Origin of the sequence: Saccharothrix sp. CCNWYY140, assembly GCF_037401995.1 — a bacterium.
Lineage (GTDB): Bacteria > Actinomycetota > Actinomycetes > Mycobacteriales > Pseudonocardiaceae > Actinosynnema.
In genome coordinates this window covers 1-44,025 of record NZ_JBBEGC010000062.1, presented here as the reverse complement: position 1 = coordinate 44,025, position 44,025 = coordinate 1, and the positions used below count along the sequence as shown (strand labels likewise).

General features: G+C 72.0%; 36 protein-coding genes. 18 read left to right on the top strand and 18 right to left on the bottom strand.

Features of this window, described 5'->3' with window-relative positions; translation table 11 throughout:
• Positions 1–185: 185 nt before the first annotated feature.
• The 4 genes from WBN91_RS24750 to WBN91_RS24735 form a co-directional block, all read right to left on the bottom strand.
• Complete coding sequence (locus tag WBN91_RS24750) at positions 186–779, bottom strand: hypothetical protein (protein WP_337726681.1); 594 nt, start codon at positions 777–779, stop codon at positions 186–188.
• Between the two features lie 27 nt (positions 780–806).
• Entirely contained in the window at positions 807–2,423 is a 1,617-nt protein-coding gene (locus tag WBN91_RS24745; protein WP_337726682.1) for a DUF885 domain-containing protein, read from the bottom strand.
• Positions 2,424–2,588: 165 nt separating this feature from the next.
• Positions 2,589–4,016, bottom strand: coding sequence for a pyridoxal phosphate-dependent decarboxylase family protein (locus WBN91_RS24740; RefSeq protein WP_337726683.1), 1,428 nt, complete (start codon positions 4,014–4,016; stop codon positions 2,589–2,591).
• Positions 4,013–5,269: an MFS transporter gene (locus WBN91_RS24735; RefSeq protein WP_337726684.1), complete on the bottom strand. Its 1,257-nt coding sequence runs from the start codon at positions 5,267–5,269 to the stop codon at positions 4,013–4,015. Before WBN91_RS24735 ends, WBN91_RS24740 begins: the two co-directional genes overlap by 4 nt.
• A gap of 104 nt (positions 5,270–5,373) precedes the next feature.
• On the opposite strand from WBN91_RS24735, the gene WBN91_RS24730 reads away from it, so the two are divergent.
• The 3 genes from WBN91_RS24730 to WBN91_RS24720 all read left to right on the top strand — a co-directional run bounded on the left by WBN91_RS24730 (position 5,374) and on the right by WBN91_RS24720 (position 6,951).
• Positions 5,374–5,520 (top strand): hypothetical protein, encoded by a 147-nt coding sequence (locus WBN91_RS24730; RefSeq protein ID WP_337726685.1) that lies wholly within the window; start codon positions 5,374–5,376, stop codon positions 5,518–5,520.
• Between the two features lie 88 nt (positions 5,521–5,608).
• Positions 5,609–6,019 carry an Hsp20/alpha crystallin family protein gene (locus WBN91_RS24725; RefSeq protein ID WP_337726686.1) on the top strand — a complete coding sequence of 137 codons (411 nt, stop codon included), beginning with the start codon at positions 5,609–5,611 and terminating at the stop codon, positions 6,017–6,019.
• A gap of 71 nt (positions 6,020–6,090) precedes the next feature.
• Positions 6,091–6,951 carry an LLM class flavin-dependent oxidoreductase gene (locus WBN91_RS24720; protein WP_337726687.1) on the top strand — a complete coding sequence of 287 codons (861 nt, stop codon included), beginning with the start codon at positions 6,091–6,093 and terminating at the stop codon, positions 6,949–6,951.
• Between the two features lie 2 nt (positions 6,952–6,953).
• On the opposite strand, the gene WBN91_RS24715 is transcribed toward WBN91_RS24720, so the two are convergent.
• Together WBN91_RS24715 and WBN91_RS24710 are read right to left on the bottom strand one after the other, a co-directional pair.
• Positions 6,954–8,327, bottom strand: a complete 1,374-nt coding sequence (locus tag WBN91_RS24715; protein WP_337726688.1) for a pyridoxal phosphate-dependent decarboxylase family protein — start codon at positions 8,325–8,327, stop codon at positions 6,954–6,956.
• 112 nt (positions 8,328–8,439) lie between these two features.
• Positions 8,440–9,669, bottom strand: coding sequence for an MFS transporter (locus WBN91_RS24710; RefSeq protein WP_337726689.1), 1,230 nt, complete (start codon positions 9,667–9,669; stop codon positions 8,440–8,442).
• Positions 9,670–9,918: 249 nt separating this feature from the next.
• On the opposite strand from WBN91_RS24710, the gene WBN91_RS24705 reads away from it, so the two are divergent.
• A complete protein-coding gene (locus WBN91_RS24705; RefSeq protein ID WP_337726690.1) occupies positions 9,919–12,261 on the top strand; it encodes a LuxR C-terminal-related transcriptional regulator in 2,343 nt (780 codons plus the stop codon).
• 56 nt (positions 12,262–12,317) lie between these two features.
• A complete protein-coding gene (locus WBN91_RS24700; protein WP_337726691.1) occupies positions 12,318–13,238 on the top strand; it encodes an SMP-30/gluconolactonase/LRE family protein in 921 nt (306 codons plus the stop codon).
• A gap of 4 nt (positions 13,239–13,242) precedes the next feature.
• Here the strand turns inward: WBN91_RS24700 and WBN91_RS24695 are convergent, their stop codons facing one another.
• From WBN91_RS24695 to WBN91_RS24685, 3 genes are all read right to left on the bottom strand, one after another.
• Positions 13,243–15,378 (bottom strand): ATP-binding protein, encoded by a 2,136-nt coding sequence (locus tag WBN91_RS24695; RefSeq protein WP_337726692.1) that lies wholly within the window; start codon positions 15,376–15,378, stop codon positions 13,243–13,245.
• A 79-nt stretch (positions 15,379–15,457) separates the two neighbouring features.
• Positions 15,458–16,069, bottom strand: a complete 612-nt coding sequence (locus WBN91_RS24690; protein ID WP_337726693.1) for a response regulator transcription factor — start codon at positions 16,067–16,069, stop codon at positions 15,458–15,460.
• Positions 16,066–17,199, bottom strand: a complete 1,134-nt coding sequence (locus WBN91_RS24685) for a sensor histidine kinase (protein ID WP_337726694.1) — start codon at positions 17,197–17,199, stop codon at positions 16,066–16,068. The genes WBN91_RS24690 and WBN91_RS24685 overlap by 4 nt, the downstream gene beginning before the upstream one ends.
• A 230-nt stretch (positions 17,200–17,429) precedes the next feature.
• Between WBN91_RS24685 and WBN91_RS24680 the strand changes: the two genes are divergently transcribed.
• Entirely contained in the window at positions 17,430–17,852 is a 423-nt protein-coding gene (locus WBN91_RS24680; protein WP_337726695.1) for a PH domain-containing protein, read from the top strand.
• Positions 17,849–19,357 carry a PH domain-containing protein gene (locus WBN91_RS24675; RefSeq protein ID WP_337726696.1) on the top strand — a complete coding sequence of 503 codons (1,509 nt, stop codon included), beginning with the start codon at positions 17,849–17,851 and terminating at the stop codon, positions 19,355–19,357. The genes WBN91_RS24680 and WBN91_RS24675 overlap by 4 nt, the downstream gene beginning before the upstream one ends.
• Here the strand turns inward: WBN91_RS24675 and WBN91_RS24670 are convergent.
• On the bottom strand, positions 19,309–19,605 hold the full coding sequence (locus tag WBN91_RS24670; protein ID WP_337726697.1) for a hypothetical protein: 297 nt from the start codon (positions 19,603–19,605) through the stop codon (positions 19,309–19,311). The two genes, WBN91_RS24675 and WBN91_RS24670, sit on opposite strands and share 49 nt — an antisense overlap.
• 29 nt (positions 19,606–19,634) lie before the next feature.
• Entirely contained in the window at positions 19,635–20,654 is a 1,020-nt protein-coding gene (locus tag WBN91_RS24665; protein WP_443217790.1) for an LLM class flavin-dependent oxidoreductase, read from the bottom strand.
• Positions 20,655–22,374: 1,720 nt separating this feature from the next.
• Between WBN91_RS24665 and WBN91_RS24660 the strand changes: the two genes are divergently transcribed.
• Both WBN91_RS24660 and WBN91_RS24655 read left to right on the top strand, forming a co-directional pair.
• Positions 22,375–23,691, top strand: coding sequence for a S1 family peptidase (locus WBN91_RS24660; RefSeq protein ID WP_337726698.1), 1,317 nt, complete (start codon positions 22,375–22,377; stop codon positions 23,689–23,691).
• Between the two features lie 70 nt (positions 23,692–23,761).
• A complete protein-coding gene (locus WBN91_RS24655) occupies positions 23,762–24,736 on the top strand; it encodes a LysR family transcriptional regulator (RefSeq protein ID WP_337726699.1) in 975 nt (324 codons plus the stop codon).
• A gap of 11 nt (positions 24,737–24,747) precedes the next feature.
• Here the strand turns inward: WBN91_RS24655 and WBN91_RS24650 are convergent, their stop codons facing one another.
• Positions 24,748–27,009 (bottom strand): ABC transporter permease, encoded by a 2,262-nt coding sequence (locus tag WBN91_RS24650; protein ID WP_337726700.1) that lies wholly within the window; start codon positions 27,007–27,009, stop codon positions 24,748–24,750.
• The gene (locus WBN91_RS24645; protein ID WP_337726701.1) at positions 27,006–27,692 is read right to left on the bottom strand and encodes an ABC transporter ATP-binding protein; all 687 of its coding nucleotides are present in this window, start codon (positions 27,690–27,692) and stop codon (positions 27,006–27,008) included. The genes WBN91_RS24650 and WBN91_RS24645 overlap by 4 nt, the downstream gene beginning before the upstream one ends.
• A gap of 193 nt (positions 27,693–27,885) precedes the next feature.
• On the opposite strand from WBN91_RS24645, the gene WBN91_RS24640 reads away from it, so the two are divergent.
• Positions 27,886–29,283 (top strand): sensor histidine kinase, encoded by a 1,398-nt coding sequence (locus WBN91_RS24640; protein ID WP_337726702.1) that lies wholly within the window; start codon positions 27,886–27,888, stop codon positions 29,281–29,283.
• Positions 29,280–29,942, top strand: a complete 663-nt coding sequence (locus WBN91_RS24635) for a response regulator transcription factor (RefSeq protein ID WP_337726703.1) — start codon at positions 29,280–29,282, stop codon at positions 29,940–29,942. The genes WBN91_RS24640 and WBN91_RS24635 overlap by 4 nt, the downstream gene beginning before the upstream one ends.
• A gap of 40 nt (positions 29,943–29,982) precedes the next feature.
• Here the strand turns inward: WBN91_RS24635 and WBN91_RS24630 are convergent, their stop codons facing one another.
• Positions 29,983–31,227, bottom strand: coding sequence for a hypothetical protein (locus WBN91_RS24630; protein ID WP_337726704.1), 1,245 nt, complete (start codon positions 31,225–31,227; stop codon positions 29,983–29,985).
• A 73-nt stretch (positions 31,228–31,300) separates the two neighbouring features.
• On the opposite strand from WBN91_RS24630, the gene WBN91_RS24625 reads away from it, so the two are divergent.
• A complete protein-coding gene (locus WBN91_RS24625) occupies positions 31,301–32,428 on the top strand; it encodes an acyltransferase family protein (protein ID WP_337726705.1) in 1,128 nt (375 codons plus the stop codon).
• Between the two features lie 98 nt (positions 32,429–32,526).
• Entirely contained in the window at positions 32,527–33,390 is an 864-nt protein-coding gene (gene hisG / locus WBN91_RS24620; protein WP_337726706.1) for an ATP phosphoribosyltransferase, read from the top strand.
• On the opposite strand, the gene WBN91_RS24615 is transcribed toward hisG, so the two are convergent.
• Both WBN91_RS24615 and WBN91_RS24610 read right to left on the bottom strand, forming a co-directional pair.
• On the bottom strand, positions 33,387–34,382 hold the full coding sequence (locus WBN91_RS24615) for an isopenicillin N synthase family dioxygenase (protein WP_337726707.1): 996 nt from the start codon (positions 34,380–34,382) through the stop codon (positions 33,387–33,389). The genes hisG and WBN91_RS24615 overlap by 4 nt on opposite strands.
• A gap of 81 nt (positions 34,383–34,463) precedes the next feature.
• Positions 34,464–35,054, bottom strand: coding sequence for a TetR/AcrR family transcriptional regulator (locus WBN91_RS24610; protein WP_337726708.1), 591 nt, complete (start codon positions 35,052–35,054; stop codon positions 34,464–34,466).
• An 80-nt stretch (positions 35,055–35,134) separates the two neighbouring features.
• On the opposite strand from WBN91_RS24610, the gene WBN91_RS24605 reads away from it, so the two are divergent.
• The gene (locus WBN91_RS24605; RefSeq protein WP_337726709.1) at positions 35,135–36,019 is read left to right on the top strand and encodes an SDR family NAD(P)-dependent oxidoreductase; all 885 of its coding nucleotides are present in this window, start codon (positions 35,135–35,137) and stop codon (positions 36,017–36,019) included.
• Positions 36,020–36,049: 30 nt separating this feature from the next.
• On the opposite strand, the gene WBN91_RS24600 is transcribed toward WBN91_RS24605, so the two are convergent.
• Positions 36,050–38,131: a putative bifunctional diguanylate cyclase/phosphodiesterase gene (locus tag WBN91_RS24600; RefSeq protein WP_337726710.1), complete on the bottom strand. Its 2,082-nt coding sequence runs from the start codon at positions 38,129–38,131 to the stop codon at positions 36,050–36,052.
• A gap of 1 nt (position 38,132) precedes the next feature.
• The gene (locus WBN91_RS24595) at positions 38,133–38,951 is read right to left on the bottom strand and encodes an SAM-dependent methyltransferase (RefSeq protein ID WP_337726711.1); all 819 of its coding nucleotides are present in this window, start codon (positions 38,949–38,951) and stop codon (positions 38,133–38,135) included.
• 154 nt (positions 38,952–39,105) lie between these two features.
• Between WBN91_RS24595 and WBN91_RS24590 the strand changes: the two genes are divergently transcribed.
• The 4 genes from WBN91_RS24590 to WBN91_RS24575 all read left to right on the top strand — a co-directional run bounded on the left by WBN91_RS24590 (position 39,106) and on the right by WBN91_RS24575 (position 43,757).
• Positions 39,106–40,431, top strand: coding sequence for a cytochrome P450 (locus WBN91_RS24590; RefSeq protein WP_337726712.1), 1,326 nt, complete (start codon positions 39,106–39,108; stop codon positions 40,429–40,431).
• Between the two features lie 14 nt (positions 40,432–40,445).
• Positions 40,446–41,444: an alpha/beta hydrolase gene (locus tag WBN91_RS24585; protein ID WP_337726713.1), complete on the top strand. Its 999-nt coding sequence runs from the start codon at positions 40,446–40,448 to the stop codon at positions 41,442–41,444.
• Positions 41,445–41,594: 150 nt separating this feature from the next.
• Positions 41,595–42,497, top strand: a complete 903-nt coding sequence (locus WBN91_RS24580) for a bifunctional DNA primase/polymerase (protein WP_337726714.1) — start codon at positions 41,595–41,597, stop codon at positions 42,495–42,497.
• A 36-nt stretch (positions 42,498–42,533) separates the two neighbouring features.
• The gene (locus WBN91_RS24575) at positions 42,534–43,757 is read left to right on the top strand and encodes an SGNH/GDSL hydrolase family protein (RefSeq protein WP_337726715.1); all 1,224 of its coding nucleotides are present in this window, start codon (positions 42,534–42,536) and stop codon (positions 43,755–43,757) included.
• The last annotated feature ends 268 nt before the right edge of the window (positions 43,758–44,025 follow it).

The window sequence follows — 44,025 nt, the reverse complement described above, 5'->3', positions numbered from 1 at the left end:
GGCCGGACGGGGAAAGAAACCGAGGCCCTTCCCGTGGGCGCTAGCCGCTTCGGCTCGCGCCTTCGGCGCGTAGCACCCTTCGGGCTAAAGATCGGCGCGGCCAGTTCGGTAGGTGGTGCAGTGGGCTTGCGGCTGGCCGTTGAGCTTCTGGTCGGCGGTTGGGCTGGCGGTGCGATGTGTAGGGATCAGCGCAGAAGGCTCGACAACCGGTCCAAAGCCGTCGACCACGGCCGGGCCGGCAGTACAGGAACCCCATGCCGCTCAGCCTCCACCGCCAACCACTTCCCAAAATAAGCACTGTCCTGAGCACGCTTGCGCTGCGCCCCCGACGAAGGCTCCCGAATCAAATAATTCCGCTCCAACTGCACCGCATCCGACTCCGCCACAACCACCGACCGCACCCCCGGCCCCGCCCACTTCGCGCAGAACTCCGGCAGCAGGTAATCCCCCTCCAACACCAACGGCAGATCGGTCTCCAAATGGTTCTCGATCACAGCCGCCAACGCCGGTTCCAACGCCCGTGCCAGCGCCACTTGCGCGTCCAGCACCTCCTCGGCCGTCAGGCCCGCATCGGAGTGCGTGCGCCAGTAGTGCAAAGCAGGCTGCACATCAGCCGAAGTCACCGCCTGAGTCGCCACGACCAGGTCGTCGACCTCCACCAATGCCGCACCCCGCGTACGAGCAGTCGGGTACGACAACACGCTCTTGCCGCTTCCCGATGCCCCGCCGATCAACAACACCCGCCAGTCCACGAAGGACAGCGTTGCAACCGCTCCCACCGGAGGGCAACCCGATTGGCCGCGCCCTCAGCCAACGTTCAGCCGGGACATCCACACCGTCACCAACTCCGCCAGCGATCCCAGCGGCACCGGTCCCTCCGACAGGACCACCTCGTGGAAGTCGCGCGGGTCGAACCGCGGACCCAGCACCCGCTCCGCCGATGCCCGCAGCCGCTGGATCTCCAGCCGCCCCACCAGGTACGCCAGCGCCTGCCCTGGAGCGGACAAGTACCGGTCGACCTCCGCCTCGACAGCCGCGTGCCCCAAAGGTGTGTGGTCGCGGAGGAAGGCCACTGCACCGCGGCGGGTCCAGCCGTTGGCGTGTAGGCCGGTGTCGACCACCAATCTTGCGGCGCGTAGGCAGTCCAGGGCCAGCATTCCCAGGCGGGACAAGTCGTCCGAGTACAGGCCCATCTCGTCGGCCAGGCGTTCCGCGTACAGCGCCCAGCCGTCGGCGAATGCGTCGAATGACACCGTGCGTCGCAGTACGGGCAGGTCGGCGCGTTCCTGGCGTAGCGACACCTCCAAGTGGTGGCCGGGCACGCCTTCGTGGAAGGCGGTGACCTCGGCCTTGTAGCGCATCTGGTCGCCGGGGCGCTTGGTGTTGAGGTAGTACGTGCCTGGGCGCGAACCGTCCAGGGAACCCGTTCGGTAGGCAGGCGGCGTGGTGGGGGAGCCGGACTTCGGGTAGGCGGCGATCTCGCACGGTCGAGTGGGCACGCGGTGGAACCACTGCGGTGCGGCGACCTCCGCTCGGCGTACGGCCTCTCGGGCTGCTGCGAGCATCTCGGCGCCGTCGTGCCAGCGGAGGGCCGGGTCGTCGCGGAGGCGGGCGAAGACGTCGGGCAGGTGTCCGGTGCGGAAGACTCGCCAGCCCAGCTCGGTGAACTCCTCCGAGAGGCCCGCCAGGACATCGAGGCCCACCCGGTGCAGCCGTTGGGCCGACAAAGCAGTGGTGGTGTGGGCGCGGACGGCCGTCTCGTACGCCGCCTCGCCGCCGGGGAGTCGGCACGCGCCGGCGTGGTCGTCGTCGCGGCCGTGGGGGAGGACTTCGGTGAGCAGCATGTCCCGATAGGTCAGAATCGCAGTGGTCGCGATTTCCCTGCCCTGGCCTCGGCACAGGTCGTCGATGTTGGCGTGCTGGTTGTCCAAATGCTTGATCGCGGCCTTCACCAGTCGGGCCACCGGGGTGCGGCCGGCCGCTATTCCGGCACGGTGTCGTTCCGCGAGGGTGCGGAAGAATTCGGGCAATTGCCGGATGCGCCGCAGGTGCTCAGCGCGTCGGCGTCGGGTGTCGACCGGCAGGGTGGCCAGGGTGAGCAGCAGGTCGGGCACCGGGGTCGTCACGGCGTCGCTCACGGCGGACTCCACCCACCGGCACGCGATCCGGTCCCGCTCGGCCCCTACCTGCTGGAGAACCACGTCACGGGTGATCCGATCAGTGGTCGTCAACCCCCTCGGATCCACCGCGCGGGCCTTCCGCTCCAAGGCGGCCAGCGCCCGGTCGAACTCCGCGTCGGCGTTCTCGGAGAAGTCCGGCAGGCGGTCGCCGTCTCCGGGTGTCCCGCGCCGCGCGGCGGTGGTCGGACTGCGGTGCGCCAGGGTTTCGTGCAGTTCGTCGGCAATCGTCCGGACAACAGACATGACGCCTCCCCCAAGGCATTCGGTGTTGTGCTCGGATCGTCCCACGGATTCGCCGCGAAGTGGTGCGGTGAAGCGCAGGTGGACCCCGAAGAATTCGCACTTGTGACGATTGCTATGATTGACCTTGTTGTTCGGCATTTATCGCCGTCGGGGTGCAGCTGTGCCTTATGAGTACAGGATGCCGAGGAACTCCACCAGCAGTCGTTCCCGCAGCGCGGGCCGTGCGGCGGCCAGCAGGGTGTTGACGACGGCCATCCGGTCGGGCAGCACGCCCGCGCCGCCCAGTCCCGCCGCCGCGAGCAGCCCGGCGAACTCCTGCGGCGTCAACGCCTCCGGGTCCAGGGCCTGGACGAACGCCACCACCTCGGCCGGCACGTCGACCGGTCCCGCCGCGCGGGCCGCGTCCACCGATGCCCGCAGATCGGCCAAGAACGCCTCTTCCGCTCCCGCGTTGGCCGCCGTCACGGTCAGGTGCAGGTTCGCCGGCGACGACCGGTGCGCGAACTGCGGCTGCACGTACCAGTTCCGCGTCCGCATCTCGTCGGCCACCACGAACACGTCGACGTCGTCGGCGGTGAACGCCAGCAGCGTCGAGTCCGGCTCGCCGAGCACCCGCAGGCCTTCGATCGCCTCGATCCCGTCCCGGATCACGCGCGTGGCGGCCAGCGCGGTGTGCGCGAGCGAGCGGTAGCCGTCGTCGCCGATGTGCCGCAGCACGGCCCACGCGGCGGCGACCGGACCTCCCGAGCGGGTGGACTGGGTGGTGGAGTTGAGCATCGTGTAACCCGGCCAGGCGGCGCTGGCGAAGTACTGGGAGCGGCGCAGGTCGGCGTTGGCGTGCAGCAGCACGGAGGTGCCCTTGGGGGCGTAGGCGTATTTGTGCAGGTCCACCGAGATGCTCGTGACGCCCGGCACGGAGAAGTCGAACGGCGGCGCGTCCGGCGCGAACGGCAGGATCCAGCCGCCGATGCACGCGTCCACGTGGCAACGCACCCCGCGCTCGGCGGCAGCGGCGGCGATGGGCGCCACCGGGTCCACGACGCCGTGCGCGTAGGACGGGGCACTGGCCACGACCAGCACGGTGGTGTCGTCGATCGCGGCGGCCATCGCGGCCGGGTCGGCCCGGAACGTCTTCGGGTCCACCGGCACGGCCACCACGCGCACGCCGAAGTAGTGCGCGGCCTTGTGGAACGCGGCGTGCGCGGTCTCCGGCAGAACGATCGAAGGCGAAACGATCGTTTGCGATCCGATCGTTTGCGATCCGATCGTTCGCGAAGCGTCCCGGGCAGCGAGCACGGCCAGCAGGCACGACTCGGTGCCGCCGGAGGTCACCGTGCCGACCGTGTCCGACGAACCGCCCAGCAGCCGCGCGGCCGTGGCCACCACGTCGTTCTCCAGCCGCAGCAGGCTCGGGAACGCCGTGGGGTCCAGGCCGTTGACCGAGGACGCCAACGCGTGCGCCCGCGCCGCGAGGTCGTCCAGACCGGGCAAGGCGCTGTCGTAGACGTACGCCAGCGTCCGGCCGCCGTGTGTGGGCAGGTCACCGGCGCGCAGCGCGACCAACTCGGCGAGCACGTCCTCGGCGGGGGTCATGCGGTCTCCTCACGGGGCAGCAGCGGCAGGGCGAGCACGACCAGCAGCGCGGGCAGGGCGGTGAACCCGAGCAGGGCGGCGGTCACGGCGCTGTCGGGCTGCACGGCCGCGCCGGTGCCGGCCACGTACCCGCCCAGGCCCAGCACCAGCCCGTACACCCCGGGCCCCAGGGCCAGGCCGAGGGTCTCGCCGGCCGTCCACACGCCGGAGAACAGCCCGGCCCGGGTGCTCCCGGCCCGCCGCTCCGCCGCGGTGATCACGTCCGGCAGCATGGCCAGCGGGAACACCTGCATCCCCGCGTACCCGACGCCGATCACCGCCATCAGCGCGAGCACGGCGGCGACCGGCAGCGCCCGGGACGCGGTCAGCCCGACCACGGCGGCGGCGAACAGCAGCGACGCCACCACCAGCCCGAACCGCTTGCCGCGCCGCCGCCCGACCCGCTGCCACAACGGCATGACGACCAGCGCCGGACCCACGAAGCAGACGAACAGCAACGTCTGCAACGACTGGTCGCCCAGCACCAGCCGGGCGAAGTAGTCCACGCCCGCCAACATCGTGCCCAGCCCGACCGCCTGCACCACGAACACGGCCAGCAGCAGCCGGAACGGCCGCGACTCCCGCACCGCCCCGACCAGTTCGCGCAGGCCGGCGGCGGTGGGCACGTGCCGCGCCACGTCCCGCGTGCCCAGGAAGGTCGCCAGCGTCCCGGCCAGGATCAGCACCCCGACCGCCACGCCCATCAGCCCGTACCCGGCCGCGTCCCGCACGGCCGGCGCGCCCGCCCCGCTGACAAGGATCGCCAGCGCCAGCACGGTGATCCGCCACGCCATCAGCCGGGTCCGCTCGTCGTAGTCCCCGGTGATCTCCGCCGCCATCGCCACGTACGGGACCTGGAAGAACGCGTACGCGGTCGCGCACAGCAGGAACACCGCGGCCACGTACACCGCGCCCGCCGCACCCGTGAACGGCCCGGCGAACAGCGCCGCGAACAACACCGCCACCGCGATGCCCCCGCGCAGCAGGAACGGCCGCCGCACGCCCGCCCGGTCGCTGATCCGGCCCGCGACCGGGTTGAACAGCACGTCCCAGGCCTTGGGCGCGAGCACCAGCAGCCCGGCGACGGCGGCGGGCACGGCGAGCCGGTCGGTCAGGTAGGGCAGCAGGAGCAGTCCCGGCACGGTGCCGAACGCGCCGGTCACGAACGAGCCCAGCGCGTACCCGGCGCGGACCCCGGTGGTGAGCTGGGTCATAGGCGGAAGATCTTCGCATTTTTCGACGTGATCGCCCACACCCCGCGTGTGAACCGCCCGCCGCGTGGGTACGTGTCCTCGGAACCTGTGATGGGAGTACGACGATGGGCAAGCACCGACTGGGCACCGCCGACGGGCAGTGGGGTGGACCGGAACTCGTGGACGACGCCGAAGCCGCCGCCGCGCAGACCGCGCCGATGCCGGCGGTCGAGGAGCAGCAGTCACCCTCCGGAGCCCCCGACACGGAGTAACAACTTCACCCGAACGAACGAGAGTGTGCCCGGCGCGACCGGGTACACCCCGTTCGACGTGCCCGAAAACCACCGAAGGGTGACGGTCGTGGAGTGGCTGACGGTCCACCGGGGTCGTCCGGACCCGGGGCCGCTGCGCGACATGGACCGGTGGTGGAACCTCATCGGCCGCACCCTCGGCCGCGACTGGGACGTCACCACCGACGACGCCGACCCGCACTCGGTCGACGTCGTGGTCACCCGCGACGCCTACCTCATCGCGACCGTCGTGCCCAGCCGGGACGTGCGCGTCGAGGTGCACGACCACGACGTGCGACCGGACGGCGTGCCGGTCCTGCGCTCCCGCGTCGGCATCACCGCCCGCCCGTCCTCCGGCCGCTACTACTTCTGCGCCACCATCCCCGCCGAGGTCGACGTGGACCGCATCGAAGCGTGGCTGCTGGACGGCGTCCTGGTCGTGCGCGCCCCACTCACCTGGGCGGGCCGAGCGACCGCGTGACCTCCCACTGCGCTTGACACTCGAACATCTGACGTGTTCGATCGAACAGATCAAGTGATTGGAGTTGGGGGATGCGCGCAGGGATCACGATCCTGCCGGAGTACCGCTGGACCGAAGCCCGCCCCAGGTGGCAGGCCGCCGAACGCTACGGCTTCGCCACCGCGTGGACCTTCGACCACCTCGGGTGGGGCAGCCTGGTCGACGGCCCGTGGTTCGGCGCCGTGCCCACGTTGGCGCTGGCGGCGGAAGCGACCTCGCAGATCGAGCTGGGCACCTTGGTGGCGTCCCCGAACTTCCGCCACCCACTCCCGTTCGCCCGCGAGGTGACCGCCTTGGACGACGTGTCCGACGGCCGTTTCACCCTCGGCATAGGCGCGGGCGGCCAGGGCGGCTACGACACCACGGTCTTCGGCGGAACCAACCTCGTGCGCAGCCCGTCGACGAGGTTCGCGGAGTTCGTAGAGCTGCTGGACCTGCTGCTGACCCAGGACGACGTGACGTGGTCGGGGGAGTACTACCGCGCCGTGGGCGCACGCACCCTGCCGGGCTGTGTGCAACGCCCCCGCGTCCCGTTCGTGATCGCCGCCAACGGCCCCAAGGCTCTCGCTCTGGCTGCCCGTTTCGGCCAAGGCTGGGTCACCACGGGAACCCAACACGACACGCTGGACAACTGGTGGGGATCGGTGGCGGACCTGTCGGCCCGCTTCGACGAGGCCACGGCAGGACGCCCAGGCCTGCGAAGGGTCCTGCAAAGCGACGCCGCCCCGGTGTACTCGCTGTCCAGCATCGAGTGCTACCGCGACTTCCTGGGCCGAGCCGCCGACCTGGGCTTCACGGACGTCGCCGCCCCGTGGCCCCGCGAGTCGGGCGTCTTCGCCGGCGACGAGTCGATCCTGGAAACCGTAGCCGCGGACGTCCTGCCAGCCCTCTGACACTAGATGTTGAGCGCCTTGACCAGGGCAGCGTGGACCCTGTCGGTGTCCTCCGGTGTCGTGCGCCAGTTGCTGAACGCTGCCCGTAGCGCCGGCTGTCCCTTGTAGACAGTCGGCGTCAGGAAAGCTTCACCGGACGCCGTCACCGCGTCGAGCACGTCAGGGATCCGCGCGGGATCGTCCAAGGTGAAGCACACAACGTTGAGCCGCACCGGTGCCACCAGCCTGACGCCATCGGTCACATCGATGTGCGCACCAAAACGCCTAGCCTCCGCCACACACCGCTCCACGATGTCCCGGTGCCCCTCCCTCCCGTAAGCCGCAAGCGCGAACCACGCCGCCAACGCCCGCAGTCGCCGTGAGTTCTGCGGGGTCAGGTGGACGAAGTCCGGGTTGTCGGTGGGCAGGCCGAGGTAGGCGGCGGCGTTCTGGAACACGCTCACCTGGAGGTCGCGGCGGCGGGTGAACTGGACGGCCGAGTCGTAGGGCACGTTGAGCCACTTGTGCAGGTCCACGCACACCGAGTCGGCCTCCGCCAACCCTTCCACCAGGTGCGCGTGCTCGTCGCTGACCGCCGCGAAACCGCCGAACGCGGCGTCCACGTGCAGCCAGAACGGGTAGCGCTCCCGCAACGCCACCAACGCCCGCAGGTCGTCGAAGTCGACGGTGTTCACCGTTCCGGCATTGGCGACCACGATCACCGGCCCGCTCGCCCCGGCCAACGCCTCCTCCAACGCCGCCGGGTCCACCGCCTCCCGCCCGTCCAGCGTCGGCACCAGCCGCAGGCAGTCCCGCCCCAGCCCGAGCATCGACAGCGCCTTGTACACACTGGAATGCGGCGCACCCGACAACACGGTCATCTCACCCAGCGCCCCCACGCCCGCCGACGCGACCGAAATCCCGCGCTGCTCACCGAGCCACTCCCGCGCGATCGCGAGACCGACGAAGTTCGACATCGTGGCGCCGCTGACGAAAGCGCCGGTGTGACCGTCCACTCCGAACAGCTCGGCGAGCCACCGCACGGTCTCCCGCTCCAGCTCGGTCGCCGCCTCCGCCCCGCTGCGCGACGAGGGGTTCTGGTCGAACGCGCTGGTCAGCCAATCACCCGCGACCGAGGCGGGCGTCGCGCCACCGGTGACGAAACCCAGGTAGCGCGGTCCGGCGGACGCGGCGAAACCCGCCGCCCACCGACGGTCGAACTCGGCCAGCGCCCCCGCGAACCCGTCGCCACGACCGGGCAGCTCGCGAGGATCAGCCGTCACCGCCGGGCTCACGGGGCGTTCGTCCAAACCCGCCAAGACTTCGGTGGCGTAACGCCGGGTGGCGTCGAGCACGTCCGGGAAAGCGGCGAGATCGGCGGCGAGCACAGGGTCCACGGGGCAACTCCACTTCACAACCAGGGGATGCCCGACCCTGACACGCCCCGCGACCCGCTGTCGCGGGCCACTTCCGCGAAACTGGCCTTCAGCCCGCCGCCTCCCCGGAACGTCAGCCCGTCGCCTCCACCGGATCCCGCCGCACGAGCCCCCGCACCTGCCGACTGCCCAACGCGGCGCACGTGACCAGGGCCAGCACCACCGCCCCGGCCAGCAACGCGGTCTCGGTGCCGAACCGCGTCCCGAGCGGCCCGGCGAGGACCTCGCCCACGGGCAGGGCGATGAACGACCCGAGCATGTCGTAGGAGTAGACGCGGGCCAGCTTGTCCGGCGGGATGTTCTCCTGCAACGACACGTCCCACGCCACCACGAACACCTCGCCCGACACGCCCACCACGAACATGGCCAGCAGCAACGGCACCACCTGCGGCGCCTTGGCCAGCGTGATCAGCGGGACCACCTCCAGCAGCACCACCGCGACCCCGGCCAGCAGTGCCCGCCGAGGCCGCCAGTGCGCCATGAGCACCCCGCCGACCAACGCGCCCGCGGTCTGGGCGGCGATGACGAAACCCCATGCCATCCGGCCGATGGAGTGGTCGGCCACGGCCGGCCCGAGGACGAACAGCCCGCCCGCCAGCACCGCGTTGACCACCATGAACTGGAGCACCACCACCCACACCCAGGTGTGCTCGGTGAACTCCCGCCACCCGTCGGCCAGTTCGCCGAACACCGACCCGGTCGCGCCGCGCGGCTTGCCGGTGATCCGCACCGCCCGGTAGGCCAGGGCCGCCGCCAGGAACACCGCCGCGTTGCCCGCGATCGCCCACCCCGGCCCGAACGCCCCCACCATGACCCCGCCCACGGCGGCACCGGTGAACCGGCCGCTGTTGACGAACATCCGGGCCACCGCGTTGGCCTGCGTCAACATCCCGGCGGGCACCGTCTGCGGCGTCAGCGCGGCGGCTGCCGGCAACGACATCGCCGACGTGACGCCGTTGGCCACGCTCAACACCACCAGCAGCGGCAACGTCGCGAAACCGCCCAACACGCTCACCGCGATCGCCGCCTGCGTCAGCGCCGCCAGCGCCGCTGTGCCCTGGAGGATCACCGAGCGCGGCAGCCGGTCGGCGAGCATCCCGCCGAACAGCACCAGCAGCACCACGGCCACCGACCGCGCGCCCACCACCACACCCAGGTGCACCAGGTTGCCCGTCACGTCCAATACGGCGAACGACAGCGCCACCGGCGCGATCGCGTTCGCCAACTCCGCACTTCCCCGCCCCACCACCAACTGCCGGAACACCGGCTCCCGCAACGGTGTGAGCAACCCCCCGTCCCGCACGGCCGTTCCCCCTCCCCGCCGAAGATCCCGCCATTGTCCCGGTGGGGGACGTGAAAACCGGTCACTTTCGGTGAACGAGACGGTTTTCTCGGACATGCGGACGGCTGCCGTGGCGACGGATGGAGGAGGCGCCCCCGTTTCGCCGGTGCTGTTCCGGGTCGATCTCCGCGAGGAGGGGGCCGTCCGGGTGATTTCCCCTTCCCGCGTATCCGCTGTCCCGCGGTGCCCTCCTTGTCCCCGGGAGGTGCCATGACCCAGGGTTTCGCGGACGTGCTGAGAACCGGCGGGCCGCGCGTGGTGCGCGTCGTGGGCGCCGGTCGGGCGCGGTGGCTGGACGAGGTGGCCCGTACCGCGTGCCGGGGCGGGATGGTCGTCGTCCACGTGCGCGCGGCGGAGGCCACGCGGTTGGTCCCGTTCGGGGCGTTGCGGGACGCTCTGCGCGGGATCGACGCCGTCAGCCCGCAGAACGCGTTGCTGCTGCTCGGCGCTGTCCTGCACGCCTCCCTGGACCGCGCCGCGTGCGTGTTCAACGCCGTGGAACGCCACCGCGTCCACCGCACCGCCGCCGACCTGGTGGAGTCCATCGCCCGGCCCTCGGGGCTGCTGCTCGCGGTCGACGAGGCCCACCACGCCGACCCGGCGACCCTGGAACTGCTGGACCACCTGTTCCGCCACCCGCCGACCGCCCACGTGGTGGTCGCGGTGACCGACGACCACAAGCTGCGGCTACCCGCCGACACCCACCTGGTAGAGGCACCCACGCCGGGCGAGATCAAGGCCTCCGGGCCGCGCGGGCACAACGGCGAGGCCCCAGGGCCGCGCGAGCGCAACCACCACACCCCGCCGACCACGTTCGACGAACTGGTGGCAGCGGCCGAGGCGTCCGCGCGGATCGCGCCCGCCGTCGCCGCCCACCACCTCGACACCGCGCTGCGCCTGGTGCCCCGCGACGCCGTCCCCACCCGGCAACGGCTGCTGCGCGGCCTGGTCGCCGCCACCCACGCCGCCGGCCGCACCCACGAACACCGCCGGGCCGTGCGCGACCTGCTCGCCCTGTGCCCGCCGGACCGCGCCGAGATCGCACTGCGCTGCGCCCTCGCCGACCGCGCCCAAGGCCGCCACGCCGACGCCAACGCCCTACTCGACCGCGAACACCGCGAGCCCCACCACCGCGAACCCCAGCACCGCGACCTCCGCCAACCCCGCGACCTCCGCGAGCACCGCGAAGCCCGCGATCGCGGCGACCTCGCCGACCACCGCGACCTCGCCGACCACCGCCAACCCCGCGAGCGCCCAGAACACCGCCCACACCGCGACCTCGCCGACCGGCGCGGCCGGCTGCTGCTGGAGATCGCGCTCGCCGCCGACCCCGCCGCCGGCCGCACCCGCGCCGACCTCGTCGTGCGCGCCGCCCGCCGGCTGGCCGACCCGGCCCTGCTGGTGACGGCGCTGGCCGTCCGACTGGGCAAACCCGTCGACCGCCGTACCCCGCACCTCCTGGACGAGGCCGTGGCACTGGCCGACACCACCGACTGCGCCCCGGAGGCCCTGCTGTGGCTGGGCCGCGCCGAGACCGCCCTCGAACGCCCCGCCGACGCCCTCCGCCACCTCGACCGAGCCGCCCGCCTGGCCCGTGACACCGACCGCGGCGACGTCCTGGGCGAGGTCTCCCAGGCCCGCGGCGAAGCCCTGGAACACCTGGGCCGCCTGGCCGACGCCGCCGAGTGCTACCGCGACGCCGCCGAGACCCACCGGACCACCGGGGCGTCCGACGCCCTGGCGCTGGCAGGCCTGGCACGGGTCGCGGTGTGGCGGGGCGAGGTCGCCGAGGGGTTGCGGCTGGCTGAGCAGGCGGTCGCGGCGAGCCCGGGGTTCCCGGCCCACCACGCGCTGGGCCTGGCCGCCCTGCACTCCAACGACCCCGGTCGGTGCGTCGAGCACCTCCTGGGCGCGGGCGGCAGCCTGGACCTCCCGCTGGTCGACCCACTGGCCACCGTCGAGTGGTGCGCGCTGCTGGCCCTGGCCGACAGCGCCCGCAACCGCCCCGCCGACGCGCTGCGCTGGGCCGAGTACGCCCGCAGCCTGGTGGCGGAGTTCCCCGGCCGCCTGCGCCACGGGTTCGCCCGCCTCGCGCAGGCCGCCGCGCTGCGCCACACCGACCCGGCCGAGGCCGCGACCACCGCCGCCCAGGCCGCCGACCTGCTGGAGAAGGCCCGGCACCCGGTGCAGGCCGGCCGGGCGCGGGTCGTGGCCGCCGCCCTGTTCCGCCAGGCCGACCGCGCCGACCGGGAACGCCGTGAGCTGGACCAGGCCCGTGCCCTGCTGGACGGGTGCGAGCCGGGCCTGTTCGACCGCGTGGGCACCAGTTGGGCGGGCGCGGTCCCCGACCACGGCCTCACCGAGCGCGAGCACAAGGTCCTGACGGTGCTGGCCCAGGGCCTGACCGCGGAGGCCATCGCCCGCCGCATGGACATCTCACCGCGGACCGTCCACCGCCACCTCCAGAACGTCTACCGCAAGCTGGGCACGACCGACCGCCTGTCCACGGTGCTGCGCGCGCAGTCGATGGGCCTGCTGGTCGAGGCGTGCTGACCCCAGGGCCTTTCGGCCCATCCGACTGAGCTGGACGCAGGAGCACACTGGCCGCCATGAGCGCATCTCCCGGACGTCTCCTGACCGTGGCCGCGCTGCTCGTGGCCCTCACCCCGGCGGTGGCGACCGCCGCGCAAGAGGAGGAGGTCATCGTGCTGCCCGGCGCCACCTCGGCGGAGGGCATCACCACCGGCCGCGGGACGAGCTTCTACGCGGGCGACCTGTTCGCCGGCGACATCTACCGCGGCGACCTCAGGGCGGGCACGGCCGAGCTGTTCATCGACGTGCCGAACGGCTCCCGCATGGCCGTCGGCATGACCGTGGACGAGGCCCACAACCTGCTGTTCGTGGCGGGCGGCTTCGCGGGCACCGCGTACGTCTACGACCTGGACACCGGGGACACCGTGGCCACCTACCAGCTGGGCGCACCGGGTGCGAGCTTGATCAACGACGTCACGCTGACCAACAAGGGCGCCTGGTTCACCGACACGGCCAACCCGGTGCTCTACTTCGTGCCGGTCAGCCCGCTGGGCGAGCTCGGACCGCACGAGACCCTCACCCTGAGCGGCCCGGCGGCCGATACGAGCGGCCAGTTCGACAACAACGGCATCGCCGCGACCCCGGACGGCCGCACCCTGATCGTCGCCCACACCGACAACGGCGTGCTCAACACGGTCGACCCGACGACCGGCGAGAGCGCCACCATCGCCGGCGTGAGCGTCCCGACCGTGGACGGCATCCTGTGGGAGGCCGGCCGGCTGTGGGCGGTGCAGGGCTTCCTCAACACCGTCGTGGAGGTCCGGTTGAGCCCGGACCTGACCAGCGGCGAGGTCGTCAAGACCTACACCAGCCCGAACTTCCGGATCCCGGCCACGATCGCCAAGCACGGCAACCGCCTGGCCGTGGTCAACGCCAAGTTCGACACCGGCTTCCCGCCCACGGCGAGCCGGTACGAGGTGGTCGTGTTCGATCGCTGACCGCTCAGCGAGGCTCCAGCTCGTCGATCCCCGCGCGCAGGTCCGCCGCGCGGGGGTCGTCGAACGTCGTGAAGACGGCCAGCGCCTCACGCCAACACGCCACCGCGCGGGCGGTGTCGCCGCGGTGCCGCAGCGAGGTGCCGAGGATGGCGAGGATGACCGCGTGGTCCACCGGAGAGCTCGGCTGGGTCTCGCGGTCGAGGGCCTGTTCGCAGAGGACGATCGCCTCGGCGTGGTCGCCGGCGCGTTGTCGTGCCTCGGCCAACCGGGTCAGCGCGTAGTACTCGTGGTCCAGGTGGCCGGCCCGCCGGAGCAGGGCGAGGCTGTGTTCGATGTGCCGGCGAGCCGTGACGTGGTCGCCCAGCCCTCCGTGGGCGGCGCCGAGGTGGCACACGACCAGGAACTCCATGCGTCCGTCCTGCGCGCCGACGCTGAGCGGGTGGGCCGCCCGGAGGTGGTCCAGCGCCTCGGCGAACCGCTGCTGGTCGAGGCACACCCAGCCCAGGTGGTGCAGCACCTCCCCGACCAACTCCCGGTCGTCGAGCTCCCGGGCCGGCGCCAGGGCCGTCCGCAGGGCGTCGTCGGCCGCCTCCCAGTCACGACGCTTCCAGTGCAGCAGACCGAGGTTCTCCACCATGCGGCATTCGGAGGTCCGGTCGCCGAGCCGGCGGGCGGCGGCCAGCGCGGCGTGGCACGCCTCCAGCCCTTCGGCCCAGCGCGCCCGCAGGGCCATCAGCGCCACGGCCACGCGGCCCAGGGCGACGGTCGCCCGATCCGGACCGTGCTGCGCCGCCGCGCGCACGAAGGCGGGCACGTTGACCTCCTCGGCCCCGGCCCACGCCCAGGCCTCGCCGGCGTCGGCGAAGGTCAGCTCGGGCGCCACGCGGGTGCCGTCGTCGGTGTGGCCGTACCAGTCGGCGAGCATCGGGGCGATCGTCACCGCGGCGGTCACGGCGTGGTGGGCGTACCACTCGATCAACATCCGCCGGGCCTCGTCGCGCTCCCGCGGGGGTTCGTCGTGGGCGAGGCGGTCGGCGGCGTAGGCGCGCAGCAGGTCGTGCAGGCGGTAGCGGTCACGGGCGACCGGCTCGACCATGTGCGCCTCGGCCAGCGCGTCGAGCAGCCTGCGGGCCTCGGCGACCTCGACGCCGGCCACGGCCGCCGCGGCGGGCAGGCCGATCTCGGGACCGGGGTGCAGCCCGAGCCGGCGGAACATCCGCGCCTGGGCGTCGGTGAGCAGGTGGTAGGACCAGCCGAACACCGGCCACACGGCGGTGCCCTCGTCGGCCGGGATGCTCAGCGCGTCCCACCGCCCCAGGTCGCTGCGCAGCTCGGCGACCAGGTCGGCCAGCGTGAGGTGCGGGTGCGCCGCGACCCGACCGGCGGCGATCCGCAGCGCCAGCGGCAGCCGGGCGCACGTCCCGATCAGCTCGACCACCGCGTCGGGCTCGGCCTGCGCGCGCGGCCGGCCCATGATGGCGTGCACCAGCTCCAGCGCTTCCTCCGGCGTGAGCAGGTCCAGCGTCACCCGCGTCGCGCCCTCGCCGATGACCAGCCCGGTCAGGCTCGCCCGGCTGGTCACCACCACCAGGCAGCCCGGGTCGCCGGGCAGCAAGGGTCGCACCTGCGCGGCGGTCTGGGCGTTGTCCAGCACGACCAGCACCCGGCGGCCCGCCAGCACCGACCGGTAGTACCCCGAGCGCGCCTCCAACCCCGGCGGGACCTGGTCCGTCGGCACCCCCAGCGCGCCGAGGAACCCGGCCAGGACGTCCAGGGGGTCGGCGGGCGCGCCGGCGTCGTAGCCACGCAGGTTCACGTAGAGCGTGCCGCCGGGGAACCGGTGCTGGACGTTGTGCGCCCAGCGCACGGCCAACGCCGTCTTGCCGACCCCGGCCGTGCCGTCCAGCGCCGAGATCACCACCGCCCCGCGGTCCTCGTCCCCGGTCAACAGGGCGTCGAGCGCGGACAGGTGTTCGGCGCGCCCGGTGAAGTCCCGCACCGCCAGCGGCAGTTGACGCGGCACCGGCACCCGTTCCGGCTGCCACGGGGTCATCGTGACGTGGCCGATGGACCCCGCCTGCACGACCGGGCCCACGACCCCGCCGTCGGCGACGTTGCGCACGCCCGGCCGATCGTCCACGGAACCGATTCTGTCGCCCCCGACGACCACCGCCGGGCCGGCGCGGCCAACACCACACGCACGGACCAACACCGCACCCCTACGGCAGCAGGCCCTGGTCCATCGCCGCCAGGACGGCCGCGGTGCGGTCCGAGACGTCCAGCTTCTTGAAGGTCCGCAGCAGGTGGGTCTTCACCGTCGCCTCGGTGATGAACAGTTCGCGGCCGATCTCCGCGTTGCTCAAGCCACGTCCCACCAGGGTGAGGACTTCGCGTTCCCGAATGGACAACGGCTGCGCCCGAGGGGCGTGGAAGAGGCGTCGGGCGACCGAGGGCGACAACACCGTCTCCCCGCGCGCCGCCGCGTCGAGCGCCGCCACGAGTTCGGCCCGCGAGGTGCCTTTGAGCAGGTAACCGGCCGCACCCGCCTCCACGGCGCGCAGGATGTCCGCGTCGGTCTCGTAGGTGGTGAGCACGACTACCCGGCACCCCGGCACGTCGGCCGTGATCCGCTTGGTCGCCTCGACGCCGTCCATGCCGGGCATGCGCAGGTCCATCAACACGACGTCCGGCCGCAGCCGTTGCGCTTGGGCGACGGCCTCCTCTCCCGACGCGGCCTGCCCGACCACCTCGACGTCCGCCGCCTCCAGCATCGCCGACAGTCCCTCGCGGACGACCGGGTGGTCGTCGGCCAGCAGCACCCTCGTGGTCATCGCGGGCCTCCGGCCGGGAGGTTCGCGGTGATCATCGCGCCCTCGCCCGGGGCACTGGTGACGGTGAGGACGCCGCCGACCTCCTCGACCCGGGCACGCATCCCCGCCAGCCCGAACCCCGCGGTCGGTCGAGCCGGGTCGAAGCCGTGGCCGTCGTCCACGACCGCCAGTTCGACGTCCGTGTCACCGAAGACCAGGGCGACCTCGACGCGGGTGGCCTCGGCGTGCTTTCGGGCGTTGGACATGGCTTCCTGGGCCACTCGCAGCAGCACGACCTGCGTCGCCATCGGCAACGGCACCTCCGCGCCCTCCACGTCACACACCGCCGGCACGCCGCAGGCTGCGGTGAGGCGGCGCACGGCGTCGGCGAGGGAACCGCCGTGCAGGGCGGGCGGAGTGAGCGCCGCGACGAAGTGACGTGCCTCGGCCAAGCCGTCCTGCGCCGCCGTCCGGGCCAGTCCGAGCAGGCGCGACCGGTTCGTGCGCGGCTCCTCGGACTCGGCGGCGTCGATCAGGCTGATCACGCTGGTCAGGCTCTGGGCGAGGGTGTCGTGGATCTCGCGGGCCAGCCGCTCCCGCTCGGCGGCGACACCGGCCTCGCGGGACAGCCGGGCGGCCTCCTCGCGGTTGCGGCGCAGTTCGTCGATGAGTTCGGCGCGTTCGTGGTTCTGCCGCACCATCCGCGTGATCCACAGGCCCATCAACGTGGACACCGCGATGCCCAGCGCCGTGATCGGCAGGAGGTCCACCAGCTCGCGACCGACGCCGAACCGCCACCACACCGCCAGCGGCGGCATCAGGTTGCCCAGGGTCGCCAGCACCAGCGCGGGCGCGGGGGACAGGCTCATCAGCAGGATCGGCACGACGGCGAACAACGCGAACCCGCTGGCCGGCGCGAGCGGCACGGCCACCGCGAACAGTCCGAACAGGACACCGGCGAACACCCAGCTGCGCCGGCTCTGCACCGACAACAGCGGCCGACCGACCACGACGTACCACACAGCGGCGGCCGTGAGCGGCACCACGGCGCCCGTCCCGAGCACCAGCACGACCGTGACCAGGTACGACACCGCGAAGTAGAGGTCCCACAGGACCAGTCGGCGCTCGGGCGCTGCTCCCGTTTCGGACACCGCTCAGTCCTACCAGAGCGTGGTCGGGGTCCCTGTCCACCGGTCGACGGACAGCCGGGTCCACCGGCCGGTCGTCCCGGCGGGGTGGTGGGCGGACCTAGCGTCGAGTGCGTTCCGGAGAAAGGGGCAGTCCGGTGTGGACTTCGGCTGCAAGGTTTCCCGCGCCAAGGTTTCCCGCGCCACCACCGAGGCACCGGCTGGACCGCCGGGCGCTCGGCTGGTGGACGGCCGTGGCGCTGCTGTGGGCGTTGCCGCCGGTGGTGGTGTTCGGGGTGTTGGCCCTGGTGATCCCGCCGACGCGGTTCGTGTTCGTGCCGTTGGCGCTGGTGTCCGGTGTGGTCGGTGCGGTGTACGTGCTGGTCATGCCGCGTTGGCGTTACCGCGTGCACCGGTGGGAGGTGACCGAGGACGTCGTTTACGCGCGCAGCGGGTGGCTGTGGCAGAAGTGGCGGGTGACGCCGCTGTCGCGCGTGCAGACCGTGGACTCGCTGCGGGGGCCGGTGCAGCAGGCGTTCGGGCTGACCGGGGTCACGCTCACCACTGCTTCGACGGCTGGCGCGGTCAAGATCCCGGGCTTGGACCGAGTGTTGGCCGAACGGTTGGTGGAGGAGTTGGGGCGGGCCGTGCGGCGACACGGGGGTGACGCCACGTGACTGCTTGGGAGCGGGTGGACCCGAGGTTGGTGCTGGTCGGGGCGTCGTGGCCGGTCGGTCCGGTGGTGGGGGTGGTGGTGTTCGACGGGTGGTCGTTGCCGGCTGTGATCACCCTGTCGAGCTTGATCTTCACCGGATCGGTGGTGGGTGGCGTTTACGTGTTGCGCTGGGCGACCACTCGGTATCGCGTTACCGCGACCGCTTTCGAGGTGCGGTCCGGGTTGGTGTTCCGGCGTGCGCGGTCGGTGGCGCTCGACCGGGTGCGGGGCGTGGACGTGAGTGCGGAGCCCTTGCACCGGTTGTTCGGGCTGGCCACGGTCGTCGTGTCGACCGGGGAGGGTGGGCTGCGCTTGGACGGGGTGACCCGGGCGCGCGCCGAGCGCTTGCGCGACCGGCTCCGGCCGGCGGGTGGTGAGGTGCGGTTGGCAGCGTTCGACTGGGCTTGGCTGAGGTATGGGTCGTTGACGTTCTGGTCGGTCGGTGGGGTCGGGGTGGTGATGGGCGGGGCTTACCGCGTGCTCGACTCTTTCGGGGTGAAGCCTTACGAGCTGGGGTTCGTGCGGGAGGTGTACTTCTTCTTCGCGGGCCTGCCGGTGTGGGCGGCGGTCGGGGTGCTCGTGTCCGGTGTGGTGGTGTTGGGCGCGTGCGGGTCGACGGCGTGGTTCGTGGAGACCTGGTGGGACTTCCGGCTGTCCCGGTCGGGGGACACGTTCCAGGTGCGGCGGGGGTTGCTGACCACGCGGTCGATGACGGTGGACCGGGCGCGGGTGCGGGGCGTACAGGTGACCGAGCCGTTGCTGCTGCGACCGGTGCGAGCGGCCCGGACCAACGCCGTCGCCGTGGGGCTGGGCACGGCCGAGGACCGCTCCACAGCCCCAAAGTCGGCATTGCTCCCACCCGCACCGCTCGCCTTGGCATGGCACGTGGCCGAAGAGACGCTAGGCGCGCCGGTCTCTTCAGACGTTTCCACTCCGGTCCCCGTCGCCTCGGACGGTTGCACTCCAGCCCTGGTCGCTCTGCCTCTTGCTCTGCTTCGTCATCCCAGGGCGGCTTTGCGTCGGCGTCTCGGACGGGTGCCCCTGGTGGTGCTGCCACCCGTGGCGGTGGTCGGCGGTCTCGGCTGGTGGCTGTCGCCGTTCCTCGTGCACATCGCGTGGGTTGCGGGCTTGATGGGTCTGGTTGCCGGGGTGTGGCTGGCGTTCGACGCTTATCGGTCGTTGGGGCACGGGGTCGATGGGGAGTTCGTCGTCATGCGGTCCGGCACGTTCGCCAGGCGCACGGTGGTGTTGCGACGCGCGGGCGTGATCGGGTGGCAGGTGTCGCAGTCACCGTTCCAACGCCGTGCCGGCCTGGCTACGTTGATCCTCGCCACCGCTGCCGGGGTAAACGCTTACCGGGTCCACGACGTCCTCGTGGCGGACGCCGTGGACCTGGGGCGGTGGGCGGTGCGGGGCGTTCAGCTGTCCGGGTCGTTGTCCGGGTCGCTGTCCGGGTCGTCGACGTAGCCGGAGGTGGGCCGGTCGACACGTCCGCCGCCGTCCTCGTGGTCCTCGATGTGCAGCGCCTGCTCCTCGGGGCCGCCGGTGTAGGAGGTGCCCGCGTCCTGGGCGACCTCGTCGGGTTCGTCGTCCTCCGGCTCACCGCCGCCGCCGGGCGTGGTCACCTGGATGGCGTCGCGCACCGGTTCGTCGGTGGGGCCGGTGCGGCGCTCCACTTCTTCCTGCTGCTCGGAGCGGACTCGTTCATCACCCATGCTCCGGACTACCCGGCGGGCCGGTCGGCCTAACCAGCCGGGGTCCAGCCGAGGGCGGGGCCGAGGCGGGTGGCGAGGTCGGTGAGGATTTGCACGTAGTCCTCGTGCTCGAAGGTGAACGGCAGGGCGGCGGCCAGTTCGTCCACTTCGTGGAAGGCCGGGTGCGCGTTCAGCTGCTCGACGATCTGGTCGGCCGTGCCCACCAGGTCCGGGGCGAACATCACCCGAGCGGGTCCTTGCGGACGCTCGGTGCGCGGCAGGCGCTTCCGCACGTACTCCTCGTACTTCGCCTTCTGCGCGGGTGAGGCGCTGTCCGTCGGGATCATGACGACCCCGAGTGTCACCCGCGCTTTGTCCCCGTCCACATGCTGTTCCCGAAAGTTCCTGATGAGATCACGCTGGATCACCCCGAAGTCCTCGGACTCCTCGGCCCGCACCACGTTGTCGGTCAGGAAGTTCAACCCGTTCTCCCCAGCCCACCGAGCAGATCGCAAACTCCCCCCGCCATACCAGATGCGCTCCGCGAGGCCCGGAGACTGCGGCTGCACCCGATCGGAGTACACCTCAAACCCCTCTTGCGCCGCCTCGGTAACCGCTTCCCCCCGGACGTACCGCAGCAGACGTTCAACGCGGGCGTAACTGAAGTCTTCGTACTCCGCGGTAGTCGGGTAAAGCGCCTCCTTCACGTGCTCAAACCGCATCGGCGTGCCAACACTCACGCCGGGGTTGAGCCGTCCGCCGGAGAGGAGGTCGACGGTGGCGAGGTCTTCGGCAAGGCGAAGCGGGTTCTCCCAACCGAGGGGGATGACGGCGGTGCCAAGGCTGATGCGGTGGGTGCGCTGAGAGGCGGCGGCAAGGAGCGCGACGGGCGAGGAGATCCCGTACTGGAGGTGGCGATGACGAACCCAGGCAGTGTCAAAGCCAAGGGCCTCACCAAGCTGAATGACCTCCAACGTAGCCTCGTGCCCCGGCCGCGGATCGTCCCCATCAAACAACCCGATGGTCAAAAACCCCAACTTCCGCAACACCCTGACCACCGACACCTCCAAGATCGGATACCGTAAATCATGACACGCACCCCCACCCCGAAGCCCACATCCTGAAACCCCAGGGCCACCCACAACGGACCACCCGATCGTGTGACATGCAGGATCTGCAACTTTCCCCGCTCTCACGCGATCCCGTAAGTAGGAAGCGCGGGACAAGGGCACCCCTCCGGGCCAGGGCAAGCACCACCCCCGGCCGACACGCCCTCAACCGGCGAGCTCCCGACCGGCGAGCTCCCGACCGGCGAGCTCCCGACCGGCGAGCTCCCGACCGGCGAGCTCCCGACCGGCAAGGCCCCTTCACCACCACCCGCACCACCGTCGACGCCAACCCGCAACACCCGCCCGCGCCCACCCGCCGCACGGGTCGACTCCGCCAAGCTCAGGCAAGCCCACCCCGCCACCCCGCCAGAGCAGGTTCTGCCCAACTGCGCGCCCACCAGCCCAGGCCAGCCGCACTCAACCCGGGCCGGCTGGCGTCAGCCGCACCGGGCTCACGCCAGCGGTCCCAGTCGCCGCCGCTAACCTCGCCCTGCCCACGCTCAGCCTCCGGTACTAGCCCCGCCCGCGCCCAGCCCTGCCAGCCGCGCCCAGGCCGCGAAAACCTTGCCTGGCCGCGCCAACCGCCAGCCGCGTCAACCACCAGCCCCGCCAGGTCGCCGCAGCCCTGCCAGCTGCGCCAAGGCCGCGGAACTTCGCCAGGCTGCGCCAGCCGCCAGCCGCCAGCCGCGCGAACCGCCAGCCGCGCCAGGTCGCCGCAGCCCTGCCAGCCGCGCCCAGGCCGCGGAACTTCGCCAGGCTGCGCCAGCCGCCAGCCGCCAGCCGCCAGCCGCCAGCCGCCCGTCGCCAGCCGCCAGCCGCCCGTCGCCCGCCGCCTGCCGCGCGAACCGCCTGCCGCGCCAGGTCGCCTCAGCCCTGCCAGCTGCGCCGAGTCGGTGCCCAGGCGGCGCGAGCTTTGCTTGGCCGCGCTGGCCGTCAGCCCCGTCGGCCCGCCGGGCCGGCTTCAACCTGCCAGCTTGCGCCTGCTCGGCAGGGCCGCGTCCACCCTGCCAGTTGGCGCCGCGGCAGGGCGGTGTCGACCCCACCAGTTGGCGCTGGCTTCGCCCGGCCGCGCTGGCCTCGTCAGCCGCGCCTAGGTCGCGCCAGCCGGTGCCGGCTCCGCCAAGCCGCGCGGGGCTTTGCTAGGCCGCGCGGGCTTTGCTAGGCCGCAGCGCCGAACCATGCCAGCCCGCTCGACTCGCCAGTTTGCGCGACTCGCCAGCCGCCCGACTCGCCAGCCGCCCGACTCACCACCTGGGCCACTTGCCACGCTGGCCATCCCTGCCACCTCTGCGTTCACCGTGCCAAAGCGAAGCGGCCGGTTGTCGGGGTGAAGCGCGGAGGTGGAGCGGGGTGTGTGGGGCCGTCGGGGAGTGCGCCTGGTCGCGATTGGGGCCGAGAGCGCGGGGTGGGGAAGGGCTGGCTGAGGTGGCTCGGAGTGTGGAGGTGCTATGGGGAGTTGTGATCTCCCTGGGCCGCCCGGAGCGCAGTTAGGTTCGGGGTTCTGGCCGGCGGGGACATGAAGTGAGTCCCGCCGGGCTTTCCCTGCCTTGCAAGGAGATTCGCGATGTTCAGACTGCGTTCGTCCCCAACAGTGATAGCGGCAGTAGCAGCGACTGCCGCTGGGATGCTGCTATCCGCCGCCCCGGCCGAGGCCCAAAAGAGCGCTACCACACAAGACCCGATGGCAACCGCCCTGCAACGCGACCTGGGAGTGGCCGACCCCGCGGCATTGCTTGCCGCCGAACAGGCAGCCACCAAAGTCGATCGGTTCGTCCGCGCAACCCTGGGCGACACCTTCGGCGGAAGCTGGTTCGACCCCGCCACCAATCGCCTCGTAGTAGGGGTGACCGACGCGCGTGCGGCAACCAAAGCCCGAGCCGCTGGTGCGGATGTCCGGATCGTGAAGCGATCCGAACGGGAGCTGAAGGCAGCCAAGGCGAGGCTGGACCAGGTTGCCGGGCAGGCGCCCGAAGGGGTGCCCGGGTGGTACGTAGACGTGCTGAACAACCGCGTTGTGGTCAAGTACCTGCCCCATGCACGACAGCAAGTGGCGGAGTGGATCGCCACCAGCAGGGTGGAGTGGGGAGCGGTGGAAGTGGTTGAGTCGGGGGAGCGGGTGCGGCCCCTGATTGATGTTGTTGGGGGGAATCGGTATTGGACCAGCAAGTACGGGTGTTCGGTTGGGTTCTCGGTGGTGGGAGGGTTTATCACCGCTGGGCACTGCGGGGATGTGGGGGAGACGACCACCCAGCCGGGTGGGCGGTTTGAAGGGTCTAGTTTTCCGGTGGATGACATGGCCTTTGTGCGGACTGACGCTGGGAACATCCCGGTCGGCGCGGTGAACGATTACAACGGCGGGCGGGTGGCGGTGGCGGGGGCTGTGGAAGCGCCTGTGGGGGCCTCGATTTGTCGGTCTGGCGGTACCACCGGCTGGCACTGTGGCGGGATCCGTTCCCGCGACGCGACGGTCGACTACGGTCCCTCGATCGGCAAGGTCTACCAAGCGATCGAAACCACGGCCTGCGCCGAACCCGGTGACTCGGGAGGATCGGCGATCTCCGGCAACCAAGCCCAAGGCGTGACCTCCGGCGGCTCCGGGGACTGCAAGGGTGGCCCCGCCACGACCTACTTCCAGCCGGTGCCCGAAATCCTGCGCACGTACGGCGTCACGCTCGTCACCTCCGACGGTGGAACGCCGCCCGGTGGGTGCGGGACGGCGGCTACCGGGAACCTCAGCAGCACGGCCGTGGAACCGAAGTCGGGGTACTACGAAGCGGCGGCAGGAGCGCACAAAGGCTGCCTCACCGGACCGGCGAACACGGACTTCGACCTCTACCTCCAGAAGTGGAACGGCTCGTCGTGGCGCACGGTCGCATCGGGAACCGGGCCTACGTCCACCGAGAAGGTCAGCTACACCGGCACGACAGGCCGGTACCGGTGGCAACTGCGTGCCTACAGCGGCTCGGGCCAGTACACCCTGGAGTCCACGACACCGTAGCGACCCGACTCACTACGGGAGTACGGTCGCGGGGCCGCCGCATTTCCTACGTGGAGTGGGGGAGTGGCCCGTGGAGTTGGAAGTGCGGCATCTGCGTGCGCTGATCGCGATCGACGACACCGGCAGCCTCACCCGAGCGGCTCGACGGCTCGGGTTGTCCCAACCGGCGTTGTCCGGGCTGCTCAAGCGCATCGAGCACAGCCTGGGCGGCGCGCTGTTCTTCCGCACCGAGCACGGCTGCCTGCCCACACCGCTCGGCACGGACGTCCTGGCGCAAGCCCGGGTCGTGCTGGGTGGGATGAGTGCGATCGCGGACCGGGTCGCCGAGTGGTCGCGGCGGGGGGACCCGGCGGGTCCGTTGCGGCTTGGCGGGTACTGCGGGTTTCTGCACGTGGTGGTTGGTCGGTGGTTGCGGGAGCAGGCGTGGTGTGCGGATGTGCACCTCGTGGAGGACACCGACGACCGGATCAGCGTGGAGAAGGTCGCGATCGGCGAACTGGACCTGGCGCTGGTCTACCGCCCACCCCTGCCGGGCACGACGACCCCGCACAACGTGGCCAGCGTGCTCGTGCACCCGGCGGAGCCGGTCTTCGTGGCGATGGCACACGACCACCCGGTCGTGCGGCCGGGTCCGGTAGCGCTGGCCGACGTCCTGGACCACCCCTGGGTCGACGAACCACCCGGCACCACCCGCTGGTCGGCCTACCTGAACGGGACCTGCCAGGAACATGGCCTGGACCTGCGCCAACCCCACAGCACGACCTGCCTGGCCACCATGCTGGAACTGGTGCACGCCAAGCTCGCGGTCGGTCCGGCGTTGGCCACCAGCCGCGACCGCCCCGGCACCATCGCGGTCCGAGCGCTGGCGGACCTGCCGCTGTGGCAGGAACTCCGGCTGTTCTACCGCCCGGACACGGCCGTGGCGGCGCACGTCGAGGAGATCCACGCCCGGATCCTCTCGGCGTACGCCGCCCGTGTCGGGTGCAGCCCGGCGTTCGACGCGTGGTGGCACGACCAGGGACAGGAACTCCTGCCCGCGGTGTGACCACCCCAGGACTACTCGGTGCGCAGCGCGGTGGCGGTCCGGGTGCGCGCGGCCCAGCCCGCCGGGGGCAGCGCGCCCAGGACCGCGATCACCATGCCGCCGACCACCAACCCCGCCAGCAGGAGCGGTGAGTACACTGTGAAGGCCGCCGCCGGCAGGTTGGTGCCCGCACCCCGCCCCATCGCCGGGAGGATCCGGTCGTGCAGGGCCGTCCCCAGCGGCACCCCCAACGCCCCACCCGCCAAACCCACCACACCGACCGACGACACCACGACGGCGACGGTCTGGCGCGGGGTCATGCCCAGCGACTTCTGGATGCCCAGGTCCCGCACCCGGTCCCGGGTGTCGAGCAAGACCGTGTTCAGCACACCCAACGCCGACACCGTCACCAGCAACAAGGTCAACAACGCGGTCAAGCTGCCGATCACCAGAATCGTGTCGCTCAGCTGCCCCGAATCACTCGGGAAAGCGCTCACACCACCAGACCCCAGCGCCGAATTGACACCATCCACATAGGACTGGACATCCGTGCCAGGCTTCAAGGACACGAAGAACTTCTCCGCCCGCAACTCCGGAAACGTCCCGGCATCCAGGTACACAGCCAAACCGTCGTGCCGAGTGTCGAACAACTCGCCCACGATCCGCACAGACACCGATTTCCCCTTGTACTGCAACGAAACCGTGTCTCCGATCCCGCGACCAGTGGCAGTCAGGAACGCCGTCGGCACCACGGCCTCACCCGCCCCCGAGTACCAAGACCCGGCGATCATGGGGTGACCACCCCAACTCGCATCCCCGCTGTACGCGTACACCTGCGAGAAACCCGCCATGCCCGGCACGGTCATCTCCGCCCGAGCCAACCCGAAGTACCGATCGGTGCCCGCCTGCGCCGACAAGGCGGCGGCCACCACCCCAGGATCGGGCTCGACCCGGTCGGGCCGCATCGGCCCCTCCACCCCCACGGTGACATCGGACGTGTCGTAGTCCCGAGCCGACTGGATGACCCCCAGCGACACCCCCAACCCCACGGCGAACGTCACGGCGGCAGTGCCGAACACGACGGCCGCGGTCATCCCGAACGCCCGTGCGGGCCGAGCGAACGGTCGAGCCAGTCCCAACGCGAGTGGCAGCGGCAACCGAGCGAACCACCGCAACGCGAACCGCCCACGAGCCCCTCCCGTACGCCCCACCGCCAACGCGTCCACGGTCCGCAACCGCCCGGCCCGAAATGCGCTAACCCACGCCGTCACGGTCACCACGCCCAACACCCCAGCAACCACCACCACGTCGATCCACAACGGCACGGACAGGCTGGCGTCGTACACCTCCTCGGTCTGCCCCAGCACCGGTATCGCCAGCAGGTTCCCGGCGACCACGCCCAGCAGCACCCCAAAAGAAGCGGGCACCAGAGCCTGGCCCACGTACGTCCACACCACCTGCCGGGGCGTGCACCCCAACGCCTTCAGCACCCCGATCCGCCGCACGCCGGACGCGACCGCGCCGGCGACGACGTTGCCGACCACCAGCACCGACATCACCAACCCGAGCACGCCGAACGCCACCAGGAACGGCACGAACAGCGCGCTCTCCCGCACCGCCTCCTGCTTGGCCGTCAGCCACGACCGCGACCCCGCGACCGCGCCCTCGGGCACGGCGGCCGTCACGTCGGCCAGAGCGGCGTCCACCTCCAGCGGCGCCGCCAACCGGTACAGCATCTGGTACCCCTGCGGCGCGGTGAGCACAGACGGCGCCACCCAGGCCTCCGCGGTGCGCGTGACGGACCGGGCCACCCCGACGACCTTCACCACCGGATCACCCGGCAGATCGGTCAGCGTCACCTGCCGTCCAAAAATCCGGTCCATCGGGAACGACGTGGCCACCACGATCTCACCGGGACCGTCCGCCCACTCGCCCTCCACCAGCGTGAGCCGGTCGACGGACCCGCCCGGGTCGGCCCGCCCCACGACGGTGATCGGCGGCAGGTCGATCCTGTCCACCCGCACGGCCGTCGACGCGGTCGGGAACGGCCCGGCCGACGCCGAAGCCGTGCCCGCGGTGGCCCCAACCTCCTGGGCCGTGGCGGTGAACGACGCGGACAGGTGCGCCCCGGACTGCGCCGCGAACGCGTCCTCGAACGGCGTGGACGACACCACCAGCAGCGACCCGCCCAGCAGCGCCGCGGTGACCGCCAGCAACGCCGCCAACCCGATGACGGCCGACTGCATCCGCCGCCGGGTCACCCCGGAGCGGACCAGGCCGGGCAGCGCGCTCACCGCGACACCACCTCGTCCAGCGCGACCTGCCCGTCGACCAGGCGCACGGTCCGGCTGGTGCAGCGCCGCGCCAACTCCAGGTCGTGCGTCACCAGCACCACGGTCTGCCCGTCGGCGTTGAGCTCGGTGAGCAGGTCGGCCACGTCCGCGCCGGACGCGCTGTCGAGGGCGCCGGTCGGCTCGTCGGCCAGCAGCAGCGGCGGCCGGTTGACCAGCGCCCGCGCCACCGCGACCCGTTGCCGTTCCCCGCCGGACAGCCGACCGGGGTGGGCGGTGGCGTGCCGCGCGATCCCTAGGTACTCGAGCAGCTCACCGGCCCGTCGCCGGGCCGCCGCGCGCCCCGTGCCGGCCAGCCGGGCGGGCAGCACCACGTTCTCCAGCACGGTCAGGTCGTCGAGCAGGTTGAAGAACTGGAACACCAGGCCGACCTTCGCCCGCCGGTAGCGCGCGGCCCCCGCCTCGCCCAGCCCGTCGACCCGCGTGCCGGCCACCGTGACCGTGCCCAGGTCCGGCCGGTCCAGGCCCGCGACCAGGTTCAACAGGGTCGACTTCCCGCTGCCCGAAGGCCCGAGCACGGCCACAGCCTCGCCCTCCCGCACGGTCAGCGACACCTCCCGCAGCGCGGGCGGACCGTTCTCGTACTTGCGGGTCACGTCGTGCAGCTCGATCAGCGGCGTGGACATCCTCTTCCTTCCCTTGCGGTCGCCGGGACGCTAGGGCCGGGCGGGGAGCGGGCACGTCGGTCGCCGGAGCCATTTCCGCTACCGCGTCGGGAGGACTCGACGCCGTGTCATCCCCGCGGCGTAGTCGAGCGTCGTACGGCGGGGAGACCTCCGGAGGGGTGTCGTGGCGGGGCTCGTCGGTCAGAATGGGCCGATGATCGACCGACTGCGCGCGCGGGCGGCCCAGGTCACGCGCCCGCCGCGCGGCCCGGTCGCCGGCCGGCCGCGCCCACTGCCGGGCCGGGTCCTGGCGTGGGCGGAGGCGGACCCGGACGGAGGACAACGCGGTCCGGTCCGGCTGCGCGCCGGCGTGGCCGCGCTGGCCCGCGCGACGGGACCGCTGCCGCGTCCCGGCCGGCGCAGCCTGGTCTTCGACGTGCTGCTCGCCGTCGCGCTGTGCGTCGGCGCGCTGGACTTCGCCCTGAACATCACCGACTTCGACGCGCCGGTCGGCCTGTTCCCGCCCGACCCGATGGCCCCGCCGCCCCCGTTCTCCCCGTTCGCGGAACCCCGCTCGGCCTACGAGGGTTCCGAGTTCGGCGCGGTGGTGGTGGCGTTGGTCGCCTCGCTGGCGCTGGTGGCGCGCCGCCGCTACCCGCTGGCCGTGCTGTGGGTGGTGATGCTCGTGGGGCTGACCGTCCCCGACGCGCCCCGGCTGACCTTCTACGCGTGCGTCATCGCCGCCTACACCGCCGCCGCGTACAGCCCGTACCGGGTGGCGACCCTGGCGTCGCTGCCGCTGGCGGTGCTGGCCCTGTGGTTGCCCGAGCACCCGGTGCTGCCTACCGTGCCCAACGAGTACGTGCCGCTGCTGGTGGTCGTGCCGCTCGTGCTGGCGGCCAACGGGCTGCGCACGTGGAAGCTGCGCGCCGACGAGCGCCGCACCCGGCTGTCGGTCATGGAACGCGAGCAGCGGGACGCACTTCGCCGGGCCGTGGAGCAGGAACGCGCCCGCATCGCCCGCGAGCTGCACGACGTGGTCACGCACAACGTGAGCGTGATGGTCATCCAGACCGGCGCCGCCCGCAAGGTCATGGGCTCCGCGCCCGACCAGGCCCGGGACGCGCTGCTCGCGGTCGAGGCCGCGGGCCGCTCGGCGATGGCGGAGCTGCGGCACGTCATGGGCCTGCTCACCCCGGACGGCCCGGACGCCGACGACCTCGCGCCGCAGCCCGGCATCGACCGCCTGGACGACCTGGTGGGCCGGATGCGCGGCGCGGGCCTGCCGGTGGGCCTGACCGTCGCCGGTCCGCCGCGCCCGGTGCCCTCCGGGGTCGGGCTCGCCGCGTACCGGGTGGTGCAGGAAGCGCTGACCAACACCGTGAAGCACGCCTCCGGCGCGTCGGCGACCGTCACCGTCGAGTACACCCCCGACCACCTGTCGGTCGAGGTCGCCGACACCGGCGGGGTGGCGACCGGCGCCGCCGGCAGCGGGCGCGGCCTGATCGGGCTGCGCGAACGGCTGTCGGTCTACGGCGGCACCCTGCACACCGGTCCCCGCCCCACCGGCGGTTACCGGGTCAAGGCCCTGATCCCGCTGGAGGGGATGTGACACCGCGGGTCGTGGTCGCCGACGACCAGCTCCTCGTCCGCACCGGGTTCACCATGATCCTGTCCGCCGACGGCATCGACGTGGTGGCCGAGGCGTCCGACGGCGCGCAGGCCGTCGAGGCGGTCCGGCGCACCCGGCCGGACGTGGTGCTGATGGACATCCGCATGCCCGAGCTGGACGGCCTGGAGGCCACCCGACGCATCCTCACCGGTCGGCCCGACGAGCCGCGCGTGATCATGCTGACCACGTTCGACCTCGACCACTACGTGTACGCGGCGCTGGCCGCCGGGGCGAGCGGGTTCCTGCTCAAGGACGTCACGCCCGAGCACCTGGTGTCCGCCGTGCGCCTGGTGCGCACCGGGGACGCCCTGCTGGCCCCGACCATCACCCGGCGGCTGGTGGAGCGCTTCGCCCGCCGCGACACCGGCACTCCGACCGTGCACCAGGACCTGGCCGCGTTGACCCCGCGCGAGCTGGAGGTGCTGCGGCTGCTGGCGAGCGGGTTGAGCAACGCGGAGCTGGCGGGCCGGCTGCACCTGTCGGAGGCGACCGTGAAGACCCACATCGCGCGCATCCTGGCCAAGCTCGGCCTGCGGGACCGCGTGCAGGCCGTGATCGCCGCCTACGAGACCGGCCTGGTCGCGCCCGGCGGGTCGTGAAGCTCAGCGAGCGCCCGGCGAAGCCCAGCGAGCGTCTCCGTCACGCCCGGCGGGTCGTGAGCGCGGCCAGGACCTCGTCGTGCCCGTGCGGTCGGGGGACGAGGTCGCGCAACCCCAGCGCGGGCAGGTCGCCGACCAGCACCAACTGCTCGCCCGCCCGGGTCGACCGCAGCGCCGCGCCGGTGTGGCGGAGGTCCGCCCGGTCGCGCGTGAAGCCGTAGAGGACGACCTGCCGGTCGCCGCCCCGGAAGTCCTGCGCCCCGATGTTGCGCCGGAGCCGGTCGTGCGCACCGAGCAGCGCCACGAGCCGCGCGGTGACCTCCTCGGCCTGGGCGGCGTGCGGGACGACCACCGCCCAGTCGCGGCCGGCGGTCTCGTAGTGGGCCGCCAGCCGGGCCAGCAGGTTGGCCTCGACCGGGTTGTAGAAGCCCTGGCCGCGCTGCCGGGTGGGCCGTTCCCGGCGGCGGCGCGCGGGCAGGCCCGAGGTGTCCACGAAGGCCAGCGGACCGGCGAAGACGTCGTCCCGGTGCACGTGGCCGGTCGCCCCGCGCGGGCCGTGACCGCACAGCCGGGCGCAGAAGTCGGCGATCTCCACCGGCACCTCGCGCCGGCGCGTCAGCCGCACGACGTTCGCGGCCGGCAGCCGGGCGGCGAGTTCGGCGAGCACGCCCCGCTCCTCGCCCACCAGCACCACCCGCCGGAGGTCCGCCAGCCGCACCACCAGCTCCGGCCACCCCAGCCGGTCGACATCGTCCACAGTGGACACACCAGCCGCCAGCAACGCCTCGACCAGCCGGGTCTTCCCGCTGCCCGGACCGCCCAGCACGACCAGCAGGTCCGGCACGGCCAGCCCTCGGCGCAAAGCCTCCCGCTGGTCCGGGTCCAGCCCTTCGGCCGGCACGTCGTCGAGGGGCGTGAAGGGCGCAACCCGCCCCAGCGCCAACGACTCCACCAGCCGATGCCCGCGCAGATCACGCAGCGCGGCGCGGTGTCGATCGAAGGACTCGGCGACCGGCACCAGCACGCCGGTCGCCAAAGGCCCGACAAACCGGTCGAACCGGATGGTCACGGTCCGAGCGTCCACCCGCACCACCCGCCCGCGCACCCCACCGAGCTCCAGCAACGTGCCCACGGCAGGTAGATGAGGGCCGCTCACCACGAACTTCCCCGGCCCGGCGGCGCGGCACGGGTAGGGCGGCTCGGCCCGGGCGGCGGCCACCGCGGCACCCTCCTGCGCGTCGATCGCGCGGGAGACCTGGTCGACGAACGCATCGATCCCGTGCACACCACCACCGCCAATCGGCGACAGACAGTAGTGGTGCGGTCCGACCGCCGTCGCCCGGGGTTACCTTGGAGGCATGACCGCGCAGGTGGGACAGCGGTCGCGACTGACCGCGGTGGACAACCTGAAGGTGCTGCTCGTCGCCTGGGTGATCGGCGGGCACGCGCTGCTCGGGTACTCCGCCGTGGGCGGGTGGCCCTACGACGAGGTCAACGAGGTCACCTTCGCGCCCCGCGTGGAAGCCGTGCTGGCGGCGGTCCTCGGACCGTCGGGACTGTTCCTGATGGGCACGTTCTACCTGCTGTCCGGGCTGTTCACCCCCGGCTCGCTGGCCCGCAAGGGCCGGGGCCGGTTCGTCCGGGAACGGTTGGTGCGCCTGGGGATCCCGTGGGTGCTGTCGGCGCTGCTGGTGTGGCCGCTGTCGCTGTGGGTGGCCTACCGCGCAGCCGGGCACGACGTGTCGCCGTGGTGGGTCTTCACCCACCGCGACCCGTTCCTGGACTCGGGTTCGCTGTGGTTCGTGGCGATCCTGCTGCTGTTCTCCCTGGCCTACGCGGTCGTCGGACGCCCTTCGGACACGCCGCGCACGCTCACCACCGGCCACCTGGTCGTGGTGACCGCCGGTGTCGCGGTGAGCACGTTCGTGGTGCGACTGTGGGTGCCCGCCCGCAGCGGTCAGGTGGGGGACCTGCACATCTGGTGGTGGCCGCAGTTGCTGGCCCTGTTCGGCCTGGGCATCGCCGGCGCGCGGGCCGGGCTCGCGCAGCGGGTTCCCGAGCGGATGTGGCGCACCTGCCGGGTGGTGGCGTTCCTGGCCCTCGCCTCCGTGCCGGTGACCGCGGTGGCGGTCGGGGTGTCGGACCTGTCCGGGCAGTCCGGTCCGTTCCTGGGCGGGTGGCGGTGGCAGGCGCTGCTGCTCGCGGTCGTCGAATCGGTGCTGGTGGTCGGCGGGTCGGTGTGGCTGCTGGGGTTGGCGCAACGCAGGCTCACCCGCGGCGGGGCGTTCGCGGGCGCGCTGGCCCGGTCCGCGTTCGCGGCCTTCGTCGTCCAGGGACCGGTCCTGGTGCTGCTCGCCGTGGCCGCCCGCCCGGTGCCGCTGCCGGCCGAGGTGAAGGCGTTCCTGGTCGCAGGCGGGGCGGTCGCGGTGTCCTTCGCCCTGGGCCGACTGGCGACCGCGAACACCCGATTGGGTCGTTTTCTCTGACCCTTTCGGCGAATGGTCGGATTATTGTTCACTTCCCATTCCTTGGGAGCCCGGCCCCAGGTCAGAGCCTCGTAGGCGGGTGTGGGAGACTGCGGGTCATGGCTCCTCTTCGCTTCGCCCTGCCCAACAAGGGCTCCCTGAGTGCTCCCGCGGCGCAAATGCTGTCCGAGGCGGGGTACCGGGTCCATCGGTCGGGGCGCGAGCTGATCGTGGCCGATCCGGCAAATGATGTGCAGTTCTTTTTCCTGCGTCCCCGCGACATCGCCGTCTACGTCGGCGAGGGCTCGCTGGACGTCGGCATCACCGGCCGGGACCTCCTGCTCGATTCGACCGTGTCGGCCCAGGAGATCCTCCCGCTGGGGTTCGGCCGGGCGTCGTTCTACTTCGCCTCCAAGCCCGGCGGCATCACCGACCAGGCGGGCCTGGAGGGCAAGCGGATCGCCACCAGCTACCCGAACCTGGTCGAGGAGTACCTGTCCGAGCAGGGGATCAAGGCCAAGCTCGTCCGCCTGGACGGCGCGGTGGAGACCGCGGTGGAACTGGGCGTGGCCGACGCCATCGCGGACGTGGTGGAAACCGGCATCACCCTGAAGACCTCGGGCCTGGAGACCTTCGGCAAGCCCATCCTCAAGTCCGAGGCCGTCCTGATCCAGGGCGACACGGTCGCGGAGACCCCCGAAGCCGTCCGCTCGGTGGAGATCCTGCACCGGCGCCTGCAAGGCGTGCTCATCGCCCGCCGGTACGTGATCCTGGACTTCGACTGCCCGGTCGCGGCCCAGGAGGAGGCGTTCAAGCTGGTCCCCGGCATCGAGTCCCCGACGGTCTCCCCGCTGGCCCGCGAGGGCTGGGTGGCGGTCCGCTCCCTGGTGCCGCGCGACGACGCGCCGTTCATCATGGACCAGCTCTGGCAGGTGGGCGCCCGCGCCATCCTGGTCAGCTCCCTGGACACCTGCCGCATCTAACCGACGCGCTCTTCGGGCAGTTTCGGGGCGAAGGTCTGCTGCATCTTGTGCGAGAACCACTGTCCGACGGTCACTCGCTCGAACTCCGGTGCGGCGCCTTCGCCCCGGAACTCGCCCCCGATCGGCTCGATCGACGTGTCGTGGTTGGGCAGGTGGAAGAACGGGATCGAGATCCGGGACGCGGTGTTCCCCTGTTCCGGGTTGACCACCCGGTGCACGGTGGAGGCCCACCGGCCACCCGTCCAAAAAGCCATCAGGTCCCCGATGTTGACCACGAAACTCCCGGGGATCGCGGGCAGGTCCCGCCACTCGCCCGCATCGGTCAGCACTTGCAGCCCGCTGAGGTCGTCCTCCTGGTACAGGATTGTCAGCGTGCCCCAGTCGGTGTGCGACTCGCGCCGGATCCGGCCCGGCGGCGGGGTTTCCCGTTGCGGGTAGTAGAAGTTGGCGAGCAGCAGTGAGACGTGCCGGTCGAACTTGGCGTCGAAGAACGTCTCCGGCAGGTCGAGGGCCAGTGCGAACAGGCGCATGACGTCTTCGGACAACGCCGTCATCGCGGCCATGTACTCGTGCCAGGTCGCGCGGAAATCGGCGGGCGAATCGGGCCAGAGGTTGGCCACCTTCCAGGTCGCCGGGTAGTCGCCCAACGCCTCCCGATCCGCTTCCGGCAGGTCGCCGGTCACGTGCGCGGCGAAGGCCTCGTAAAGGCCCGGTACGCCGCCCTTCCCGTCGAACTTCCGCAGTCCCGACACGCCCGCGACGCTCGCGGACCGGTCCTTCTCCTCCGCCGGCAGACCGAAGAAACCATTGGTGGTCCGGTACATCCGCTCCACCAATTCCTGTGGCACGCCGTGGCCCACGATGGTGAAGAAACCCGAACGCCGGCAAGACCGGCCGATCGCCTCGGCGATCTCGGCGCGCCCCGCCGCGGTGTTCCCGGACGACAGGTCGATGACCGGTGCGAAATCATCGACGACAACCACTCCGCTCATTATTCCTCCCGATGAGGAATGTTAGGAGTGCTCGGTAATTCGCCGGTAACGAATTGCGCCACCGGGCTGGAAGGAATTGCGCTACCGCGTCGGCGACAACGCGGTGAGGTGGTCGAACGCGGCGTCCAGGGCGGCGGGCAGCGCGACCGGGTCCAGGCCCGCGACGCGGCGGGCCGTGCGGTAGCAGGCCAGGGCCAGTTGGGGCACGAGGGTGGCGGTGGGCTCGGGGGTGCCCTTGGCGCGCAGGTTCTCGCTCATCGCCTCGACTAGGCGCTGGTACTTGCGCATCGCCCGGTCGTTGAGCTCCGGGTTGGCTTCCAGCAGGCGTTCGTGCTGGACGAAGTGCTCGCGGTCGGCGGTCATCTCGCGGCACAGGACCAAGGCGAACTCGCGGGTCTGCGCCAGGGTGTCGTCGGGGGTCGCCACCGGCGGCAGGGCGCGGTGCCGGGTCACCCAGTCGTCCATGATCGCCTGCTCCTCGGAGAAGACGACCTCCTGCTTGTCGCCGAAGTAGCGGAAGAACGTGGTGCGGCCCACCTCGGCGCGCTCGGCGATGTCGGCGACCGTCACGTCGGCGAAGCCGCGTTCGGCGAACAGCTCGAAGGCGGCGGCGACGATCTGGTCGCGGGCGCGCTGCGCCTTGCGCTGGCGCAGCGGTGGGCGGATCGACATGCGGGAGAGCATAGCGGCCGTGGCACCAAGTCCGTTATGGTACTGAGTACCACTTCGAACTCAGTACCGGGAGCCGCCCGATGGGCACGACACTGATGACCGGCGCGACCCGCGGCCTGGGCCGCCACGCCGCCGCGCACCTCCTGCGCACCCGACCCGACGACCACCTGGTGGTGCTGGCGCGCGGCGAGGTGCCGCTGTCCGCGCCCAACCTCACCGTGGTCCCGTGCGACCTGACCTCGTTCGCCGACATCCGCCGCGCGGTCGGGGACGTCGTCCCGATGCTGGGTGGGCAACTGCCGCCGCTGACCGGGTTCCTGGGCAACGCCGGCGTGCAGCAGACGTCCACTTCGGACACCACGGCCGACGGGTTCGAGCGGACCTTCGGGGTCAACGTGCTGGCCTACCACCTGCTGCTCACCCTGCTGCGCGACCACTTCGCCGCCGGGTCGCGCATCCTGGTGGTCGGAAGCGACGTCCACTTCGGCACCTGGCGGCACGGGTTCGGCGCGATCCCGCCGCCGCGCTGGGACGACGTGCGCGCGCTGGCCGCCCCGCGTCCGGGCGGGGTGCGGGAGGGCCGCCGCGCGTACGCCACCAGCAAGCTGGGCGTGATCTACCTGGTGCACGCCCTGCAACGCCGCCTGCCCGCCGGCACCGACGCCTACACCTACAACCCGGGGTTCGTGCCGGGGACGGGCCTGATCCGGGACGCCGACCCGGTGAGCCGGGCGCTGGTGGCGTCGATCGGCCACGTGCTGCGGCTGACCCCGGCGGCGACCGGGCAGGTGCGCGCGGGCCGGGTGATGGCCGAGACGATGACCGGACCGCGCCCGGCCGAGGGCGGCGCCTACATCGACCGGGGGCGGGTGATCCCGTCGTCGGCGGAGTCCTACGACGTGGAGCGCGAGGAAGACCTGTGGCGGGTCGCCGACGCGCTGTGCGGGGTCACGACCACCGCCTGATCAGCGATCGCCACAGCCCCGCCGGCCTGATCAGAGCCGGTCGGCGATCGCCTTCGGCGGACCGGCCGGGGCGAACAGCGGTCCGGACGCGGTCTCCGCTCCGACCTCCCGCCACCACCGCGCCTGACCGGGCGTGCTGACGTCGGCCACCGACACCGCGATACCGGACTCCCGCACCACCGCCAGCAGTTCCGCCAACGCCCGCGCCACCAACGGCGCGGGCTGGTCGGTCAACGGCCGGCACACCCGGACCGCACGGGCCGGGAAGTCCGCCACCGCGACCAGGTCGGCCGGCGCGGCGGTGAACCCGTCGACCTCCACACCCACCCCGGTCTCGGCCAGGATGCGCAGGTTGTCGGCCGCCTCGCCGTCGTCCAGCACGACCTCGGCGGGCGCGCCCAGCCACAGCGCACCGGCCGGCAGCCCGGTGTCCGCCAACGACGTGCGCACCGCGCCGACCAGTTCCGGGTCGGCGGCCTGCCGCGCGGTCAGCGACACCCGCACCGGGGCCGACCACGCCGCGCCCTGGGCGCACGCCACCCGCAGCAGCCACGTGCCCAGCGGCACGACCAGGCCGGTGTCCTCGGCCAGCGCCAGGCACTGCTCGTGCGGCACGACGCCCAGCCGCGGGTGGTCCCACCGCAGCACCGCCTCGCCGCCCACCACCTTGGAGTCCGACAGCCGCACGAGCGGTTGGTAGAGCACGGTCAGCTCGCCCGACGCCCACGCGCCCGCCATCGTCGCGGCCAAGCCGAACATGCGCCGGTCGCGGGTGTCCTGGGCCGGGTCGGCCAGTTCCCACTGCCGCCGCCCGTTGCCCTTGGCGCGGCGCAGGGTCAGGTCCGCCGAGTCGAGCAGGTCGTGCGGGGACGCGTCGCGCGGCGGGCGGTGCACGACGCCGATCGTGGCTGAGCACGCGACCAGCGCGCCGCGCGACTCGAACGGCTCGGACAGCTTGTCGTTGATTCGCCGCACCATCGTCACGACGTCGGGCGTGGTGGCGGAGTTGCGCACCAGCACCGCGAACTCGTCGAACCCGAACCGCGCCACCATCGCGTCCTCGCCCGCCACGACCTGCTCCAGCCGCTCGCCGACGACCTTGAGCAGGTGGTCGCCCACCGGGCGCCCCAGCCCGCCGGTCACCAGCGAGAAGCCGTCGAGGTCCAGGTGGTAGACGGTGATGCCGTGCACCGGGTCGGCGTCGCGCAGCGCCTGCTCCAGCCGGCTGGTGAAGTACTGGCGGTTGGGCAGCCGGGTCAGCACGTCGTGCAGCGACTGGTGGTTGAGCTGGCCCTGCAACAGGTTCACGTCGGTGCTGTCCTCGGCCAGCACCACCACCTGGTTGCCGCCCTCGTGGCGGCGCAGCGGGGACAGCGTCAACGCCACCCACGCCAGCTCGCCGTCGGCGCGCAGCAGCCGGTGCGGCTGGGTCAGCGACATCGTCCCGCCCTCGGCCAGCAGGGCGAACTCGGCGCGCAGGCCCTCCCGCTCGTCCTCGTGGACCAGGTCGAACAGCGGCGTCCCGGTCAGCTGCGCCGGGGTGCGGTCGACGATGCGGCCCATCGCGCCGTTGACCTGGACCAGCCGGCCGGTCAGGTCCGCGGTCGCGACACCGGTGGACGTCCCGCCCTCCAGCAGGTCCACCCGGCTCTGGCTGATCTGGAGTTCGGCCTGGGCCTCCCGCATCGCCCGGTACAGCGAGCGGCCCAGCTGCTCCTGCTGCTCCAGCGTGGTGCTCTTCACCCGCTGCACGAACCCGGCGGCCAGCGCGGCGACGACGTCCACGACCCGGTCCCGCAGCCGGTCCGAGTCGACGTGCGGCGCCATCGTCAGCAGGCCCTTGGCCACCACCTCGACCGTGCACTGCAAGCCCTCCGGCCCGGTGCAGTTGAGGTCCACCAGCGCCGCGCCGACCTCGTGGCCGACGCGCTGGGCCAGGGCGTCGTCGCCGACCGCCGCCCACAGCCGTTCCACCAGGCCCAGCAGGTGCCGTTCCAGTTCGGGCGTGCTCAACGGGATGAACGTGCGGGCGCTGAGCAGGTAGGCCCACTTCTTCGCGAGCTTCGCTCGGGCGCGCGGTCCTTCCGCGTCCTGGGGAAGCGCAGCGGTCATCTCAGCGGCTCCCGCCCGCCGGTTTGCGCCCGACGCCGACGTAGACCTGGGTGTTGTCGTCGGGGTCGTCGGAGATGGACCCCATGCCGTCGGGCCGCCACAGCGCGACGCCGACGACCCCGGGGTCCACCAGGTCGTAGCCGGTGAACAGCTCGGTCACCTCGGCGTGGGTGCGGTAGACGAGGTTGTCCTGGGAGTTGCTGCGCCGCACGGTCGCCGCGGCCTCGCGCATGGTCTCCAGGCGGCGGTCGGCGGTGGCGTGGGAGATGACCAGGGCGCTGCCGGGCGCGAGCCGGTCCCGGTAGCGGGCGAGGTAGCCGACCGGGTCCTCCGAGTGCGGCGAGAAGTGCAGCACCAGCAGCATCAGCACGGCGATCGGGCGGTCGAAGTCCAGCAGCCCCACCACTTCCGGGCGGGACAGCACGTCCTCCGGCTCGCGCATGTCGGCCTGCACCACGGTGGCGCGGTCGTTGCCGGCCAGGATGAGCTTGCTGTGCGCGACGGCGACGGGGTCCTTGTCGACGTAGACGACCTTGGCGGCGGGGGCGATCTCGTGGACGTTGCCCACGGTCGGGATGCCGGAGCCGATGTCGAGGAACTGGTCGACACCCTCGTCCACCAGGTGGGTCACCGCCCGTCGGAGGAAAGCGCGGTTGATCCGCACCAGTCTTCGCGCTCCGGGCAGCACTTTCAGCATTTCGTCACCCATTCGGCGGTCCACCGCCAGGTTGTGGGCGCCGCCGAGCAGGTAGTCGTATGTGCGCGCCACGCTGGGGACGTTGATGTCGATGCCGTCGGGCACCCAGTCGAGATCGGTCACGGCGCACTCCTGGGGGATGGGGGAACCAGCACATCCAACCGCCTCGGGCGCGCTGAAGCCAGCCGATCCAACAACTTAACTCGAATGCGCGATCCCCAGGGCCTCCGAACGGCGCATAGAGTGCACGCGGTCAATCCCCGGCTGGAGGCCAAAGATGACCACCGGAAGCCGAAAACGTGAGGTCCCCACAGTTCCCCGACGATTACCCCTGATCGGCCACACCCCCGCCATGCTGCGACAACGACTCGCGTTCACCGCGAAACTGCGGTCCCACGGCGATCTCGTGCGGGTGTGGCTCGGGCCGCTCCCGGTGTACTTCGCGACCACGCCGGAATTGGCCCACCAGGTCCTTTCCGGGCAGACCGAGAAGTTCGCCAAGGGGCTGCTGGTCGACAAACTGCGCCGCGCGTTCGGGAACGGCCTGGTCAGCACGGACGGCGAATTCCACCGCCGCCAACGTCGGATGATCCAACCCGCGCTCCAGCGCCCCGCGTTGGAACGGCACGCGGCCGTGATGACCGCGTCGGCGGCCGACCTGGTCGATTCCTGGCGACCTGGACAAGTGCTCCAGTTCGACCGGGTGATGCAGGACTTCACCATCGGCGTCGTCGGCCGCACCCTGTTCTCCACCGATTTCGACCCGCGGGTCAGCGCGGAGGTCCGCCGGCACACGCCCACCATGATCCGGCTCGGCGTGGTCCGGGCGCTGGCCCCCGGGTGGCTCGCGTTCCCGGTCAACCGCCGCTTCGACGACGCGGTGGCCCACGTCCACCGGGTCGTGGACGACGTGGTGGCGGGCCGCCGCACCGACCGCGACGACCTGCTGTCCACGTTGGTGGAGGCCCGCGACGAGCACGGCCTGCCGATGAACGCCCGCCAGGTGCGCGACGAGGTGGTGACCCTGCTGACCGCGGGCAGCGAGACCACCGGCGTGGCGCTGTCCTGGCTGTTCCACGAGCTGGGCCGGAACCCCGACGTCGCCGACCGCCTGCGCGCCGAGGTCGACGAGGTGGTGGGGCGGCGGCCGGCGACCCTGGCCGACGTCCCCGACCTGCCTTACACGCGGCGCGTGATCAGCGAGGTGCTGCGCCGGTACACCCTGTGGATCATGATGCGCCGGGCGAGCACCGACGTGACCCTGGGCGGCGTCGACCTGCCGGCCGGCACGGACGTCGCCTTCAGCCCGCACGCCCTGCACCACGACCCGCTCTCGCACCCCGAGCCCACCCGTTTCGACCCCGACCGCTGGCTGCCCGAGCGGGCGGCCCTGGTGCCGCGCGGCGCGTACGTGCCGTTCGCCGGCGGTCTGCACCACTGCCCGGGCCACTTGTACGCGCAGTACGAGATCGCCATCGCCACCGCGACCATCGCGGCGCGGTGGCGGCTGGTCCCCGTGCCCGGACAGCCGGTGCACCCCAAGGTGATCGGCTTGACGTACCCGAACCGCCTGCCGATGACCGCCGTTCCCCGTTCCCATTAGGAGGTCGTTCTTCCTTGCGGTACTCACTCGCCGCCGGCGCGGTCGCGCTGCTCGTGGCGTCGTCGCTGACCACCGCGTCCGCCGCCGCCTCGTCCTGCCGGGACGTCTACGCCCCGGTCCGGGTCCTCGGGCAGCAGCACACCGTGCACGGCGAGCTGTGCACACCGGCCAGCGGCGCCTCGACCGTGCAGGTCCTGGTGCCCGGCGCCACCTACAACAGCTCGTACTGGAACTACCCCGACGGCGCGCACTCCTTCCGTGCGGCCCAGAACGCGGCCGGCTTCGCCACCCTGACGATCGACCGCCTGGGCACCGGCGCCAGCTCCCGGCCGCTCGCGGTGGCGCTGACCGGTTTCGTGCAGGCCGACGCCCTGCACCAGGTCGTGCAAGGGCTGCGGTCGGGCGCGTACGGCCGGTCGTTCAAGAAGGTGATCACCGGCGGCCACTCGTTGGGCGCGGCGATCAGCGTGCTGGAGGCCGGCACCTACAAGGACGTGGACGGCGTCCTGGTGACCGGCATGACGCACGCCGTCAACCCGGCGGGCGTGGCCGAGGCGTTCTCGCACTTCGTGCCCGCCAACCTGGACGCCAAGTTCGGCCTGCTGTACCCGCTGGGCTACCTGACCACCGCGCCCGGCACCCGGTACGAGAGCTTCCACGCGCCCGGGTTCCTCGCGCCGCCCCTGGAGGCGATCGAGGAGTCCACAAAGGACGTGTTCTCGGCGACCGAGGCCGCGGACGGCTTGGGCGTGTCGGTGCTGTTGCCGTACAGCCTGCTCATCGACGTGCCGGTGATGGTGGCGGTGGGCAGCCGGGACACCGCCGTGTGCGGCCTGCTGGCCACCGACTGCTCGACGTCGCAGACGCTCCTGGACGCCGAGGCCCCCTACTACGGGGGCAAGGTGCGCGCGTTCAGCCTCCCCGACTACGGCCACTCCATCAACCTCGCCCCGAACGCGGGCGAGTACTACGCAGCAGCCGCCGCCTGGGCCGCCCAGGAAGTCGGCCGTTGACCCCTGTGCGGGGTCCGCACGCGCCGCGGACCCCGCACAGCGGGCCGGTTGCCGCCGATCGGACGCCTGTACGCACGCGGTGCGACCAGGGAGAATGGTCGTAGCGGTGTGCTTCCCCCACGCCGGAGGGCGAGGTGTTGGGGGTGCGGCATGGGCGCGTTCGAGGCGAGGCTCGCGGCGGCGTTGACGGCCGTGGAACACGGGTGGCCGGTGTTCCCGTTGCGGCCGTTGGGGAAGGTGCCGGCGCTCAAGGACTGGGACCGGCGGGCCACGCTGGACGTTAAGCAGGTCGAGGCCTGGTGGCGGCACCGGCCGTACAACATCGGGATCTCCTGCCGAGCCGCGGACCTCCTCGTGGTGGACCTGGACCAGGGCATCCCGCACGGCCGGGACGTGCTGGCCGACCTGGCACGTCGATATGGTGCGGACGACCCGGCCGACACCTACACCGTGTTCACACCCAGCGGGGGAGAACACCGCTACTTCCGCGCCCCTCAGACACCGCTGCGCAACACCGTCGGCAAGCTGGGCCGGCACGTGGACACCCGCTCGGCGGGCGGGTACGTCGCCGCCGCTGGTTCGATCCGGCACATGACCAGCGGTTTGCGCCTGTACAAGGTGATCCGTGACGTCCCGCCCGCCCCCGCGCCGGAGTGGCTGGTCCGCCTCCTGAGCCCACCCCCACCTCCACCCCCGCCTGCGACCCCGTCGATCCCCGCCCCGCGACGGGTCCGCGCCTACCGGGCTGCCGCCCTGGACGGCGAGGCCCAACGAGTCCGCACAGCCGTGCCCGGAACCCGCGCGCACGCCCTGTTCACCGCCGCCTGCCGCCTGGGCGAACTGGTCGGCGCAGGCTGGCTCGACGAACAGGACGCCACCGCCACCCTCCTGAACGCCGCCGCCCACCACAACGGCGTCGAGGGCTGGACCGACCGCGAGGCCCGCCACCACATCACCAACGGCCTGGCCACCGGCCGCCGATCCCCACGCGTCATCCCCGACAGGGGCGTGCCGGAGCCGCGCGAGCCCGCACCCGGACGAGTAGGTTGGTGATCGACTGCGATTCACCGCGCATCTGGGGGCACACAGATGAAGAAACTCGCCACACTCCTGCTCACAGCCGTGGTGGGGGTGGCACTGGCACCCGCGGCACAGGCCGACCCGCACCGCGGCTTCGCCGCGATCTGGGGCGCATCACCGCACGCGCCCACCGACGGCTTCGGCCCGAGCTGGGGCACTGTAGGTTTCGAGAACCAGACGGTCCGCCAGGTCGTCCGCCTCAACGGCGGCGGCCCGGCCTTGCGCATCCGCCTGTCGAACACCTACGGAACCCGTCCCCTGAAGGTCACAGGGGCCACCATCGCGAGAACGGACGTCGGTGCCGCCGTCAAGCCCGGCTCGGTCCGACACCTGACCTTTCGAGGCAACCGCTCGGCGACCGTGCCGGTAGGCGCCCAAACCTCCAGCGACGTGGCCCTCTTCCCAGTGGCACCACTGTCCAAGCTGACCGTCACCCTCTACTTGGCGGACCCCACCGGCCCAGCAACCGGCCACGTCTTCGCCACCGCAACCTCCTACCGCGCCGCCGGCGACCACCGCGCAGACGTGGCAGGCGAGCCGTTCACCGAGACCACCCAGTCGTGGTTCTACTTGAGCGCCGTGGAAGCAGTAGACACCTCACCCCGCCCCGACACGGTGGTGACCTTCGGCGACTCCATCACCGACGGCGCGGGTGCCACGGTAGACGCCGACAACCGCTACCCCGACGAACTAGCCGAACGCCTACGGGGCCGCAAGAACGTCGTCAACGCAGGTATCGGCGGCAACCGAGTCCTCAACGATTCCCCGTGCTTCGGCGAGAAGGCCACGACGCGGTTCGCGAGGGACGCCCTGTCCCAGCCCGACGTGCGCACCGTGATCGTGCTGGAGGGCATCAACGACATCGGCTTCCCTTCGTTCGAACACCCGTGCACCACGCCTGCTACCCAGATCACTGCGGAGGAGCTCATCGGGGGTTACCGGGAGCTGATCCGGCAGGCACACGCGAAGGGCGTGCGGGTTCTGGGTGCCACGCTGCTGCCGTACAAGGGGGCTGGGTACTTCACGCCTGAGGGTGAGGCGATTCGGGATGCGGTGAACGAGTGGATCCGGACGTCGGGGGAGTACGACGGGGTGATCGACTTGGACCGGGCCTTGGCCGACCCGGCGGACCCGGACAAGCTCTTGGCTGCTTATGACAGCGGCGACGCCTTGCACCCGAACGACGCTGGGTATCGCGCGATGGCCGAGGCAGTCGACCTGAGCCTGCTGTAGGAGAGAGCGAGCCGCCCCGGCCAACACGGACCGGGGCGGCTCCTCACCACCCGCCGGCCTCCGGCCCGCAGCACCCCCAACTCACCGGCGATCCGCCAGTCATCGCCATCCGCCGGCCGCAGGCCCACGCGCCCCACCACCGAACCGGCCGCGCGCTTTTCGCCCGAAGGGCGGTTCCGCCGAAGGCGCATGCCAAGCGGCAGCGACCACGGGAAGGGCCTCGGTTTCTTTCCCCGTCCGGCCTGGGCGAAGCCCAACCACGCTTGGT

Coding starts and splice junctions, on each gene's coding strand:
- WBN91_RS24640 (WP_337726702.1), top strand. CDS start 27,886: ATGATCGACCGACTGCGCGCGCGGGCGGCCCAGGTCACGCGCCCGCCG.
- WBN91_RS24745 (WP_337726682.1), bottom strand. CDS start 2,423: ATGTCTGTTGTCCGGACGATTGCCGACGAACTGCACGAAACCCTGGCG.
- WBN91_RS24575 (WP_337726715.1), top strand. CDS start 42,534: ATGAAGAAACTCGCCACACTCCTGCTCACAGCCGTGGTGGGGGTGGCA.
- WBN91_RS24705 (WP_337726690.1), top strand. CDS start 9,919: ATGACCCAGGGTTTCGCGGACGTGCTGAGAACCGGCGGGCCGCGCGTG.
- WBN91_RS24580 (WP_337726714.1), top strand. CDS start 41,595: ATGGGCGCGTTCGAGGCGAGGCTCGCGGCGGCGTTGACGGCCGTGGAA.
- hisG (WP_337726706.1), top strand. CDS start 32,527: ATGGCTCCTCTTCGCTTCGCCCTGCCCAACAAGGGCTCCCTGAGTGCT.
- WBN91_RS24735 (WP_337726684.1), bottom strand. CDS start 5,269: ATGACCCAGCTCACCACCGGGGTCCGCGCCGGGTACGCGCTGGGCTCG.
- WBN91_RS24615 (WP_337726707.1), bottom strand. CDS start 34,382: ATGAGCGGAGTGGTTGTCGTCGATGATTTCGCACCGGTCATCGACCTG.
- WBN91_RS24605 (WP_337726709.1), top strand. CDS start 35,135: ATGGGCACGACACTGATGACCGGCGCGACCCGCGGCCTGGGCCGCCAC.
- WBN91_RS24670 (WP_337726697.1), bottom strand. CDS start 19,605: ATGGGTGATGAACGAGTCCGCTCCGAGCAGCAGGAAGAAGTGGAGCGC.
- WBN91_RS24690 (WP_337726693.1), bottom strand. CDS start 16,069: ATGACCACGAGGGTGCTGCTGGCCGACGACCACCCGGTCGTCCGCGAG.
- WBN91_RS24625 (WP_337726705.1), top strand. CDS start 31,301: ATGACCGCGCAGGTGGGACAGCGGTCGCGACTGACCGCGGTGGACAAC.
- WBN91_RS24700 (WP_337726691.1), top strand. CDS start 12,318: ATGAGCGCATCTCCCGGACGTCTCCTGACCGTGGCCGCGCTGCTCGTG.
- WBN91_RS24610 (WP_337726708.1), bottom strand. CDS start 35,054: ATGTCGATCCGCCCACCGCTGCGCCAGCGCAAGGCGCAGCGCGCCCGC.
- WBN91_RS24660 (WP_337726698.1), top strand. CDS start 22,375: ATGGCAACCGCCCTGCAACGCGACCTGGGAGTGGCCGACCCCGCGGCA.
- WBN91_RS24740 (WP_337726683.1), bottom strand. CDS start 4,016: ATGACCCCCGCCGAGGACGTGCTCGCCGAGTTGGTCGCGCTGCGCGCC.
- WBN91_RS24720 (WP_337726687.1), top strand. CDS start 6,091: ATGCGCGCAGGGATCACGATCCTGCCGGAGTACCGCTGGACCGAAGCC.
- WBN91_RS24600 (WP_337726710.1), bottom strand. CDS start 38,131: ATGACCGCTGCGCTTCCCCAGGACGCGGAAGGACCGCGCGCCCGAGCG.
- WBN91_RS24730 (WP_337726685.1), top strand. CDS start 5,374: ATGGGCAAGCACCGACTGGGCACCGCCGACGGGCAGTGGGGTGGACCG.
- WBN91_RS24590 (WP_337726712.1), top strand. CDS start 39,106: ATGACCACCGGAAGCCGAAAACGTGAGGTCCCCACAGTTCCCCGACGA.
- WBN91_RS24645 (WP_337726701.1), bottom strand. CDS start 27,692: ATGTCCACGCCGCTGATCGAGCTGCACGACGTGACCCGCAAGTACGAG.